Origin of the sequence: Bradyrhizobium lupini (assembly GCF_040939785.1) — a bacterium.
GTDB lineage: Bacteria > Pseudomonadota > Alphaproteobacteria > Rhizobiales > Xanthobacteraceae > Bradyrhizobium > Bradyrhizobium canariense_D.
In genome coordinates this window covers 1,411,151-1,467,584 of sequence record NZ_CP162553.1, presented here as the reverse complement: position 1 = coordinate 1,467,584, position 56,434 = coordinate 1,411,151, and the positions used below count along the sequence as shown (strand labels likewise).

Genomic DNA, 56,434 nt, shown 5'->3' with positions numbered 1-56,434 from the left:
ACATACGGGCGACCAATGCGACGCGGCTCTACGAGATGATGTCCGGCGAGCGTGTCGAGGATTTCGCCGAGCTGCGCGTGGCGATCGCCGGCGATCTTCCGGTGCCGGCGACGTCGATCTATTCGCGCGCCGACGGGATTGTGAACTGGCGGACCTGCCTGCTGCGTCCCTCCGACCGTGCCGAGAACATCGAGGTGCACCTGGCGAGCCATATCGGGCTTGGGGTGAATCCCGCGGCGCTGTGGGCCGTGGCGGACCGCCTTGCGCAACCGGAGGGAGAGTTCTGGCCATTTGACAGGGCAGGGCCGTTTGCCATTGCATATGCCCCGCCGGAACAGGCAGTATCGGCCTGACGAGAAGCGCCGCCTAAGGCGCCCGTCAAATACTCGGGAGGGAACTATGGCTGACGGTAAGAAGCTGTCGTCGCTGGACGCGTCGTTTCTCTATCTGGAAACGCCGGAAATGCCGATGCATGTCGGGAGCATGGCGATCTTTCGTCTGCCGGACGACTACAAGGGCGACTTCTTCGAAGATTTCAAGGCGATGATCGTCTCGCGCCTGCACATCGCGCCGATCCTCAAAGCGCGGCTGGAGAAGGCGCCGCTCGATATCGATCATCCCTCCTGGATCGAGGACGATCAGTTCGACATTGACCGTCACATCTTCCGCGCCAGCCTGCCGCAGCCGCGCGACCGCGCTACGCTCGAACGCATCGTGGGCTGGATGCACGCCAAGCTCTTGAACCGTGCCCGCCCGCTCTGGGAGTTCTACGTGTTCGAGGGCATGAAGGACAACGAGGTCGGGCTCTATTCCAAGATGCATCATGCCGCCATCGACGGCGGCGCCGGTGCGGCGCTGACCAACATGATCTACGACATCTCGCCGATCCCGCGGAAGGTCGATCCGCCGACCGCGGGAGCGAAGCCCGGGCAGGAGCCGCGCGACATCGCAGCGAACCTGGTCGATTCCTACCAGCAGCTTTTCACCCAGCCGCTCGATCCATCGGCGGCCGCGAAGAATCTGCAGCTGCCACGCACCGGCAAGAGCGATATCGGTTCGATCCTGTTCGACAATGCGATGTACCAGATCGAGAGTGCGGTGCGCTTTGCCGGCAACATCCCAACCATGGTCAAGAGCGTCTCGGACGTGCTCGGCAAGATATCCGATCCAAAATCGCGCGAGAGCCTCGCCAGCATGGTCTCGCCGCCGACCATGCTCAACAAATCGATCTCGTCCGAGCGCAGCTTCGCCGGTGTCTCGATTTCGCTGTCGCGATCCAAGGCGCTGGCCAAGCAGGCCGGCGGCAAACTCAACGACGTCGTGCTGGCGCTCGCTTCCGGGGTGGTCCGGCGCTACCTGCAGCAACATGGAACGCTGCCGGCGAAGTCCTTGACCGCTGCCGTACCGATCTCGCTGCGCGAGGAGGGCAACACCGACGCCAACAACCAGGTGTTCGGCATGATCTGCTCTATCGCAACCAACATCGACGATCCCAAGGCACGCCTGGAAGCCATTATCGCGCAATCGACCAAGTCCAAGGAGATGTCGCATCCACTGCGGGCTCTGATGCCGCAGATCTCCAATATCTCGATGCTGGGCGCGCCGATTGTCGTGCAGATCATGGCGCTGCTCTACAGCCGCTCCGACTTGTCGAATGTGTTGCCGCCGGCTGCGAACATTACGGTGTCCAACGTGCCGGGGCCGCGGCAGACGCTCTACGCCGCGGGCGCGGAGCTGTTGCACATCTTCCCGGTATCGATCTCGACGCACGGACAGGCGCTCAACATCACCGTGCAGAGCTATCGCGACCAGCTCGATTTCGGCTTCATCGTCGGCGCCAACATCATTCCGCACGTGCAGGTGATGTGCGACATGCTGCCGGAAGAATTCGCCGCGCTCGAGGCTGCCTATGCTTCGCCCGCGGCGGACATAAAGGGCGCCGCTGAGTAGGAATGTTCCGATGATTGAAATGCCACCGCTCAAGTTCGTACAGACGAACGGAATCCGCATGGGCTATTACGAGGCGGGCCCGGTCACAGACAAGCCGCCGATGGTGCTGTGCCATGGCTGGCCCGAACTCGCATTTTCCTGGCGCCACCAGATCAAGGCGCTGAGCGAGGCCGGCATCCGCGTGATCGCGCCGGACCAGCGCGGCTACGGCGCGACCGACCGGCCAGAGCCGGTCGAGGACTACGACATCGAGCACCTGACCGGCGATCTGATCGGCCTGCTCGACCATCTTCAGATCGACAAGGCGATCTTCGTCGGCCATGACTGGGGCGGTTTTATCGTCTGGCAGATGCCACTCCGGCACATCGACCGGGTCGCCGGCGTGGTCGGCATCAATACGCCTCATACCAACCGCGCCTGGGCCGATCCGATCGAACTCCTGCGCGCGCGCTTCGGCGAAAAGATGTATATCGTGCAGTTCCAGGATCCCGCGCGTGAGCCCGACAAGATCTTTGGCAGTCGCGTCGAGCAGACCTTCGATGCCTTCATGCGCCAGCCCGTAGCGCGCCCGGCAGATGCTCCGGCGGAGGAAGTCGTCGCGGGTGTCGGTGCCTCCCCGCGACTGAACCTGGCATTTCCGCAGATGATCGCGGGCTACGATGCGAAGCACGATCCTCGCACGCCGATCCTGTCGCCCGAAGAGAAAAAGGTGTTCGTGGACAATTTCACCAGGACGGGCTTCACCGGCGGCATCAACTGGTACCGCAATATGTCCCGCAACTGGATGCGCGCCGAAGGGCTCGATCATACGGTGCGCGTGCCGTCGCTGATGATCATGGCCGAGAACGACGCGGTGTTGCCGCCGTCTTCCGCCGATGGCATGGACAAGCTGATCCCCGATCTGGAAAAATATCTGGTCCGCGACAGCGGCCATTGGACGCAGCAGGAGAAGCCGGAGGAAGTCAGCGCCAAGCTGATCGAATGGCGTAGAAGGCGGTTTGGTTAGCTCGCAACGACGGCGTTGAATACCGAGGCAGGGGAAGCACTTTTAATGTCATCGAAGAACCGTCTGGACCCGATCCCGCAGCCGCCGACCAAGCCGGTGGTCGGCAACATGCTGTCGCTGGATTCGGCCGCACCGGTGCAGCATCTGACCCGGCTTGCCAAGGAGCTGGGGCCGATCTTCTGGCTCGACATGATGGGCTCGCCGATCGTGGTCGTCTCCGGCCACGATCTCGTCGACGAGCTCTCCGACGAGAAGCGTTTCGACAAGACGGTGCGCGGTGCCCTGCGGCGGGTGCGCGCGGTCGGCGGCGACGGCTTGTTCACGGCCGATACCAGGGAGCCGAACTGGAGCAAGGCGCACAACATCCTGCTCCAGCCTTTCGGCAACCGCGCCATGCAGTCCTATCACCCGAGCATGGTCGACATCGCGGAGCAGCTCGTGGGCAAATGGGAACGGCTCAACGCCGACGACGAGATCGACGTCGTCCACGACATGACGGCGCTGACGCTGGATACGATCGGCCTGTGCGGCTTCGACTACCGCTTCAATTCGTTCTACCGGCGCGATTACCACCCCTTCGTCGAGTCGCTGGTGCGCTCGCTCGAAACCATCATGATGACGCGCGGCCTGCCGTTCGAGCAGCTCTGGATGCAGAAGCGCCGCAAGACCATGGCTGAAGATGTCGACTTCATGAACAGGATGGTCGACGAGATCATTGCGGAGCGCCGCAAGGGAGGCGAGGCGACCGACGACAAGAAGGATATGCTTGCGGCGATGATGACGGGCGTCGATCGCTCGACCGGCGAGCAGCTCGACGACGTCAACATCCGCTACCAGATCAACACGTTCCTGATCGCAGGCCACGAGACCACCAGCGGCCTGTTGTCCTGCGCGCTCTATGCGTTGCTCAAGCACCCCGACATTCTCAAAAAAGCCTATGACGAGGTCGACCGCGTCCTCGGTCCCAATGTCGACGTGCGTCCGACCTATCAACAGGTCACGCAGCTCACTTACATCACGCAGATCCTCAAGGAGGCGCTGCGGCTATGGCCGCCGGCGCCGGCCTATGGCATCTCCCCACTGAACGACGAGGCTATCGGCGGCGGCAAGTACAAGCTCAGGAAGGGCACGTTCACCACCATCCTGGTGACCGCGCTGCATCGCGATCCCTCTGTCTGGGGTCCCAACCCGGATGCGTTCGATCCGGAGAATTTCAGCCGGGAGGCGGAAGCCAAACGGCCGATCAATGCCTGGAAGCCGTTCGGCAACGGCCAGCGCGCCTGCATCGGCCGCGGCTTCGCCATGCACGAGGCCGCGCTCGCGCTCGGCATGATCCTCCAGCGCTTCAAGCTGGTCGACCACCAGCGCTACCAGATGCATCTGAAGGAAACGCTCACGATGAAGCCGGAAGGCTTCAAGATCAAGGTCCGTCCGCGCGCCGATCGCGAGCGCGGCGCCTATGGTGGACCTGTAGCGGTGTCGTCGGCGCCGAAGGCACCGCGCCAGCCCACCGCGCGCCCCGGCCACAACACGCCGATGCTCGTACTTTACGGCTCCAATCTCGGCACCGCCGAAGAGCTGGCGACGCGGATGGCCGACCTTGCCGAGATCAACGGCTTTGCCGTGCATTTGGGGCCGCTCGACGATTACGTCGGCAAGCTGCCGCGGGAGGGCGGCGTCCTGATCATCTGCGCCTCCTATAACGGCGCGCCGCCGGACAATGCGACACAATTTGTCAAATGGCTCGGCGACGAGCTGCCGAAGGATGCGTTTGCCGATGTGCGCTACGCCGTGTTCGGCTGCGGCAACAGCGACTGGGCCGCGACCTATCAATCGGTACCGCGCTTCATCGATGAACAATTATCGGCGCATGGTGCGCGCGCGGTCTATCCGCGTGGCGAAGGCGATGCGCGCAGCGATCTCGACGGCCAGTTTCAGAAATGGTTCCCGGCGGCCGCCCAGGTCGCGACCAAGGAATTCGGCATCGACTGGAATTTCACCCGTACCGCGGAGGATGATCCGCTCTACGCGATCGAGCCGGTCGCGGTGACCGCCGTCAACACCATCGTCGCCCAGGGCGGCGCGGTGGCCATGAAGGTGCTGGTCAATGACGAGCTTCAGAACAAGGCCGGTTCCAATCCGTCGGAGCGCTCGACGCGCCACATCGAGGTGCAGCTGCCGTCCAACATCACGTACCGCGTCGGCGATCATCTGAGTGTGGTCCCGCGCAACGATCCGACGCTGGTGGATTCGGTTGCCCGTCGCTTCGGCTTCCTGCCGGCCGACCAGATCAGGCTTCAGGTCGCCGAAGGCCGCCGCGCGCAATTGCCGGTCGGCGATGCCGTGTCAGTGGGCCGCCTGCTCAGCGAGTTCGTCGAGCTCCAGCAAGTGGCGACACGGAAGCAGATTCAGATCATTACCGAGCATACGCGTTGTCCGGTCACGAAACCAAAACTGCTGGCCTTCGTTGGCGAGGAGGCTGAAACACTCGAGCGTTATCGCACCGAGATTCTGGCGAGGCGAAAATCGGTGTTCGATCTGCTGCTCGAATATCCGGCCTGTGAATTGCCGTTCCACGTCTATCTGGAAATGCTCTCCCTGCTGGCGCCGCGCTATTACTCGATCTCGTCTTCGCCGTCGGTCGACCCGGTTCGTTGCAGCGTCACGGTCGGCGTGGTTGAAGGACCGGCCGCCTCCGGCCGCGGCACGTACAAGGGTATCTGCTCGAACTATCTCGCCAATCGACGCGCGGGCGACGTTATCCATGCAATCGTGCGTGAGACCAAGGCCGGCTTCCGGCTCCCGGACGATCCATCCGTGCCGATCGTCATGATCGGCCCGGGCACGGGACTGGCGCCGTTCCGCGGCTTCCTCCAGGAGCGCGCCGCGCGCAAGGTCAAGGGCGCCGCGCTCGGTCCGGCCATGCTGTTTTTCGGCTGCCGTCATCCCGATCAGGATTTTCTCTACGCGGACGAGCTGAAGGCGCTGGCGGCGAGCGGCATCACCGAGCTGTTCACGGCGTTCTCGCGCGCGGAGGGGCCAAAGACCTATGTGCAGCACGTCCTCGCTGCGCAGAAGGACAAGATCTGGCCGCTGATCGAGCAGGGCGCGATCGTCTATGTCTGTGGCGACGGCAGCAAGATGGAGCCCGACGTGAAGGCGGCGCTGGTCGCGATCCATCGCGAGAAGAGCGGCAGCGATGCCGCCACGGCTGCCCGCTGGATCGAGGAGATGGGTGCAAAGAACCGGTATGTTCTGGACGTATGGGCGGGTGGATAACCCGGCAGCCGGACGTGCTAAAGCTCTCGCATGATTCCCTGGGAAAAGATCGATACCGCCAAAATCCCCGGCTCCGATGAAGAGCTTCGCCTGATGCGGCGAGGCAAGGAGTTCTCAATCAAGCTCGGCACCAACGAGCTGATGAACAACCGCCTGTCGGGCTCGGAGGCCGCGCTCGCCACGCTCGCGGCGAAGCAGATCGAGACGGTCGCAAAACCTGTCGTCCTCATCGGGGGCCTGGGCATGGGTTTTACGCTGCGTGCGGCGCTGACCGTGCTCGGAAGCAAGGCGAAGATCGTTGTCTCCGAGCTCGTGCCGGCGGTGGTCGCCTGGGCGCGGGGTCCGATGGCGCAGGTGTTCGGTGACAGTCTCGATGACGTCAGGGTGAGCATCCGGGAAACCGACGTTGGCGAAATCATCCGGGCGCAGCGGTCGGCATTCGATGCCATCCTCCTCGACGTCGATAACGGGCCGGAAGGGCTGACCCGGAAGGGCAATGATGCGCTCTACAATGCGAGTGGGTTGAAGGCGGCGAAGACGGCGCTGCGGACGGGCGGCGTGCTCGCGGTCTGGTCCTCGGGGCCCAACCCGGCCTTCACCAAGCGGCTCGGGAGCGCCGGATTCGAAGTCAACGAAGTCAATATCCGCGCCACCGGAAGAGGCGGTGGCGCACGTCACGTGATCTGGCTGGCGAGGAAGAGCTAGGCCGCCTGCCCAGCAACCGGTTCGATCCGTCAGAACATCGTGTTGTTGTTCGCCGGATTTTCCGGGATCGGTTGCACGACGTCCCAGTGTTCGACAACCTTGCCGTTCTCCAGCTTGAAGATGTCGACGATCGCATTGCCCCTGCTGCCGGGCTCGCGAACCGCGTGAACGTGCAGGATGACGTAGTCGCCATCCACGAAGCTGCGCTTGATCTCGCTGTGCGAGTTCGGGAATTTCTCGCGCAGGAAGCCAATGAACTTTCGGAATCCGTCCGGACCATCGGCCGCGTTTGGATTGTGCTGGACGTAGCGGTCGCCGACATAGGCGAGGGCTGCATCGGCGTCCTTTTGGTTGAGCCCCTTCTCGTAGAACGCAAGGACAGTTTTGCGATTGGCTTCTTCTTGCGCGCCACCCGCCATCGCGGCGCCGCTGGCGAGGGACAGCGTGAGGACTGAAGCAGCGACGATTGCGGCCGACCGGACGATGAGATGCATGTGAACTCCGAGAGGCCGCGGCCTCTTTGTTGGCGATTGAGGTTCTCAGCGATTGAAGGAGGCCTGTATAGCTTTCGCACCGGCACGCGTTAAGAGAGTAACCGGCAGCTCACATGGTCACCGTGAGGAGACTGTCTGCGTCGGTCAATCTACGCCGCCTGCACCTCCGCGCCATGGGCGTGCTTGGCGATGGCGTCGATGATGTCCGGCCAGAACCGCATCGGCAGCGCGTGGCCCATGCCGTCGATCATCAGCAGCTTGGCCCCCGGAATTGACTCTGCCGTGTCCCTGCCGCCCTCGGGGCGGACCAGCGGATCGACGGTGCCGTGGATGACGAGTGTCGGCGTCTTGACGCCATGCAGCCGCTCCTTGCGGCTACCCGAGGCGAGCACCGCGCGGAGCTGCCGGCCGACACCGGCCGGATTGAGCCCGCGCGCGAACACGCGCTCGGCACGACCGGGATCGAGCGCCTCTTCCTCCGGGAAGGACCCGGCCCGCAACACGTTCCAGGTCTGGCCGTAGCGGACGATGAACTCCTCCTTGCTGCGCGGCGGCGGCGCCATCAGCATCGCGGCGGCCTCGCGTGTCGGGGGCGGCAGGCGCGGATTGCCGGTCGTCGACATGATCGAGGTGAGCGAGCGCACCCGCTCGGGAAACGACAACGTCACTTCCTGCGCAATCATGCCGCCCATGGACGCCCCGACCAGGTGCGCCGACTTGACGCCGAGCGCATCCATCAGCCCGACAGTGTCTTTTGCCATGTCGATCAGCTTGTAGGTTGCGGCCACAGGAATCCTGAGAAACCGGAGCTTCAACAGCTCGAGCGGCGTCAGACGCTTGCCGCCTGTGAGATGGCTCGACTTGCCGATGTCGCGATTGTCGAACCGGATGACGCGAAAGCCGTGCGCGGCGAGCTGCTCACAGAACGCATCGTCCCAGTGGATCATCTGGGCGCCTAACCCCATGATCAGAAGCAGCGGCTCGGCACTGTCGTTGCCGAAAGTCTCGTAACAGATGTCGATGCCGTTGGCGTGGACGGTTTGCGGCGGATGATAGGCGTTCACGGGTGCGTTCCCTCGGCTTTTGATTAATGCTGTATCGCACGGTTTCCCCTCGCAATGAAGCCGCGTCCGCGACACCGGACCCGCTGCTTGCCGGTTGACCGGCACCGCGCAACGGTGTGGTATGGCGAAAAAGGAAGGGCATCGAAGCTCTCGCTTTCAGGAGGACGCCGATGACCGACAAAAGCAACGACCCCATTGCCATGTGGCAGAAGATGGTTGGCGAGATGGAGAAGGGGTTCAACTCCTTCGCCAATCAGGCCATGTCGTCGCCCGAGTTTTCGCAAGCCGTGAACCGGGCCGGCGGCGTTGCTGCAGGTGCTCAGAAGCAGCTCGGCGACCTCATGGAGAAATATCTGGTCTCCATGAATCTGCCGAGCCGGGACCAGGTCACCGGCCTTGCGGAACGGCTACAGTCCATCGAAGGACAGATCGGTGAGATCAAGTCGATGCTGAGCCAGATGGCGGCAAGTTCCGGAATTTCTCAGGGCTCCGATACTGCATTGCGCCCGCCGCGCACCAAGCGCCCGCCGTCTGAAGGCGGAGAGAAGACATGAATGCACCCGCCGGATTAGACTTCGCAGGGATCCCGGAGCGCATCCAGTCCGAGGTGCAACGCGCCATCCAGAGAAGCATCAAGGGCGTCGAATATTTCTCGACGTCCGGCCCCACGCTCGGGTCGACGCCGAAGGACGTGCTGCATTCACGCGGCACGATGAGCCTCTACCACTATCGACCGATGTCCGACGAGATCTATCGAATTCCGATTTTGATCGTGATGGCGACCACCAATCGCGGTTACATTCTCGACCTCGTGCCCGGCCAGAGTTTCATCGAGTTCCTGTTGAAGCGCGGCTACGACGTCTACATGCTCGACTGGAGCGCGCCACGGCCGGAGGAGAAGAGCCTCCGCATGGAGGATTATGTCCTCGACTTCATCCCGGACTGCATCCGCCGCGTGCAGCAGGATTCCGGCGAACAGGACGTCTCCGTCATCGGCTATTGCTTCGGCGGCGTGCTGTCGCTGCTCTACGGCTCGATCCACAAGGATGGGCCGATGAAGAATTTGATCTGCTTCACCACGCCGATCGACTTTCGCGAGATGAAGCTGTTCTCGAACTTCTCCGACCGTCGCTATTTCGACGTCGATCGCCTCGTCGACAGCGTCGGCAACGTGCCGCCCGAGATGATCCTGTCGTCGTTCGAGATGCTGCGCCCGGCCTCCCGCACCGTCAGCCAGATCCAGCTCTGGGAAAACATCTGGAACGACGAGTTCGTCAAATCCTACCGGATGTTCGACCGCTGGGCGACCGACACGCTGCCGCTGGCCGGCGAATATTTCCGCACCATCACCAAGGACCTGATGTGGGACAACAAGCTGTTCAACGACACCATGTCGGTCGGCGGCCGTGCGGCGAAGCTCGAGGACATCAAGGTGCCGTTCCTGCATGCGGTCGCCGAGCATGACCACATCGTGCCGTATGAGGCGGCAAAGCACCTGATCGCCAAGATCGGATCGGAGGACAAGGAGGAGGTGATGCTGAAGGGCGGTCACGTCTCGCTGGTCGCCGGCGCCAATGCGGTGAAGCGGCTGTGGCCGAAACTGGATTCCTGGCTGGGGAAGAGATCGACATGAGTGAGCAGCGTTCCTATCCGCGCCATGTGAAGACGGACGCGGGCGATATCGAGATCCGCCTGATGTCCCCGGCGGACGAAGCCGCGGTGCTCGCCTTCGGCAAGGGCCTGCCGACCCACGACCTGTTGTTCCTGCCGCGCAACATCAGTGAGCCGAAGGTGCTCTCCGCCTGGGTCAAGGAGATCGCGCGCGGCGCGATCACGAGCCTGCTCGCGGTCAGGGACGGCACGGTCGTCGGCTGCGGCACGCTGGTGCGCGATCCGCACTCCTGGTCGCCTCATGTCGGCGAGATCCGAATGGTGGTTTCGCTCGACGTGCGCGGGAAGGGGTGGGAAGGACGCTGTCGCAGGAGACCTTCGCCCTAGCGCTCGGGGCCGGCCTCGAGAAGCTCTCGGTCCAAATGACGGTCGATCAGCAGGCGGCGATCACGCTGTTCGAGAGCCTTGGCTTCAAGGCCGAGGCACTGCTGCGCGACCATGTTCGCGACGTCGACGGCAAGACCCACGATATCGTGGTGCTCGGGCACAACATCGCGCAGGTCCAGGCCCAGATGGAGGCCTATGGGCTGCTTGGCGCCGTCCAGCATTGAGAACCGCTGGACGGTGTTCGGGAACCCGGATGGTCAGGGAGGCGCCAGATGCCTCTCAACATGGCTATTCACGGTTTCGTGATATCGCACTGCAATATGGATATTGCATCGCACAATTAACTATGGCATATAAGCCGTGCCCCGGGCCAAAACCGGACGGGGTGAGCCCATAGCTCAACCAATGAGGATGGAGAGACCCCCAATGACCACCGAAACCAACACCGCTTTCGAAGGCTTCAAGGACGCGTTCAAGAACATCCAGAACCTGGAAGTTCCCGAGGCCGCCCGCGAGTTCGTCAAGAAGTCCGCCAACACTGCCAAGGACCGTGCTGCCGAGGTGTTCGCTGGCTCTGAGCGCGTGACCGCCGCCGTCGAAAACGCGGTGACCGAGACCGTCACCGAAGCCGGCAAGATCAGCCGCAACATCCAGCAGGCGATCTACGAGGACGCCGAGGCATTCTTCGCAGGCATCGACAAGCTCGCGTCCGCCAAGTCGTTCAGCGAAGCTGTCGAGATCCAGTCCGGCCTGCTCCGCGCCCGCGGCGAAGCGTTCGTCTCGCGCGCCAAGGCGACCACCGACTATTTCGGCAAGCTCGCCGCTAACGGTGCGAAGTCCGCTCAGGACAATTTTGCCAAGGTCTACAACAAGACCGCCTGATACGGCCCCCTGAGTAAAAACTGAATTTGAGGCCCGCTTCGGCGGGCCTTTTGTTATTCCGCCGTAGCCGTCATTGCGAGCGAAGCGAAGCAATCCAGTCTGCCTCCTTGAAAGACTCTGGATTGCTTCGCTTCGTTCGCAATGACGGATAGGGTGATGCTGTGATGACTCCATCAGGCGCCTTCTCTTTCGACACTCCCGGCGACGCCGAACGCGCAGCCGAATTGCGCCGCGTGAAAGCGCTGGCGACGCTGGTGCTGGGCTCGACGCTTGTCCTGTTCGTCGTTGCGAAATGGCTGCTGCCCGTACATCCCGTGTTCGGATTCATCGCGGCCTTCGCCGAAGCCGCGACCATCGGCGGGCTCGCCGACTGGTATGCGGTGGTCGCGCTGTTCAAGCGTCCACTCGGCCTGCCGATCCCACACACCGCGATCATCCAGAGCAACCAGGCCCGTATCGCCGACAAGCTCGGCGAGTTCATCCAGGTGCATTTCCTCGAGGCCGCTCCCGTCGAGGCCAAGCTGAAGGAGATCGATTTCGGCTCCTTCGTCGCCGACTGGCTGCGCGATCGCAAGCGCAGCGATGACCTCGCGCGCTTTGCGCTGCGCCTGCTGCCGGAGGCTGTCTCCGCGACCGAGAGCTCCGGTCTGATGACCTTCATCATCCGCCGCATGTCCTCGCAGCTCCAGGCCGTCGATCTGGCGCCGCTCGCGGCCGGCACGTTGCGCGGCTTCGTCGCGGAAGGGCGGCACCAGATCCTGTTCGACGATCTTCTGCGCGTGATGCACGAGACGCTGAACCAGACCGAGACGATGGCGATCATCCGCGAGAAGGTGCGCGCGGAATTGCCGACCTTGCTCAGGCTCTATCGCGCCGACAAGTTTCTGGTGAACAAGATCGTGGCCTCCGCCACCGCGTTCTTCAATGAAGTGCGCAGCGATCCCAAACATCCTTTTCGCGGCGAGTTCGATCGCATGGTGCTGAGCTTCGTCGACCGGCTCGGCACCGACCAGGCCTATATCGACCGCATCGACGGCTTGAAGCGCGATCTGCTCGCGCGTCCCGAGCTTGCCGATCTCGCCCGCACCGTCTGGGCCAATACGCGGTCCTTCATCGAACGTAGTGCAAGCGGCGAGACGCAGGTGCTGCAGCATCATCTCGCGGGAATGTGTGTCGCGGCGGGCGAAGCGCTTGCGGGCGATGCCGAGCTGCGCGGCGAGATCAACAAGGGGCTGGTCGCGGTGCTGCGCAGTTTCGTCGCGGACCAGAAGAGCGGCGTCTCGACCTTCATCTCCGACCAGGTCAAGTCGTGGGACATGGCGCAGCTGATTTCGCTGATCGAAATCAACATTGGCCGCGACCTGCAATACATCCGCTTCAACGGCTCGCTGATCGGGGGGCTCGCGGGTCTTGCGCTTTACTCCGTAGAATTCCTGCTTCGATTGTTGTGACTTTTGCGTCACGGACGTCAGCATTAACGCGCGGGCCTATTGTGGCCCGGGGTGTCTCCCGCTTGAATGTCGGGAACCCGCTGCCTAGCTGATTCATGTTGCGTTGCGGAACGATCCAGAAGCCGGCGTGTTGGAATCCCATACCCATCTGCCGGCAAACAACCGGTGGCCTTTTCAGCAATTTTCCCAAGGGGACCATTGATGACCGCTACTGCCCAGACGCTGAGCCCGCCGTCTCGCACCCTGATGTTCCTGGAAGGGCGAGCGATCCACGAGTTCGGCGCCTTCCTCGGCGCGCTGCCGCTGCTCAGCCTCGCGCCGCGCGGCGATAGGCATCCGGTGCTGGTTCTGCCGGGCCTCGTGGCCTCCGACGGGTCCACGCGTGCACTGCGCACCTTTCTGTCCGGCAAGGGCTATGCGGTGAGCGGCTGGCGCCAAGGCCGCAACTATGGCCTGCGCGAGGGCGTGCAGCACGCGATGGTGGATCTGGTTCAGGAGCTCAGCGACAGGCACGGCCGCAAGATCAGCCTGGTCGGCTGGAGCCTCGGCGGTCTCTATGCGCGCCAGCTCGCCAAGATGATGCCCGACCGCGTACGCCAGGTGATCACGCTCGGCAGCCCCTTTGCCGGCGATCCGCATTCGACCAATGCCTGGCGAGTCTATGAATGGGCGAGCGGCCGGAAGTCCAACGAGGTCGACCCGCAGTTCGGCGGCGATCTCGCCGTTCCGCCGCCGGTGCCGACCACGGCGATCTTCAGCCGCACCGACGGCGTCTGCGCCTGGCAGGGCTGCATGGAGAAGACGGGCGCGCAGACCGAGAGCATCGAGATCGAGAGCAGCCATTGCGGCATGGGCCATCATCCCGCCGCTGTCTTCGCGGTGGCTGATCGCCTTGCGCAGAAGGAAGGCAGCTGGCGGCCCTTCGACCGCAGCGGCTGGCGCAGCGTGGTCTATCCCGATCCGCATCGGTAATTCTTTGCCTCTCTCCGTAAGAACGGGGCAAGGGAGAAGAGCGTCGCACCCGTCCATTGTCGTGCCCGCACCAAACGCGCTATGCCTCGCGCATGGCGCATCCGTTGTCCCGCATCATCGATCAGCTCAAGCGCGAGCCGTCGCGCACCGGCTCTATCGTCATCACGGTATTCGGTGATGCCATCGTGCCGCGTGGCGGTTCGGTATGGCTCGGCACGCTGCTGGAATTCTTCGAGACCCTGGACATCGACAGCGGCGTGGTGCGTACCGCGATGTCGCGGCTTGCTGCCGATGGCTGGCTGACGCGCGAAAAGGTCGGCCGCAATAGTTTTTACCGCTTGGCCGACAAGGGCCGCCAGATCTTCGAGGCCGCGACACGCCATATCTACGATCCGCCGCCATCCGACTGGACCGGGCGCTTCGAGCTGCTTCTGATCGGCAATGGCGAGGATCGCGATGCCTCGCGCGAGGCGCTCCGCAATGCCGGCTTCGGCAGCCCGCTGCCGGGCGTGTGGGTCGCCCCGTCAGGCGTGCCAGTGCCCGGCGAGGGCCGCGGGCGCCATCCGTCTGGAGGTCTCGGCCGAGGATGACAGTGGTCGCCGGCTGCTCAGTGCGAGCTGGCCACTGGATCGCACCGCGGACGCCTATCTCAAGTTCATGAAGACGTTCGAGCCGCTGCGCGCCGCGATCGCGCGCGGCAGCGACTTGTCCGAGGCCGACGCCTTCACGGCGCGCATCCTCCTGATCCACCATTATCGCCGAGTCGTGCTGCGCGATCCGCTGCTGCCCGAAAGCCTGCTTCCGGCGAACTGGCCAGGCAAGGCCGCCCGTGCGTTGTGCGGCGACATCTATCGCGCGCTGCTTGTCCCATCGGAACAATGGCTTGATGGTCGTGGGACCAATGAAAAGGGGCCATTGCCGCTGGCGCGGAAACTCCTGGAGAGGAGATTCGAGACTTGATTGTTATGTTACAGAAATATCTTGCGTGATCTGATTCTTGTTATATATTGCTCAATAAAATGGGAGGATGCGCATGTATACCCAGGCGCTGAACACGGCCGAGACCGATGATCGCGGCCTCGAGGATGCGGCCAAGGCTGCGCAGTTCCAGACGCGCATCGATGCCGAGGAGCGCATCGAGCCGAACGACTGGATGCCGGCGGCTTATCGCAAGACGCTGACCCGCCAGATCTCCCAGCACGCTCATTCCGAAATCGTCGGCATGCTGCCCGAAGGCAACTGGATCACCCGCGCGCCGTCCTTGCGCCGCAAGGCCGCGCTGCTCGCCAAGGTGCAGGACGAGTGCGGCCACGGGCTCTATCTCTATGCCGCGGCCGAGACGCTCGGCACTTCGCGCGAAGAGCTGGTCGACGCCATGCTCGCGGGCAAGGCCAAATATTCCTCGATCTTCAACTACCCGACCCTCACCTGGGCCGACATCGGCACCATCGGCTGGCTGGTCGACGGCGCCGCGATCATGAACCAGATTCCGCTGTGTCGCTGCTCCTATGGTCCTTACGCGCGCGCGATGATCCGCGTCTGCAAGGAGGAGTCGTTCCATCAGCGCCAGGGCTATGAGATCATGCTGACGCTGTGCCGTGGCTCCGAGGAGCAGAAGGAGATGGCGCAGGATGCCTTGAATAGGTGGTGGTGGCCGGTGCTAATGATGTTCGGCCCGCCCGATGCCACCAGCCAGCACAGCGACACCTCGACGAAATGGAAGATCAAGCGCTTCTCCAATGACGAGCTGCGGCAGAAGTTCGTCGACGCCACCGTGCCGCAGGCGCAATATCTCGGCCTCACCATTCCCGATCCCGGCATGATTCAGGACGCCGACGGGCACTGGCGCTACAGCGAGATCGACTGGACCGAGTTCAAGCAGGTGCTCGCCGGCAACGGTCCTTGCAACCGGGATCGCATCGCGGCACGCCGCAAGGCGCACGATGAGGGCGCCTGGGTGCGCGAGGCGGCAGCTAGCTATGCCGCAAAGCGCACGCAGCGTCGAACTGCACAAGCGGCAGAGTAGGGAGATCGCGATGGCCACGCCGAACACGCCGCTGTGGGAAGTCTTCATTCGCAGCCGCAACGGGCTCGCGCACAAGCATGTCGGCTCGCTGCATGCGAGCGACGCCACGATGGCCTTGCAAGCCGCCCGCGATATCTACACGCGTCGCGGTGAGGGCCTTTCGATCTGGGTGGTGCCGTCGACGGCGATCACCGCAAGCGATCCCGCCGAGAAGGGCATGATGTTCGAGCCGGCGGAATCAAAGATCTACCGCCACCCGACGTTTTACGAGGTGCCTGAGGAAGTAGGACACATGTGATGGCGAACATCGAGGTCTCCGAAACACCGCTGGTGCTCTACGCATTACGCCGCGCCGACGACGCGCTGATCCTCGGCCACCGCCTGTCGGAATGGTGCGGGCATGCGCCGATGATGGAAGAGGACATGGCGCTCTCCAACATCGCGCTCGACCTCATCGGCCAGGCCCGCGAGCTCTACACCTACGCAGCCAAAGCCGAAGGCAAGGACAACGACGAAGACAAGCTCGCCTACCTTCGCGATGTCAGGCAGTATCGCAATCTGCTGCTCCTCGAGCAGCCGAACGGCGACTTTGCCCAGACGCTGGTGCGGCAGTTCTTCTATTCCGCCTTCGCCGATCTCTACTGGCGCGCCATGATGACCTCGCGCGATACGACGCTCGCTGCGATTGCCGCGAAGTCGGAGAAGGAGAGTGCCTATCACTTGCGGCATTCCTCGGAGTGGATGATCCGGCTCGGCGACGGCACCGACGAGAGCCATGCCCGCGCGCAGGCTGCGATCGATCATCTCTGGGCGTTCACCGGCGAGATGTTTGCCGTCGACGACGGCGAGCACGCCTTGATCCATGCCGGTATCGCCGTAGACCCAGGCACCTTGCGGGGTCGTTGGCTGACGACACTTTCGGATGTGATCGGCGAAGCAACGCTCAAGCTGCCGCAGAACGACTGGATGCAGCAGGGCGGCCGCGTGGGCCGGCACAGCGAGCATCTCGGCCATCTCCTCTCAGAGCTGCAATCGATACAGCGTACCTTCCCGGGGCAGACATGGTGACGGTGCTGGAGCCCCATAGCGACCTGCGCCGACGGGCCTGGGATGCCGCGGCGAGCGTGGTCGATCCCGAAATCCCGGTTTTGACCATCGCCGATCTCGGCGTGCTCCGTGATGTCGTCCTCGACGGCGATCAGGTCGAGGTCGCGATCACCCCGACCTATTCGGGCTGTCCGGCCATGAACATGATCGCGCTGGAAATCGAGGTCGCGCTGGAGCGCGCCGGTTTCCGCAGTCCAAAGGTCCGCACCGTGCTGTCGCCGGCCTGGACCACCGACTGGATGAGCGAAGAGGGCCGCCGGAAGCTTCATGCCTACGGCATCGCACCGCCGCAGGCCTCGAATTCACGCCGCGCGCTGTTCGGCGAGCAAGCCGTTGTGTGCCCGCAATGCGGCTCGGCGAATACCGAGCTGCTGTCCGAATTCGGCTCCACCTCCTGCAAGGCACTCTGGCGCTGCAGGGCGTGCCGCGAACCCTTCGATTATTTCAAGTGTCATTGACCATGTCAGCAGTCGCACCACGCTTTCATCGCCTGGCCGTCAACGACCTCCGCCGCGAGGCGTCGGACGCCATATCGCTGACATTCGCCATCCCGACGGAGCTTGCGACCGACTACGCTTTCACGCCCGGCCAATACCTCACACTCCGCACCATGCTGGATGGCGAGGAAGTGCGCCGCTCCTATTCGATCTGCTCCGGCCCCGACGACGGCGAGATACGGATCGCCGTCAAGAAGGTTGATGGAGGCGCGTTTTCGAGCTGGGCAGCGGACGATTTGAAGTGTGGCGACGCGCTGGACGTGATGACGCCCACGGGACGCTTCGGCGTGATCCCGCCAGCCGGCGGCGGCCGCATCCATGTCGGCTTTGCCGCTGGGTCCGGCATCACGCCGATCCTGTCGATCGTCAAGGGCGTCCTCGCGCGCGAAGCCGACAGCCGCTTCTTCCTGTTCTATGGCAATCGCACGACCGATAACATCATGTTCCTCGAGGCGCTCGAAGAGCTCAAGGATCGCTTCATCGACCGCCTCTCGATCTTCCACGTCATCTCGGGCGAGGAACAGGACATTCCGATCCTGCACGGCCGGCTCGACGGCGACAAGGTGAGGGTGCTGCTGCGCTCGCTGGTACCGGCGGAAAGCGTCGATCACGTCTTCATCTGCGGTCCGTCCGGCATGAGCGAGGACATCGAGGCGACCTGTCGCGATCTCGGCATCGCGGAGGAGCGTATCCATGTCGAGCGGTTTGTCTCGGAGTTCGGTGGCAAGCCGCGGCCGAAGAAGATCGTTGCGCCGGACGCGCCGCCGAAAGCGATCGCGTCGCTGATCATCGACGGCAAGCGCCGCGACGTGCCGGTGGCAGAGGACGAGGCGATCCTCGATGCCGCGCTACGCGCCGGTGTCGATCTGCCCTTCGCCTGTAAGGGCGGCATGTGCTCGACCTGCCGTGCCAAACTGGTGGAGGGCGAGGCGCCGATGGACATCAACTACTCGCTGGAACCCTGGGAGCTGAAGGCCGGCTTTGTCCTGACCTGTCAGGCCAAGCCATCGTCGGAGCGGGTCGTGGTCGACTACGACCACGTTTGACAGTTTTAGCCAGGCAGCAGAACATCGTGTCCAAACAATCGGACGGGAGAAGCGCGTGAACGTCAAAGCCGCCTTGTCGCCCGAGGATATTGCCCGCGCCTGCGCCGATGCGATGTGGGCGGAGGACGATGCCTCCAAAGGACTCGGCATGGAGATCGTCGAGATCGGCCCGGGGTTCGCGACGCTGGCGATGAATGTGCGGCCGGATATGGTCAACGGCCAGCGCATCACCCATGGCGGCTTCATCTTCACGCTGGCCGATTCCGCCTTCGCTTTCGCGTGCAACTCGCACAACGACCGCGTCGTGGCGGCGCAGGGCCAGATCACCTTCATCAAGCCAGGCAAGCTCGGCGATCGCCTCGTCGCAAAGGCCCGCGAGGTCACGCGTGGCGGCCGCTCCGGCATCTATGACGTGCGCGTCACCGCCGGCGATACAGTCATCGCCGAATTTCGCGGGCATTCGCGGGCGATTCCCGGAAATTGGCTGCCGGCGCAGGATCAATAAAGAAAAGCAATGATACGGGGAAACGAGGATGGCTCTGACGAGGCTCAAGGAAGGTGGCAACACGTATAAGGCCGAGCTGGATGCGCACGAGCGTGCATCGCGCGACGAGATCATGGCGCTGCAGGTGCAGCGGCTGGCCTGGTCGCTGAAGCACGCCTACGACAACGTGGCGCACTATCGCAAGGCTTTCGACGCGGCCGGCGTGCGCCCGTCCGACTTTCGCGAACTCTCGGATCTTGCGAAATTTCCGTTCACCGTAAAAACGGACCTGCGCGACAACTATCCCTTCAACATGTTTGCCGTGCCCCGTGAGAAACTGGTGCGCGTGCATGCGTCCTCCGGCACGACGGGCAAGCCGATCGTGGTGGGCTATACGCAACGCGACATCGACACCTGGTCGGACGTGATGGCACGCTCGATCCGCGCCGCGGGCGGCCGCACCGGCATGATCATCCACAATGCTTATGGCTACGGTCTTTTCACGGGCGGGCTTGGCGTGCACTACGGCGCCGAAAAACTCGGCTGCACTGTGGTGCCGATCTCCGGGGGCATGACCGAGCGGCAGGTGCAGCTCATCAACGATTTCCGGCCCGATATCATCACGGTGACGCCGAGCTACATGCTGGCGATCCTCGACGAGTTCAAGCGTCAGAAGCTCGATCCGCGCCAGTGCTCGCTCAAGGTCGGCATCTTCGGCGCGGAGCCCTGGACCAATGCCATGCGCGGCGAGATCGAAGATGCCTTCGACATGGATGCCACCGACATCTACGGCCTCTCCGAGGTGATCGGGCCCGGCGTTGCGCAGGAATGCATCGAGACCAAGGACGGCCTGCATATCTGGGAGGATCATTTCTATCCCGAAGTGATCGATCCCGACACCGGTGCGGTGCTGCCCGACGGGGAGAAGGGCGAACTGGTGTTTACATCGCTCACCAAGGAAGCCTTTCCGGTGATCCGCTATCGCACCCGCGACCTGACGCGGCTTCTGCCGGGCACGGCGCGGCCCGGCATGCGGCGGATGGAGAAGGTCACGGGGCGCTCGGACGACATGATCATCCTGCGCGGCGTCAACCTGTTCCCGACCCAGATCGAGGAGGTTCTGCTCGCCACCGACTGGTGCGGCGGGCATTTCATTCTGGAATTGACTCGGGAAGGACGCATGGACGAGTTGACCATCATTGCCGAGGCGCGGCCGGAGAGTTGGGATGGCCGGGGTCTCCTCGACCATGCCGATCGGATCTCAACCCATATCAAGAACACGATCGGGATCAGCTCCAACGTGCGGGTGGTTGCGCCTGCGACGCTGGAACGCTCGCTCGGCAAGGCGAAGCGGCTCTACGACAAGCGGCCGAAGGATTGAGTTGATGGGATTGACTTGACGGATTGACTTGACCGCCCCCAAAGGCGACAAGGCCCGCGAGAAATCGCGGATCTTTTCCATGTCGTCAGCCGATCCCAAAGCCGTCGAGGCGCGCTGCGTCCGCCTCAATGCCAAGGCCGAGAACGCCGCTGGGATTGCACCTCGCGTCGAGCCTCATACGCTCGCGCGCGGTCCGAACGATCTCCTGATCGAGGTCAAGGCCGCCGCCGTCAATCCGTCCGACGTCAAGGCCGCGACTGGGCTAATGGCCTATGCCATCTTCCCGCGCACGCCGGGGCGCGATTACGCCGGCGTGGTGATCGACGGGCCCGCCGGTACGATGGGCCGCGAGGTGTTCGGCTCCTCCGGCGATCTCGGCATCCGCCGCGACGGCACTCACGCCAGCCATCTCGTCGTTGAATCCGACGCGGTGGTGGAGAAGCCGAAGACCGTGTCTTGGGAGGAGGCCGCCGGCATCGGCGTGCCCTTTGTCACCGCCATGGAGGGTTTTCGCCGCGCCGGCATTCCAAAGCCCGGGGAAACGGTGCTGGTGTTCGGCGCCAACGGCAAGGTTGGTCAAGCGGCGGTGCAGATCGCGACCTGGCAGGGCGCGCGTGTCATCGGCGTGGTGCGCAAGGCGGAACCTTATGAGGGCCACACCAATGCATCCATCGAGGTGATCGACGCTTCCGCGACCGACGTCGCCACACGCCTGCGCGAGGTGACCGATGGCAAAGGCGCCGACATCGTCTTCAACACGGTCGGCGATCCCTATTTCCAGGCGGCGCACAAGTCGCTCGCGCTTCGCGGCCGCCAGATCCTGATCGCCGCCATCGACCGCATCGTGCAGTTCAACATTCTCGAATTCTACCGCGGGCAACACACCTATGTCGGCATCGACACGCTCGGCCTGTCGTCGATCGCGACAGGCGCTGTGCTGCGTGACCTCGGCCCGGGCTTCGCGAGCGGGCACCTGAAACCGTTTCCGATCAAGGCGAACGCCGTCTATCCGCTCGAACGCGCGAAGGAGGCCTATGTCGCCGTTGCAGGCTCCTCGCGGGATCGCGTGATCCTGAAACCTTGATCATGGATTCGTCTCCCCAACTCATCATCCTCGCCGGCCTCGTCGTCGGCCTGGTCTACGGCGCTGTCGGCCTGCTCAGCGGCTTCTGCCTGATGAGCAGCATGCGCGGCTGGTTGTCGGAGGGGGATGGGCGGTTGGTCCGAACCTATGCGCTGGCGATCGCGGTTGCGACCACAGCGAGCCAGTTCCTCGCCGGCACCGGCATGGTCAATCTCGGCAAGTCGATTTACCTGCAACAGTCCTTCTCGATGCCGGTGCTGTTTCTCGGCGGACTTCTGTTCGGATACGGCATGGTACTGTCCAACGGCTGCGGTTCGCGCGCGCTGGTGCTGCTCGGTCGTGGCAATCTCCGCTCCTTCGTCGTGGTGGTCGTGCTCGCCATCGCCGCGCAGATGACGCTCAAGGGCCTGATCGCGCCGGCGCGCATCGCCGTGGTCCAGGCCTCGCAAACCACGGTCAACGTGAATTCGCTGCCGTCATTGTTCGCCATGTTCGGTCCGGCTGAAGCGCTTTCGCGCGCAATGGCTGCTGCTGTCGTTGTCGTCACGCTGATCCTTTTTGCTTTCGCGCACCCAGCGTTCCGGCGTTCGCCCGGCCAGATTGCAGCCGGTGTCGTCGTGGGTCTCCTCGTCGCCGGCGGCTGGTTCGTCACCGGCTATCTCGGCGCGGATGATTTCAACCCCGTCCCCGTGACCTCGCTTACCTTCGTCGCGCCGATCGCGGACAGCCTGCAATATGCCATGCTCTCGACGGGCCTGACGCTGAATTTCGGCATCGCGACGGTTGCCGGTGTCTTCGCCGGCAGTCTGGTCACCGCGCTTGCGACGGGCCGTTTCCATCTCGAAGGCTATTCCTCGCCACGCCATATGCTGCGATCGGCGGCTGGCGCCGCGCTGATGGGCATCGGCGGCGTGATGGCGTTCGGCTGTTCGATCGGCCAAGGGCTCACCGGCGTGTCGACGCTCGCGCTCGGCTCATTCGTCGCTGTCACCGGCATCCTGCTCGGCACGACGGCGGGCTTGCGCGGGATACTGCGCGTTCAGCCCTTCGCGGTAGCCTGACCACGCAGCAGGCGATCGCCGAGCGATGCGAGACCGATGCCGGTGATGATCAGCGCGGCCGCTATCACCAGACTCATGTCGATCGGCTCGCCCAGCAGGATCGCGGCGCTGGCGATGCCGACGAGCGGCGTTGCGGTGGTGCCGAGCGAGGTCGTCAGGGCCGAGATGCTCTTATTCACCATCGACATCGCCCAATAGGCGAGCACCGTCCCGATCAGCCCGGAATACAGGAACAGCAAAACGAGTCTCCACGACCACTCCACATGCGGCAGGCCATCCGCGATGGTCGCGCTCACCGATAGCACGATGGTTGCCACGAGCACTTGCCAGATCAGAAGCTGGAGCGGCGAGGCAATCCAGCGATGGGCGCGGATATAGATAATGTTCGCGGCCCATGAGATCGCGGCCAGGATCACCATGCCGGCGCCGAGCACGACATTGGTGTTGGTCCAGTCGATCGAGGCCGGGTTCAGGATGACGATCAGGCCGATCAGGCCCAGCAGCGCGCCGGCGAGCTTCGGCGCCGTCAAAGTGTCCTTCCCGAGCAGCGGCGCGGCGATCGCGACCCAGAGTGGCGTGGTGTAGCCGAGCACAACGGCCTTGCTCGCGGGTAGGAAGCGCACACCGGCCGCAACCAGGACCGAGAACACGGTCATGTGCAGCAGTGCAACGCTCAGGACCACCGGGATGTCGCGACGCTCCGGAATCATCAGATTGTTGCTGAGCCCGAGAATCACGAACAATCCAGCCAGCGCGATCCAACTCCGGATCGCTGAAGCCCACAGTGGTGGAAGGAATTGGACAAGTTGCTTCGTCACCGACCAGTTTATGCCCCAAGCCAGCACGACGATGAGAAACAGGCCAACGGCTGCGCGGGGGGATAGGGAGTTCATTTCGGAGGTCCTTGAAGCAGTCCAGTCCAGCGGATAGCATCTCGTCTGGCACCTGAAACAGTGCCAGATCGGAAAGGAATAGGGTGCCAGTTCCGGACAGCATGATCTCCGCCCTGATCGAGCTGAACCGGGCCGACGACGAGGGGCTGGTGGCTCAACTGACGAGCCAGCTCCGAAGCTTGATCGCGACCGGGCGTCTCGTCAAAGGCCGCACGCTGCCGTCGAGCCGTGGGCTTGCGAGCGATCTCGGCGTCTCGCGCAACACCGTCAGCTATGCGTTCGAGCAACTCGCCGCCGAGGGATATCTCGAAGCCTCGCACGGCCGCCGTCCGATGGTTGCGGTCGACGGCGGCGAGCGCGTCACAGAGGCTGGCGCCGTCGCATCTCGCATACGCCCTGGCAAGCCGCGGCTTTCGCCCTGGGCGTCGAGCCTCACGCAGACCGACTGGCCGATGTCTTATCAGGCGCGACTGAGACCCTTGCGTCCCGGACATGGCGATTTCAGGGAGTTTCCCAACGAGGTCTGGGCGCGCTGCCTGCGCCGCAGCGCTGTGCGCGCGGCGAGGCGCGAGCTCGGACCGGTCAATCGGCCGCGCCTGCGCGAGGCACTGGCGCATTATCTTGCGACCAGCAGGGGCGTGCGCGCGACGGCGGATCAGATCCTGATTCTGCCGAGCGCGCAGGCTGCGCTGACTTTGATCGCGGCCGCCGTCATCACCCCCGGCGACGATGTCTGGGTCGAGGATCCCGGCTATCCCGGCGCCGCGGCCGCCTTCCGCGCATCCGGTGCGCGCGTGATCGGGATGAGTTTGGACGAGCAGGGCATGCAGCGGATTGGTGGCTTGGCGGCCCCGACCTTGATCTTCATGACGCCGTCGCATCAGCACCCGACCGGCCGCCTGATGTCGCTCTCGCGCCGCACGGAGTTTCTTGGCCTGAGCAGGCCCGGCAAGACCTGGATCGTGGAGGACGATTACGACGGCGAATTCCACTATGATAGCCGGCCGGTGCCGGCCCTGCAGGGACTCGATGCCCACGGCCGCGTGTTCTATGTCGGCACGTTCTCCAAGGTCATGACCTCGGATATCCGGCTCGGCTACCTCGTCATACCGCGGGCCATGGTCGGTACTCTCGAGATCGTACAGCGGCACATCGGACTGATCGCCGCGAGCCACATCCAGGAGGCGCTGGCCGAGTTCATTGCCGACGGGCATTTCCTGGCGCATCTGCGCCGGGTGCGCCGGATCTATCACGCCCGCCGCGATCACCTCGTGGAGGGATTGGAGCGCCATTTGGGCGATGTGCTCTCTGCCGAAGTGCCCCCCGGTGGCATTCAGCTCGTCGCGCGTCTCAAGCGCGGTCGCGCTGATCAGGTGGCGGTCAAGCGGCTGGTCGAAGCGGGCGTTGAAACGCGTGCCCTGTCCGGCTTGGCACTGGGCAGGCCGCGCGACCACGGCCTGCTGCTCGGCTTCGCGGCCTGGCGCGAGAGCGAGATCACCGCGGCGGTGCGAACAATGGCGTCGTGCTTCTAGCGCAGTCGCGCTAATCCACGGCCTTGGTCACGATGCGGATTTCCGACGTCAGCGTCCGGTGCACCGGGCACTTGTCGGCGATCTCCATCAATTTCTTGCGCTGCTCGGGATCGAGCGCGCCGTCCATCGCGATGTCGCGCTCGATCTGGTCGAGCATGCCATCGCGCGTCTCGCATTCCGCGCAGTCTTTTGCATAGATCTTGGAATGCTTCAGTGAGACGGTGACACGATCGAGCGGCAACGACTTGCGGTTGGCATAGAGGCGCATGGTCATCGAGGTACAGGCCCCGAGGCCAGCGAGCAGGAGATCGTAAGGACCAGGGCCGGCATCCTCGCCGCCGGCGGCGACCGGCTCGTCCGCGACGAGCTGATGCGGACCGACGGAGATGGTCTGGTTGAACTTGCTCTTGCGGGTCTCCTGCACCACGACCCGGCGCGGCGCCTCGGGGAGATCCATCGCCTTCGCAGGTTTGGCCGCGTCGATGTACCGGCTCGCCCAGGCCGCGATCACGTCGGCTGCATAGAGCGCGTCGGCCGGCTTGGTCAGGAGATGATCGGCATGGTCGAGCGAGACGAAGCTCTTGGGATGCCTGGCGGAGACGAAGAGCTTCGTCGCATTGTCGATACCGACGGTATCGTCGACCGGAGAATGCATCACCAACAGCGCCTTGTGCAGGCCGGCGACGTCTTTCATCAGCTCGTGCTCGGCGACGTCGTCGAGGAATTCGCGCTTGATCCGGAACGGGCGTCCCGCAAGCGAGACTTCGACCTCACCTTGCGTGCGAATGTCGCCGAGATGCTCTTTGAAAAGGCCGGTGACGTGGGCGGGATCGGATGGTGCCGCAATGGTCACAACCGCCTTGGCTTCCGGGATTCGTCCTGCTGCCGCAAGGATCGCGGCGCCGCCGAGGCTGTGACCGATCAGAATCGACGGCGCCTTGCGGACGCTACGCAGATGATCGGCGGCGCGCACGAGATCGGCAACGTTGGAGGAAAACGTCGAATTGGCAAAATCCCCCTCGCTGGAGCCGAGCCCGGTGAAGTCGAAGCGCAGCACCGCGATGCCCTTGGCGGCCAGCGCGACCGAGATGCGTTTGGCGGCCAGCGTGTCCTTGCCGCAGGTGAAGCAATGCGCGAACAGCGCGAAGGCCCCGGGCTCGCCGTCGGGTAGCTCCAGCGCGGCCGAAAGCTGATGGCCGCCTTCGCCGGTGAATTGAAAGCGCTCTGTCGGCATGGGTTTCCCCGTTCCTTGCTGAACCTAGTCGCCCGAATAGCGTTGCTCTGCCCAGGGATCGCCGCGGTTATGGTAGCCACGGACTTCCCAGAAGCCCGGCGCGTCCTCGGTCAGGAATTCGATCGACTGAACCCATTTGGCGCTCTTCCAGAAATACAGATGCGGCACGACCAGCCGTACCGGGCCGCCATGTTCGGCCGACAATGGCTCACCGGACCAGCTATGGGCGAGCAATGCGTCCTCGGCGGCAAAGTCGTCCAGCGCGAGGTTGGTGGTGTAGCCATCATGGGAATGCAACACGACGAAGCGCGCGTCCGGGCGCGGCTGGCAGGCCGCGAGCAGCTCGCGCGTGGCGAGCCCCTCCCACTCATTGTCGTAGCGCGACCAGGTGGTGACGCAGTGGATGTCGGAGATGAACTGCGCCTGCTTCTGGGCGGCGAACTCGGCAAAGGTCCAGAACACGGGGTTCTCGATCGCGCCGTAGACGTCGAGCCGCCAGTGCTCGCGCGAAATCGGCGGTACGACTCCGAGATCGAGCACCGGCCAGTCCTTTGTCAGATGCTGACCGGGCGGCAGGCGCTGATCTTCCGGGCGCGTGATCTTGCCTGTCAAAAAGCGGCCCTCGCGCGCCCATTTTTCCTTGGTGCGCGTCAGCTTGCTGTCGGGCGGCTCGTTGTCTTCGGCCATCGGCTACTCGTGGCGGTGCAAGTCCGGCCTCTCCGTATCACTGTTTGGAGAGGTCTACATCGCCTTTCCAAGCAAAAATGGCAACTGGCGGGGGCCTCTGACGGTTCCTTGGGACCAGGTCACCGTGCCTGCCGGATCGAGGGCGAAGCCCGGAATGCGCTTCAGCCATTCCTCCAGCGCAACCTGCATCTCCATGCGCGCAAGGTTCGAGCCGACGCAGCGGTGGATGCCGAGGCCGAAGGCGGCGTGGCGGTTCTCGCGGCGGTCAATTACGACCTTGTCAGCATCCGGAAACATTTTCGGATCCCGGTTGGCGGCCGGGAAGGACAGCAGCACCATGTTGCCTGCCTTGACCGGGCAGCCCGAAATCGTGGTCTCCTTGACCACTTCGCGCGCCATCGTCACCGGCGAATAGGCGCGCAGCAGCTCCTCCACCGCGGTCGGGATCAGCTCGGGCTCGGCAACCAGGCGCTCGCGGTCGGCGGGCGTCCGGGCAAGGTGCCAGAGCGAGGAGCCGATCGCGCTCCAGGTAGTGTCGATGCCGGCGATCAGGAGCAGGCGCAGCGAGCCCAGCACATGCAGATCCTCGAGCGGATTGCCGTCCTTGTCCCTGGCATTCATCAGGTAGGAGATGAGGTCGTCGGTTGGCTTGTTCTTGCGCGCTTCGATATGGGCGCTGAAATAGGCGCTCATCTCGTGCACCGCCTGGAGCAACGTGTTTTCGTCCTTGATGCCAAGTTCCAGGATCATGTGGATCCATCGGATGAAGAGATCGCTGTCCGTCTCGGGGATGCCGAGCATGTGTGCGATCGCGCGAACCGGAATGTGCTTGGTGTAGCGCTCTGCCGCGTCCAGTCGGCCTTCGGTGATGAAACCGTCGATCAACTCGTTGCAGATCGCGCGCACCCGCGGCTCCAGCTTCTTCATCGCGTCCGGCGTGAACGGCGGCAGCAGCAATTGCTTGGCTGGCTTGTGCACCGGCGGATCGGACGTGATCGGCGGGGCGGAGTTTCTGCTGGTGATCTCCGGGCGAACGTCGCGGACGATGATGCGACGTGAGGAGAAATGCTCGCTGTCGTTGGCGATCTCGCGCACTGCCTCATAGGTCGTCGGCATGTAGCAGCCGAGGAAGCGTTCGGTATGCACGACCGGGCTTGCGGCGCGCAGCTCGTCCCAAATCGGGAAGGGATCTTCCGTCCATTGCGGATCGGTGTGGTCGAAATCATGGACCCAGTCGGTCACGGGCGGATGGGCGGTGGGCTGGCTGATGTCGGACATCTCGAAATCCCTCGAAATCCCTTGGGGGCTCGTGGTCGCGGAAGGCACGCGGGCAGAAGCGGGCGCGCTACTCCTCGATCACGTCGATCGCGATTTCCGGGCAATTGGACTTGGCGAGCCAGGCCTTGTCTTCGAGGCCGGGCGGGACCGTGCCGTCGCCGGCTTCGTGGGCGTTGCCGTATTCGTCCAGCTCGAACAGCTCCGGCGCCAGCGCCTTGCAGCGCGCGTGCCCCTGGCATTTGTCGGGATCAACGTGAACCCTCAGTCGCTCTGTCATGGCGGCTTCCTCGATGGTGTGCACTCCGGCCCGAAGGCGGCGCGCGCTCCCATTTGGGTTTTTGTTCAAGTTATAGGCTATTACATTCGCGGCAGGCTTCCCCTGTCAAGCGCAAACTTATAGGCTCTGCGCAACATGCGTTCACAACTTGCCCGCAAGCCCGAGAATACCTACCACCACGGCGATCTCCGCGACGCCTTGATCAAGGCCGCGCTGCGCAAAGCCGAGCAGGGCGGGACGGAGGCGATCAGCATCAAGGCGCTGGCAAAGCAGCTGGGTGTTTCGCAGCCGGCGCCCTACCGGCATTTCGCCGATCGCGAGGCGCTGCTTGCGGCGGTGACGGCGGAGGCGTTCCGGCAGCTCAACGGGATATTGCGGGCGGCGATGGCAAAGCTGTCGAAGCGGTCGAAGCTGTCGCTGCTGGCGCAGGCGACGCTGGATTTCGGCTTACGCCGCAATGGCATCTACCGCTTGATGTTCGCCTCGCGCACGGTGTCGTGTGCGGCGAAAGGCAGCGAGCTGCACGAAGCGACCCGCGAAACCTTTGCGCTCGTGGTCGACGCATTGGAAGCCCCGGCCGTTGATTATCTGCGCGAGCGGCAGGCGCTCAAGATCTGGGCGGCGGTGCACGGCGTGGTGATGCTGGCTGAGCAGGGACTGTTCACCGGCGAGGCGGCCCATGCCACGCGCGAAGACCTGGTCGAGGATTTTGTCAGTGAAACCAAGGCCGCGCTTGCGGCGGCGATCAAAGGCGCGCGGCGCCGGAAACAGGCTGGCGCTTAAGCCCTCGCCGCCAACAGCTTCATCAGCTTCTCGACGGCGCTGTCGGGCGTGGTCACGACAGGGCGGCCGGTGGCTTCTGCCACGAGAGGCGCGGTTGCCGCGATGCTGAACTGCGCGAGCGCGACGACGTCGCAATCGCGCAAATCGCGTGCGGCTTCCACGATCAGCCGGTCATGCGTAGCGCGGTCGCCACGGTCGAGCGCGGCCAGCGCGCCTTCGGCGAGTTTCGGCACGATCTGGACGGAGGCCGGAAATTCCGGCGGCATCGAAGCCAGCGTCGGCGGGAAGGTCGAGAGCAGGCCGATCCGCCGGCCCATCGTCATCGCGCGCTCGATCATGGCTTCGTTCGGCTTGAGCACCGGCATCGGCGCATGTGCGCGCGCAACCGCCTCGATGCAGGAACCGAAGGCCGAGCAGGTGAACAGGATCGCGTCCGCGCCTGTCGCCGCGGCGTAGTGGCCGAGCGCAAGAAAGCGTTCGGTCATGGCATCGTTGAGCTTGCCGTCACGCGCCAGATCCGACGACAGGCTGTCGTCGAGCAGGTTCATCAGCCGCGCTTCCGGCCACACCTTCGCGAACGCAGCTTCGATCGGGGCGATGGAATGCTTGAGGGCGTGGATCAGCGCGATGCGAGGAGACTTCGTCATTGAACGTTACCTGATGGAAGGTCGCGAGCCCCGGACGCAACGCGTCCGGGACACGCAAAACGTTTACTTAAACGGCACCGCGTACATCAAGCCGCCCTTGCTCCAGAGACCGTTGAGGCCGCGCTCGAGCTTGAGCGGGCTCGCCTTGCCGACATTGCGCTCGTAGATCTCGCCGTAATTGCCGGTGGCCTTGATGGCCGTGACCAGCCATTTGTTGTCGAGCCCGAGCCGCGAGCCGAGATCGCCGGAGGCACCGAGCAGGCGTTGGATCGCGGGCGTCTGCGACTTCGCCATCTCATCGACATTGCCTTGTGTGACGCCGAGCTCTTCGGCCTCGATCAAGCCGTAGTGCAGCCAGGTGATGATGTCGCTCCAGACCTCGTCGCCATTGCGGGTGAAGGGGCCGAGCGGCTCCTTGCTGATGGTCTGCGGCAGCACGACGTAGTCGGCCGCGTTCGGCGCCGCGGTCGTCACGGCGCCAGCAAGCGCGGAAGCGTCCTGGGTCATGGCATCGCAGCGGCCGCCGAAGAAGGTCTGGTACATGGTGTCGACGCGGTCGAACACCAACGGCTTCCAATCGATGCCGTTGGCGCGGCCGTAATCGCCGAGCGTGACCTCATGCGTGGTACCCTGCGCGACGCAGACGGTGGCGCCCTTGAGGTCCTTGATCTCCTTCACGCCGAGGTCTTTCTTCACGACAAAGCCCTGACCGTCGTAGAAGTTGATTGGACCTTGCCGCAGGCCCAGCGTGACACCGCGCAGATAGGTCTGCGTCGAGTTGCGGTAGAGCACGTCGATCTCGCCGGACTGGAGCGCGGTGAAGCGGTTCTGCGCGGTCAGCGAGACGTAACGCACCTTGCTGGCATCGCCGAGCACGCCGGCGGCGAGCGCGCGGCAATAATCGACGTCGAGACCCTTGTAGTTGCCTTGCGAATCCGGTGCGGAGAAGCCGGCGAAACCGGCGCTGACGCCGCATATCAGCGTGCCGCGGCTCTTCACCGTGTCGAGCGTTGCCGCCGACGCCACCACCGTCGACGCCGCGAGCACGCCGGCTATGATAACCACTTTCCTCATCATGCTTTTCTCCCCTCAGTGATTGACACGACGCAATACGCTGTCGACGGCCGTGCCGAGCTTGTCGACGATCAGATCGATCTCCTCCGCGGAGGTGATATAGGGCGGCGCCAGCAGCACGTGGTCGCCACGGATGCCGTCTGCGGTGCCGCCGCCGGGATAGCAGCCGAGGCCGTTGGCGAAGGCCTCCGCCTTGATCTTCTGATTCAGCTTCAGCGCGGGATCAAACGAGGTTCGGCTGGCGCGATCGGCGACGAGCTCGATCGCCCAGAACAGGCCGCGGCCCCTGATGTCGCCGATATGGCGGTGATTGCCGAAGCGCTCGGTGAGCCGCTGCTCGAGCTGCTTGCCGCGCTCCTTGACCCGGTCGAGCAGGCCGTCCTCGCGGATCACGTCCTGCACCGCGAGCGCGGCGGCGCAAGCGAGAGGGTGCGCCAGATACGTGTGGCCGTGCAGGAAGGCGCCCGAACCTGAGCGGATTGTGTCGATGATCCTGCCGCTCGCGAGCATTGCACCGATCGGCTGGTAGCCGCCGCCGAGACCCTTGGCGATCGCCTGGATGTCGGGTGCCACGCCTTCCTGCTCCCAGGCGTGCGTGGTGCCGGTGCGGCCCATGCCGCTCATGACCTCGTCGAGAATGAGCAGCGCGCCGTGTCGGTCGCAGATCTCGCGCACCGCCCTGAAGTAGCCGTCCGGCGCCGTGACGGCACCTGCGGTGGCCCCGACGACGGGCTCTGCGAGGAACGCGGCGACGGTGTCGGGGCCAAGCCGCTGAAACTCGGCTTCGAGTTCGGCGGCGAGCCGCGCCACGAACTGCGCATCCGATTCACCTTCGTGCTTCTCGTGATAAGCGAAGGCCGGGGTCACATGGCTGAAGGCGTTGGAGAGCAGCGGCGCGTAGGGCGCGCGGCGCCAGGCATTGCCGCCCGCCGCGAGCGCGCCGAGCGTATTGCCGTGGTAGCTCTGCCGCCGCGCAATGAAGTGCTGCCGCTGCGGCTCGCCGCGCTCGATGAAATATTGCCGCGCGAGCTTGATGCTGGCTTCAACCGCTTCCGATCCGCCGCTGACGAAATAGGCGTAGGCGAGGCCACCGGGCTCGTGGCCGACCAGCGTCTCGGCAAGCGCCTCCGCCGGCTCCGACGAGAAGAAGGCTGTGTGGGCATAAGCGAGGGTCGAGGCCTGCTTCGTCAGCGCCGCGATGACGCGTGGATGCTGGTGGCCGAGGCAAGAGACCGCCGCGCCGCCGGAGGCGTCGATCACGCGGCGTCCGTCCTCGGCAAAGAGATAGACGCCTTCGCCGCCGATTGCCTTGGGCGGCGTTTCGCGCAGCGAGCGATGCAGCACGCGGCTGGTGCGGGCGGCCATGGGTCAACCTTTCTCTGATACGTAAGTTGAAGCCGCGGCCAGCCGGGCCTCGGTATTCTCCAGGCGCTTTTTCGCGGCCGTGCCGCCGAGCGAAAACGTCACGGCGGCGAGCGATTGCGCGATCGCGATGGCGCCGGTGAGGCTCGGGAAAAAGCCGGGAGAGGAGGCCGCCTCGAACAGCAGCACGTGGTCGGCACCTTCAGCCATCGGCGCCGATGGGCTATCGGCGATCGCGATCAGGGCCGCGCCGGCACGATAGGCGGCCTGCGCGACCCGGACGCTCGCGTGGGTGTAGGGCATGAAGCCGATGACGATGACGGCCTCGCCGGGCCGGAACGCGCCCATATCGAGATCGTCGGGGCCGGACGCGCCGACGAGCTGCACCTGTTCGGGACGAAACAGCCGGAGCTCGTAGTTCAGCAATTCCGCGACGCTGCGGCAGCTTCGGTAGCCGGTGATCCAGATCCGCTTGGCGTGGTGGAGTGCGCGCGCCGCCTCCGCGATCGGCCGGGCCGGGATGCGCGGAAGGCCGGCGGCCTCGGCCTCCAGCTTGTCGGTGATGAGCGCGACATCGGCGTTCGGGCCGTGGCGGCGGCCCTTGGCGCGGCCGGAGAAAGGCGCTAGCTGCGAGGGCCGCCGCGCCTCCGTCAACGCCGCGCGCAATTCATCCCAACCCGAATAGCCGATCGCCTTGGCAAGCCGCGTGAACGCGGCGGGATCGGCGCCGGCAACCGCTGCGAGATCGCGCATCGAACGCGTGGTGGCGTCGTAATCGTTGGCTGCAACGAAACGCCCGACCTCCTGCAACCGCATCGGAAGCGATGGCAATGCAATGCGCAGTTCGCTCAGTGGCGAGGATTTCGCGGGCTCGGCCATGAAACATTTGTTGCACGAAGCTGAGTTTGGTGCAACAGTTGACGTGCGCTGCCGGAAATCGCCGTCTTGAGAAGGATTTTTGTGCTGTGACGTCAGACGGTCCGAGACCGCCGCCGCGCCGTCGCTTCTTCGGCGCCTTCGGGCAGCGCGAGCTGAAAGGCCTGTTCTGGCAGGTTCTGGTGGTGGGGATCGTAGTCGCGGTCATCGTGTTCCTCTGGTCCAACACCGTCACCAATCTCTCCGTGCGCCGCATCACGACCGGTTTTGCCTTCCTTGGCCGTGAGGCCGGCATGCCCATCGCCGACAGCCTGCTCGCCTACAATCCGAGGGACTCATATCTCTGGGCCTTTGTCGTTGGCATCGCCAATACCCTGCGCGTCGCCGTGATCGGAATCGTGCTTGCAACGATCCTGGGCACGGTGATCGGCATCTCGCGGCTGTCGGCCAATTGGCTGCTGTCGCGGCTCGCCGCGGTGTATGTCGAGACGCTCCGCGACATCCCGCTGCTGCTCCAGCTCCTGTTCTGGTACGTGCTGATGCAGGCGCTCCCGGCCGCGCGCGCGGCATGGCGGCCGATTGAGGGCGTGTTCCTGTCCAATCGCGGGTTGATCCTGCCGGCGATTCCCATCGGGACGCCGCAGCTTTGGGTGCTCGGCACCGCAGTGCTCGGACTTGTCGTGTTCTATGTGATCCGGCGGCGGCTCATCGCGCAGCAAATGCGCGACGGCAAGCCGCGGCCGGCCTGGCCTTTTGCACTCGGCTTGCTCGTTGTGCTGCCTGCGGCGGTGTCCGTGCTGCTGGGCGTGGCCTGGACGATCGAATGGCCTGAGTTGCGCGGCTTCAACTTCGTCGGCGGACTGACGCTCGCGCCGGAATATTTCGCGCTGGTGATCGCGCTCGTCACCTACACCTCGGCCTTCATCGCCGAGATTGTGCGCAGCGGCATCCAGTCGGTGCCGCGCGGCCAGTGGGATGCCGCCAACGCGCTGGGACTGCGCCGCAGCTTCATGCTGCGGCAGATCATCCTGCCACAGGCGCTACGCGTCATCGTGCCGCCAATGACGAGCCAGTACCTCAACCTGACCAAGAACTCTTCGCTCGCGGTGGCGATCGGCTATCAGGACGTGGTCTCGATCGCCAATACGACATTGAACCAGACCGGGCAGGCGATCGAGGCCATTGCCTTGATCATGGCGGTGTTTCTCACCATCAGCCTCGGCATCAGCTTTTTCATGAACTGGTACAATTCGCGCATCGCGCTGGTGGAGCGCTGACCATGACGGCGATCGCCGACATTCCGGAAGCACCGCGCGCCGTCCGCCGCCCGCAGATTGGTAACCCGGTGCTGCGCTGGCTGCGCACCAATCTGTTCTCGTCGATCCCGAACGGCATCCTCTCGGTCGTGTTGCTGGCGGTGCTTGCAAAGGGCCTCTTCAGCTTCGTGCAATGGGGTATCGCCAATGCGGTCTGGGTCACCCCGGCGAACGATTCCAGCGCCTGCCGCGCGGTACGCGGCCTCGGTGCATGCTGGGCAATCATCCCCGAAAAATACCGCTTCATCCTGTTTGGCACCTATCCGTTCGACGAGCAGTGGCGGCCGGCACTGGCGGTGCTGCTGTTCATCGCCCTGTTCTATCTCTCCAGCCGCCGCGCCTTATGGCGGCGCGAACTGGCCTATCTCTGGATCGGAGCGCTCGCGCTGATCAGTATGCTGATGTGGGGTGGCATACTCGGTCTGTCGTTCGTCTCGCAGGACCGTTGGGGTGGTTTACCGGTGACGCTGATCCTGGCGACCTTTGGTCTGGCCTTCGGCTTCCCGCTCGGCATCCTCGTCGCACTAGGCCGGCGCTCAAAACTGCCGGCGATCCGCTCGCTCAGCGTGCTCTATGTCGAGCTGATCCGCGGCGTGCCGCTGGTCAGTCTGCTGTTCATGGCGAGCGTGATGTTTCCGCTGTTCATGCCGAACGGATTCAACATCGACAAGCTCTTGCGCGCGCAGGTCGCGATCATCCTGTTCGCGGGTGCCTATCTTGCCGAAGTCATCCGCGGCGGCCTCCAGGCCGTGCCCCGCGGGCAATACGAGGCCGCCGAGGCGCTCGGCCTGTCCTACTGGCGCAAGAACCGGCTGATCGTCCTGCCGCAGGCGATCCGTCACGTCATCCCGCCGCTGGTCAACACCTTCATCGCCTTCTTCAAGGACACCAGCCTCGTTCTGATCATCGGTATCTTCGACCTGCTCACCACGGCCAAGACCGCGATCATCGATCCGGCGTGGCAGCAATTCTCCGTCGAAGTCTACATCTTCGTCGCCGTGATCTATTTTGTCTTCTGCTTCGCGATGTCGCGGTATAGCCGGAGCCTGGAGGCGACGAGCGGAAGGTGAAGGCCGCGCGTGTTCCGGACAAGGTGCGGCGCAAAGCGCTGCACCGCAGAGCCGGGACCCAGAGATACACGGGAAGTCCTGGAGACTTGGGCCCCGGCTCTGCAGCGCACCGCCGAAGAGGCGCTGCGCCGCGTGCGGGGCACGAGAGCGGGAACCTAGTTCTTCACCCGCGGATCAATCGGCGTCGTGCCACGCACGCCCAAAATATCCTCCAGCGTCTTCGCGCCGGCGATCACCTGCGCATCCGCGCGCGGAGCCCCGACGACCTGCAGGCCGACCGGAAGTCCCGATGCGGTGAAGCCGCACGGCAACGACAGCGCGGGACAGCAGGCGAGCGTGATGGCATAGACGATGCCGAGCCACTCGACGTAATTGTCGAACTTCTTGCCGGCGCATTCGGCGACATAACGGTGCTCGATCGGGAAGGGCGGCACGATCGTGGTCGGTACCAGCAGCAGATCGTAGCGCTTGAAGAACTCGATCGCACGCGCTGTCATGCCGACGCGCTGCGCCTCGGCGCGTTCGAGCTGCTCGGTCGTGAGCTTGAGGCCTTCCTCGATGTTCCAGATCACCTCGGGCTTGAGCAGGTCGCGCTTGGTGCGCAGCAGCTGCGCCTTGCTGATCGCGAAGTCGAACGCGCGCAGCACGTGGAAGCACTCATGCGCATCGCGCCAATCCGGATGCGCCTCCTCGACGATGGCGCCGGCTTCGGCAAAGCGTTCCGCCGCTTTCCGCGTGATCGCTTTGACTTCGGGATCGACCGGTGTGATGCCGAGATCCGCCGAATAGGCGATGCGCTTCGGTTTGCTGCCTGACTGCGCCGCCGAGAGAAACGACGTCAAGGGCGTCGGCAGCGACAGCGGGTCGGCGGCATAGTCGCCGCTCATGGCGTCGAGCAGCAGCGCGAGATCCTCGACGTTGCGTGCCATCGGACCGACGACGCCGAGGTTACGATCGATGGCCGCTTTCGGCGTGTGCGCGACGCGGCCGATGCTCGGCCGCATGCCCACGACGCCGCAGAAAGCTGCCGGACTGCGCAGACTGCCGCCCATGTCGGAGCCTTGCGCGAGCCAGGCCATGCCGGTGGCGAGCGCAACGGCCGCGCCGCCTGACGAGCCGGCTGCCGATTTGGACGTATCCCAGGGATTGAGGGTTGCACCGAACACCTCGTTGAAGGTGTTGGCGCCCGCACCGAATTCCGGCGTGTTCGACTTGGCATAGACGACCGCGCCGTTGGCCTCGAGATTTTCGACCAGGATGTCGGACGTCGCCGGGATGTTGTCCTTGAAGATCGGCGAGCCCTGTGTGTTCAGCACACCTGCAACATCGGTCAGATCCTTGATCGGCACCGGCAGGCCTGCGAGCAATCCGCGCGCACCGGCCGGCTTCCGCATCAGCGCCTTTGCGCTATCCCGCGCGCGATCGAAGCACAGCGTCGGCAGCGCGTTGACCTTGCCATCGACTTCGGTGATGCGCTTCTCCAGCACATCCAAGAGCTCCAGCGGCGAGACGTCGCCGGAGCGCAGCTTGTCGACGACGGCGCAAGCGGATTCGCGGATCAGGTCCTGAGACAACTATTCTACTCCTGTGCTTATTTTAGGCGTTATTGCGAGGAGCGAAGCGACGAAACAATCCAGACTTTTGCCGCAGATACATTCCTGGATTGCTTCCGCCTTCGCTAAAGCTTCGGCGGACAAGTCGCTGCGCTCGCAATGACGAGGATAAAGTTAACCCCATCCTGCGCTGATTCCGCCATCCACCGTATAGATGACCCCCGACGTATAGCCTGCGCGATCCGACGCCAGGAACGCCATGAGATCGCCGATCTCGCGCGCATGCGCAGGCCTGCCGAGCGGCAGGCTCTTCTGGAATTCCTTGTAGCGGCTCTCGTCGCCGAACTGGTGGTTTGCCCGCGTCTTCAGCAGGGTGACGTGACGGTCAGTGCCAACCGGGCCGGGATTGATGCCGACCAGACGGATGTTGTCGGCGAGGCTCTTGCCCCCGAGCGCGCGGGTGAAGGCCATCAGCGCGGCATTGCCGGCGCTGCCGCAGATGTAGTTGGCGTCGAATTTCTCGCCGGCGGCGCCGATGTCGTTGACGATCACGCCGCCGCCCTTCGCCTTCATCTGCGCATAGATCATGCGCGTGAGGTTGATGTAGCCGAACACTTTCAATTCCCAGGCGTGCCGCCAGGTGGCCTCGTCGATCTTGTCAATGGAGCCGCCGGGAATGTCGCCGGCATTGTTGACGAGCACGTCGATGTCGGCGGCTTCCTTGGCGAGCCGCGTCAAATCCTCGCTCCTGCGCAAATCCACAATGCTCGTGGCGGCATCGATCTGGTGCGCCGAGCGCAAGCGCTCGGCCAAAGCCTTGAGCTGATCGCCATTGCGGGCGGCGAGGAGGAGATGGCAGCCTTCCTCGGCAAAGGCCTCGGCGGCGGCTGCGCCGATACCCTTGGACGCGCCCGTGATCAGGACGCGCTTGCCACGCAGGTGCAGATCCATGGGAGTTACTCGCAGGAGAGGAACGGGAATAAAATCAGTAGGCGGTCGGCCGCGCCATGGTCAACATTGCAGTGCAGCGTTGCACTGCCGTCGCGTTTGGTCCATTGCAGTGCGGTCAAAAAGACGGCGGCTGCCGGACCAATCAAGGACGTTCTCGATGAGCAAGAAACAATACCGGATCGCGGTCATTCCCGGCGACGGAATCGGCAAGGAAGTGATGCCCGAGGGCCTGCGCGTTCTGGAGACCGCGGCGAAGAAGCACGGCGTGTCCCTTCATTTCGATCATTTCGACTTCTCGTCGTGGGACTATTACGAGAAGCACGGCCAGATGATGCCGGACGATTGGAAGGATCAGATCGGCAAGCACGATGCGATCTATTTCGGCGCGGTCGGCTGGCCGGCCAAGATTCCGGATCACGTCTCGCTCTGGGGATCGCTGATCAAATTCCGCCGCGAGTTCGATCAGTACGTGAATTTGCGCCCGGTGCGGCTGATGCCGGGCGTGCCGTCGCCGCTGGCCAACCGCAAGCCCGGCGACATTGATTTCTGGGTGGTGCGCGAGAACACCGAAGGCGAATATTCCTCCGTCGGCGGCCGCATGTTCCCGGACACCGACCGTGAATTCGTGACGCAGCAGACGGTGATGACCCGCATCGGCGTCGATCGCATCCTGAAGTTCGCATTCGAGCTCGCGCAGTCGCGGCCGAAGAAGCACCTGACCTCGGCCACCAAGTCGAACGGCATCTCCATCACCATGCCCTATTGGGACGAGCGCGTGGAGGCGATGGCGAAGAAGTATCCAAGCGTGAAGTGGGACAAGTATCACATCGACATCCTGACCGCGAACTTCGTGCTGCATCCGGATTGGTTCGACGTCGTCGTCGGCTCCAATTTGTTCGGTGACATCCTGTCGGATCTCGGCCCGGCCTGCACCGGCACCATCGGCATCGCGCCGTCAGGCAACATCAACCCCGAGGGCAATTTCCCGTCGGTGTTCGAGCCGGTGCACGGCTCGGCGCCCGACATCGCGGGGCAAGGCATCGCCAATCCGATCGGAGCAATCTGGTCCGGCGCGATGATGCTCGAGCATCTCGGCGAGAAGGAAGCCGGCAAGTCGATCGTCGATGCGATCGAGCGCACGCTGGCAGAGCGCACGCTCCGCACCAAGGATCTCGGCGGCAATGCCGACACTACGGCTTGCGGCAAGGCGGTCGCGGATATGGTGGATTAGAGCGCTGCTTTCCCTCCCCCTTGTGGGGGAGGGTGGCTTCGATGCGAAGCATCGAAGACGGGTGAGGGGTTGTCTCCGCGGAGACAGACCTCTCAATTGTGCATTTCCCTTCGCGGACAGAACCCCTCATCCGGCGCTTCGCGCCACCTTCTCCCACAAGGGGAGAAGGGAAGAGCACCGTGCTCCGCCTCACTACCCCGCGATCTTCTCGATCGCCGCCTGATCCAGCCCGAACTTCTTTCCGGCCTCCAGAATCTCCTGCCAGGTGGTCGGATCGACAGGGATGCCTTCCGCGAGCCGCTTCTTCTTCGTCGCGCGCTCGGGCTCACCCGCGATCTTCACCTTGTCGACGCCTGGGGCCGGAGGTGAGCCGGTGTGCCAGGCGACGAAGCTCTCGACTTCGCGCGCGAGATTCTCCGCGGTGCCGAGCTTGCCGGGGTCGATGATGATCGAGAGCATGCCGTTGAGGACGTTGTGCTTGCCATCGGACGGACCCTTGACCACCTGCCCGCCGGAGAGCGCGCCGCCGAGGATTTCGCAAACCAGCGCGAGCCCTGAACCCTTGTGCTCGCCGAACGGCAGGATGGCGCCGTATGGCGGGATCACGGTGTAGCGCGGGTTGGTGGTCGGCTTGCCCTCATTGTCGATGATCGTGCCGGGCTCCAGCTCGACGCCCTTGTTGTGGGCGACGCGGGTCTTGCCCTGCGCGATCCTGCTGGTGGCGAAGTCGAGCACGATGGGGTCCTTGCCCGCGCGCGGGATGCCGACGCAGAACGGGTTGGTGCCGTGGCGCGCATCGCTGCCGCCCCAGGGCGCCACGATGGGACGCGAGATCACGTTGACGAAGTGGATCGAGACCAGCCCATGGTCGATGCACTGCTCGGCCCAGTGGCCGATGCGGCCGATATGGTGCGAGTTTGAGAGGCCGACGAGACACACGCCGTTGCGCTTGGCGCGCTCGGCTGCCAGCTCCATCGCTTCATGGCCGATCACTTGGCCGTAGCCGGTGAGCCCGTCGAGGGTGAGAAGCGGACCGGTGTCGAGCACGACCTTGACGTGCTGGTTCACGGCGAGGCCGCCCGTGGTGACGCTCTGGACATAGCGCGGGATCATGCCGACGCCGTGCGAATCGTGTCCCTTGAGGTTGGCCTCGACCAGATTGGTGGACACGAGCTCGGCCTCGCGGTCCGTAGACCCGGCGGCCTTGACGATGGCGCTGATAGCTTCGATGAGCGGCTGTGCCTTGATGGTGCGGTAATCGGCCATTGTTGTTGCTCTTATTCCTTCACGATCCGGCGGCAGTGCTCCCATGCCGCGCCAATCAGGTTCTCGCTCGCCTCCGGGGTCCGGAACGCCGAATGCGCCGACAACGTCACGTTCGGCAGTTTTGTCAGCGGATGATCGCCGGGCAATGGCTCGATATTGAACACGTCGAGGCCGGCATGGCGGATGTGGCCCGACTTCAGGGCATCGATCATGGCGGCCTCGTCGACGACGGCGGCGCGGGCGGTGTTGATGAGGATGACGCCCGGCTTCATCTTCGCGATCATCTCGCGGGTGATCATGCCGCGCGTCTCGTCGTTGAGCAGCAGATGCAGCGATACGACGTCTGCTCTCGCCAACACCGTGTCGAGATCGGCGAATTCCACGCCCGGATAGCTCTTCGGCGAGCGGTTCCAGGCGATCACCTTCATGCCGCTGCCCAAGGCAATGCGCGCGACCTCCGCGGCAATACCGCCGAAGCCGATCAGGCCGAGCGTCTTGCCAGTGAGCTGCATGCCGTCTTCGCGGAGCCAGTTTCCGCCGCGCATCTCGCGGTCCATCATCGCGATGACGCGGGCCGAAGCCCACATCAGCGTGATCGCGCATTCCGCGACCGCCGTGTCGCCATAGCCCTTGATCAGGTGCACGGAGATGCCGAGCTCAGCGAGCTCCTCCGGGTTCATGTAGCTGCGCGCGCCGGTGCCGAGGAACACGACATGCTTCAACCCTGTGCACTTCTTTGCGACGTCGGTAGGCAGCGCGGTGTGGTCGACGATCGCGATCTCGGCGCCGTCGAGGATTTCAGGATATTGTTCGGGTTTGATGTCGGGATCCCTGTGGATCCGCACCTTGGGATCGCCGGGCTGCTCCAGCCGCTCCATGATTACGGCGAGAGCTTCATTGGCGTCGACGAAAACTCCGCGCATGGTTCTCTCCGGTCAGGATGCGACGCCGGCGATCGCCAGCACCGTGTGCATGAGGACGTTGGTGCCCGCGGCGCAATCGGGCTGCGTGGCGTCTTCCAGCTCGTTGTGGCTGATGCCGTCCTTGCAGGGCACGAACACCATTGCGGCCGGCATGATTGTGTTGAGATTGCAGGCGTCGTGGCCGGCGCCGGAGGTGATGCGGCGAGAGGAGTAGCCGAGCGTCTTCGCCGCGTTCTCGACTGCGGCAATCAATTTGGGATCGAAATGCGTCGGCGGCTTGCGCCAGACCAGGTCGATCTTCACCTCGACCTTGCGGCGTGCGGCGATCTCGGCAATCGCGCTGCGCAGATCGCGATCGAGCGCATCCATGATCGCGCCATCCGCACTGCGGCAATCCATCGTGAAGGCGATCTCGCCGGGAATGACGTTGCGCGAGGGGTTTGCGATCACGGCCTCGCCGATGGTACCGACGGCCTTCGGCCCGTACTTCCTCGCAATGGCCTCCATCGCCAGCACGATCTCGGACAGCGTCGCCAACGCGTCGCGCCGCAGCGGCATCGGCGTCGATCCGGCATGGCTCTCGAAGCCGGAAATCTTGCCGTCGTACCAAAGCACGCCCTGGCCGGAATCGACCACGCCGATGGTCTTGCCTTCGGCCTCCAGGATCGGGCCCTGCTCGATGTGCAATTCGACGAAGGAACCGAGCTTCTGGAACCCGACCGGCTTGTCGCCGCGATAACCGATGCCATCGAGCGCCTGGCCGACGGTGGTGCCATCAGCGTCCTTGCGCGACAAGATGTCATCGGTGGTGAAGTCGCCGACATAGGCAGCGGAGGCCATCATCGCGGGAGCGAAGCGCGAACCCTCTTCGTTGGTCCAGTTGACGACGCAGATCGGCGCCTCGGTTTCGATCCCGGCGTCGTTCAGCGTGCGGATCACTTCGAGCGCACCGAGCGTTCCCAGAATGCCGTCATACTTGCCGCCGGTCGGTTGCGTGTCGAGATGCGAGCCGATGCCGACGGGCGGCTTCGACATGTCGCGTCCCTTGCGCAGCCCGAACTGCGAGCCGAGCGCATCGGTGTGCACCTCCAAGCCGGCGTCCTCGCAGGCCTTGCGGAACCAGTCGCGTACCAGCTTGTCCTCCGCGCTCAGCGTCAGCCGCCGCACGCCGCCCTTGGCCGTCGCGCCGAACTGCGCGGTCTCGTGGATGGAGCCCCAGAGGCGGGCGGAATCGATTTGCAAATTGGTGGCGGCTCGGCTCATGCGGTCAGTCTCTCAATTGTCCGGCGCCTGTTTCAATGACGCGCCGGCGCGGGCGCGTCAACTGCGAGGCTGCTCTGCGCAATCTGACATGCAAGCTCTGCGACCCGCTCCACCGCCACGACATCGGGCGAGGCGAGCCAGCTCGCGGTGAATGTCAGCGGCGCGATTTTGAGATCGGTGTCGAGCAGTTGCAACCGCCCGTCTGCGAGCTCGTTCTCGACGATGGCGTCGGGGATCACGGCGATGCCGAGGCCCTCGACCGCCATGTGGATGACGGTCGCAAGCGAGGCGGAGGCGTGCAGCCGGATCGGAGGCAGCTCCGGCCGGTCGAACACTTCGCGCACGACCTCGTAGGGACGCGTCTTCCGCGGGAAGGTAATGATCGGAAACCGCGCGAGCTCAGCCCGCGTCACCGGTCCATCGCCGAGGCCGAGCGAGGGGCTGGCGAGAAAACCGATCGGATAGTCGGCGAGGACGCGATTGTGCACCCCGGAGGCCGAGAGCGGACCGACGACGAAGGCAAGCTCGATCTCCTGCGCAAGCAGGCGCGCGGTCAGGTTCGGCGTGATGTCGACCTCGATCTCCAGCGACAGGTTTGGGTAGACCTCGTTCATGCTCTTCACCAGCCGCGGCAGCCAAGTGTGCACGATGGTTTCGGCGACGCCGAGTCGCATCACGCCGCGCATCGCCGAGCGGTCGCCGATCTCGGCGATCATCGCGGCGCGCAGGCCGATCAGCTTCTCCGCATAGACCATCATCTGTCGGCCGCTCGGTGTCGGCGAGGCCACGCGGTGGTCGCGATTTAGGAGCTTCACCCCCATCTCGCGCTCGAGCTGGGCGATGCGCTGGGAGATCGCCGGCTGAGTCGTGTTGAGGCGTGCTGCGGCGCCGCGAAAGCTGCCGAGCTTCACAACCCAAAGGAACGTCTCGATCGATCTGAAGTCCAGCATTGGAAGGATTCCCGTCCGATAAATGAAATTTATCGATATTGATTAGAAAGGAAGATTAGACTTTATAGCACGCGTGGTGTTGGCTTGTCTTTGTCGAGTTTATAGGCAGGTCGATCCCATGACTGTTTTGGTGGCAGTGCAGCAAACTGAAACGCCCGACACGCTCCCGAGCCGCAAGGCGCGGCTTGCCTACCGCGAGGGGCTGGTCGCCTCCACCGCCGGCGTTGCCCCCGGCTTCGTCCAGGGCAATCTGGCAATCTTGCCGGCGGAATATGCCGGGGCGTTCCATCGCTTCTGCCAGCTCAATCCCAAGCCGTGCCCGATCATCGGCATGTCCGATGTGGGCAGTCCGCACATCCCGGCGCTGGGCGCCGATCTCGACATTCGCACCGACGTGCCGCGCTATCGCGTCTGGCGCGACGGCGAAGTCGTGGACGAGCCGACCGATGTCACCAAATACTGGCGCGACGATCTCGTGACCTTCGTGCTCGGCTGCTCGTTCTCGTTCGAAGAGGCGCTGCTCGACGAGGGCATGCCGATCCGCCACATCGAGCACAATGTGCGCGTGCCGATGTATCGCACCAACATCGCTTGCGGCGAGTCCGGTCCCTTCGCCGGTCCCATGGTGGTGTCGATGCGTCCGTTCAAGCCGGCGGATGCGATCCGTGCGGTGCAGATCACCTCGCGCTATCCGGCCGTGCACGGCGCGCCCGTGCATCTCGGCCATCCGCACCTGATCGGCATCAAGGACATCGCTAAGCCCGATTACGGCGATCCGGTGCCGGTCGCCGACGACGAGATCCCGGTGTTCTGGGCCTGCGGCGTGACACCGCAATCGGTCATCAACGCTGCCAAGCTGCCGTTTGCGATCACGCATTCGCCCGGCCTGATGCTGGTGACGGATCTCAAGAACAGGACCATGGCCGTGATTTAGTGGGCAGCGTTTGCTGCTTCTTCGAGCTTTACCGCATCCATCAATCGCTTCATTCGATCGGCTGAAATTCAGTAACAGGGGACTTTGCCATGACGATCACTCGCCGCGACGTATTGTTGGGAGCCACCGCTACGGCCGCGCTAGTGCCGCTGGCAGCGCGCGCACAGACTTCGGAAGTCGTGATCGGCGTGATCTATCCGTTCTCCGGCGGCAGCGCACAGCAGGGCGTCGACGCGCAGAAGGCCTATGAAACCGCGCTCGAGGTCATCAACAAGGACACCGATTTCGACCTGCCACTGGCGAAGGGCGAGGGCCTGCCGGGTCTCGGCGGCGCAAAGGTCCGCCTCGTTTTCGCCGACCACCAGGCCGATCCGCAGAAGGGCCGCGCCGAGGCCGAGCGCCTGATCACGCAGGAGAAGGTCTCCGCCATCATCGGCACCTATCAGAGCGCGGTCGCCGTCACCGTCAGCCAGATCTGCGAGCGCTACCAGATCCCGTTCGTCTCGGCCGACAACTCCTCGCCCAGCCTGCATCGCCGTGGCCTGAAATATTACTTCCGCGCCGCGCCGCATGACGAGATGTACTCGGCCGCCATGTTCGACTTCTTCGATGCCTTGAAGAAGAAGGGCACCAAGATCGAGACGCTATCGCTGTTCCACGAGGACACCATCTTCGGCACCGATTCCGGCAACGCCCAGGCCAAGATCGCCGGCGAGCGCGGCTACAAGATCGTCTCCGACATCAAGTATCGCGCCAACTCGCCCTCGCTCTCGGCCGAGGTGCAGCAGCTCAAGAGCGCCAACGCCGACGTGCTGATGCCCTCGAGCTACACCACTGATGGCATCTTGCTGGTGAAGACCATGGGCGAGCTTGGTTACAAGCCGAACGCGATCGTGGCGCAGGACGCCGGTTTCTCCGAGAAGGCGCTCTACGACGCTGTCGGCGACAAGCTGGAAGGCGTGATCTCGCGCGGCACCTTCTCGCTCGACCTCGCGCAGAAGCGTCCGATGGTTGGCAAGATCAACGAGATGTTCAAGACGCGGTCGGGCAAGGATTTCAACGACCTCACCTCGCGTCAGTTCATGGGCCTGATCATCCTCGCCGACGCCATCAGCCGCGCCAAGTCGACTGACGGCGAGAAGATCCGCGACGCGCTGGCCGCCACCGACATCCCGGGCGAGCAGACCATCATGCCCTGGAAGCGCGTCAAGTTCGACGAGATGGGCCAGAACAACGACGCCGACCCGGTGCTGCTGCAATATGTCGGCGGCAAGTTCGTCACCATCTTCCCGCCGCAGGCCGCGATTGCCGAGGCGATCTGGCCGATGAAGTGAGCGCTGCGGGAGCACAGATCGTAGCTCCCGCCCTCATCCTGAGGAGCGGGCGCAACCCGCGTCTCGAAGGACGAGGGCTGGGCCATCCTTCGAGACGCGCGCGGTGCGCGCTCCTCAGGATGAGGACGTAGTTCGGGGGACAGACTTTTGACAGCCCAAACCATTATCCAAAGTCTCGCGAGCGGCCTCCTCATGGGCCTGCTCTACGGACTGATCGCCGTCGGCCTCGCGCTGATCTTCGGCCTGATGGACGTCGTGAACTTCGCTCACGGGGAGTTCCTGATGATCGCGATGTATGTGAGCTTCTTCCTGTTCACGTTCTTCGCCATCGACCCCTTGCTGTCGGCGCCGCTCGTGGCCGCCGCGCTGTTCGTATTCGGAGCGGTCGTCTATCTGTTGATCGTGCGCTTCGCCATGCGGGCCAAGGCCAACGCGGGCATGGTGCAGATCTTCTCCACCTTTGGCCTCGCCATCGTGATGCGCGGCCTCGCGCAGTTCTTCTTCACGCCTGACTATCGCAGCGTTCCGCAGTCCTGGCTCGGCGGCAAGACGATCTCGATCGCCGGCGTCTTCCTGCCGGAGCCGCAGCTCATGGGTGCGCTGGTTTCGATCCTGGCCTTTGCTGGCCTCTACTTCTTCATCCATCGCACCGATTTCGGTCGCGCGCTGGAGGCCACCCGTGAAGATCCCGGCGCGGTGGCCCTCGTCGGCATCGACAAGAACCGCGTGTTCGCGCTCGGCTGGGGGCTTGGTGCCGCGCTGGTCGGCCTCGCCGGAGCGATCATGGCAAGCTTCTTCTATATCTATCCCGACGTCGGCGCGTCCTTTGCGCTGATCGCCTACGTCACGGTCGCGCTCGGCGGCTTCGGCAGCGTGTTCGGCGCGTTCGCCGGCGGGATCATCGTGGGCCTCGTCGAGGCCACCACCGCGCTGGTGCTGCCGCCGTCGCTGAAATCGGTCGGCATCTACGCCGTCTACCTGCTGGTCGTCTTCATCCGGCCGCGTGGCCTGTTCGGATCGATGTGATGGACAAGGATTTTGCCGCGCGGCGCCGCCGCGACCTCATCATCGCCGCGGTGCTGACCGCCCTGGCGGCGCTCGCTCCGCTGTTCATCAAGGACGTCTACGTCCAGAACATCCTGATCCTGACCTTGATGTATGCGGCGCTGTCGCAGAGCTGGAACATTCTCTCTGGCTATTGCGGGCAGATCTCGCTGGGACATGCGCTCTATTTCGGCATCGGCGCCTACACCACCGAACTCCTGTTCACCAAGTTCGGCGTGCTGCCATGGTTCGGTATGCTCGCCGGCGGCGCGGTCGCGGCCGCGATTGCGATGGGGCTCGGCTATCCCTTCTTTCGGTTGCGCGGCCATTACTTCGTGATCGCGACCATCGTTATCGCCGAGATCGGGCTGCTGTTGTTCCAGAATTGGGAATGGGCGGGGGCTGCGATGGGAATCACCATTCCGGTGCGCGGCGACAGCTGGCTGAAGTTCCAGTTCATGCGCAGCAAGCTGCCTTACTTTTATTTCGCGCTGGTGCTGTGCAGCCTCGCCTGGTTCGTCACCTGGTGGCTGGAGGACTCCAAATGGGGCTTCTGGTGGCGCGCGGTAAAGGACAATGCGGAAGCGGCCGAGAGCCTCGGTGTCGTCGTGTTCAACTCCAAGATGGGCGCGGCCGCCGTCTCCGCTTTCCTCGTCGCCATCGGCGGCGCCTTCTATGCCCAGTTTCTCGCCTATATCGATCCTGAAAGCGTGATGGGCTTCCAGTTCTCGCTGCTGATGGCGTTGCCCGCCGTGCTTGGCGGCATCGGCACCCTGTGGGGACCCGTGTTAGGGGCGGCCATCCTGATCCCGATGACGGAGCTGACGCGCTCCTATATCGGCGGCTCCGGCCGCGGCGTCGACCTCATTGTCTACGGCACGCTGATCGTGCTGATTTCGCTCGCCCTGCCGCAGGGTCTGGTGAGCCTGTTCTCTCGTGCGAAGCGGAAGGGAGCCACGCGATGACCCCGCTGCTTGAAACCCGCGGCGTCTGGCAGCGTTTCGGCGGCCTCGTCGCCAACAGCGACGTCTCGATCTCTGTGGGTCGCGGCGAGATCGTCGGCCTGATCGGCCCGAATGGTGCCGGCAAGTCGACGCTGTTCAATCTCATCGCCGGCGTGCTGCCGCCGACGCAAGGCTCGATCTGGTTCGACGGCGAGGATGTCACCAGCATGCCGGCCGCCGAGCGCTGCCAGCGCGGCATCGGGCGCACCTTCCAGGTCGTCAAGAGCTTCGAGACCATGACGGTGATCGACAACGTCATCGTCGGTGCGCTGGTGCGCAACACCGTGATGCGCGAGGCACGCCGCAAGGCGCATGAGGTGCTCGAATTCACCGGCCTTGCTGCGCGCGCCAACGTGCTCGCGAGCGACCTCGTGCCGGCCGAAAAGCGCCGCCTCGAAGTCGCGCGCGCGCTTGCGACTGAACCAAAGCTGCTGCTGCTCGACGAAGTCCTCACTGGTCTTACGCCGACCGAGGCGCAGACCGGTGTCGCGCTGGTGCGCAAGGTGCGTGACGCCGGCATCACCGTGCTGATGGTCGAGCACGTCATGGAGATCGTGATGCCGCTGGTCGATCGTGCCATCGTGCTCGACCTCGGCAAGGTGCTGGTCGAGGGCAAGCCCACTGAAATCGTCCGCGATCCCAAGGTGATCAGCGCATATCTGGGAGATCGTCATGCTGTCGGTGCGTGAAGTCACGACCGCCTATCAGGGCCTGGTCGCGATCTTCGCGGTCAGCATCGAAGTCGCCAAGGGCGAGATCGTCTGCGTCGCCGGCGCCAACGGCGCGGGCAAGTCGACGCTGCTGAAATCCATCGCCGGCGCCGAGCGCCCGCGCTCGGGCACGGTGACGTTCGACGGCAAGCGCCTCGACGGCATGGCGCAGCACCACATCACGGCGACCGGCATCGCCTATGTGCCGGAGAACCGCCGCTTGTTTCCGCGCCTCTCCGTGCGCGACAATCTGCGCCTCGGCAGCTATCTCTACCGCGGCGAGGCCGACCGCGAGAGCCCACTCGATCTCGTGTTCCAGCTGTTTCCGCGCCTCTCGGAACGGCTCGAACAGCGCGCCGAGACGCTAAGCGGCGGCGAGCAGCAGATGCTCGCGATCGGCCGCGCGCTGATGACGCGCCCGCGGCTGTTGATGCTGGACGAGCCCTCGCAGGGCATCATGCCGAAGCTGGTCGACGAGATTTTCCAGGCCGTGAAGCGCATCCGCGATGCCGGTATGACCGTCTTGATCGTCGAGCAGCGCATGGCGGAGTGCCTGGAAATTGCTGACCGCGCCTACATCCTGCAAACCGGCCGCGTGCTGATGCAGGGTGCGGCAAGCGAGATCAAGGGCAATCCCGACGTGCGCAAGGCGTATTTGGGGCTGTAGTTGCGAAGCGTTGGGCACACTCGCGCAACACACTCGGCGTCATCGCCCGCAAAGGCGGGCGATCCAGTATTCCAGAGGCCGTTGTGATTGAGCCGAGAAGCCGCGGCGTCTGGATTCCCCGCCTTCGCGGGGAATGACAGCGGTGAGTAGGGCGGTGTTAGTTCGCCCACGGCTGCACGAGGCTCAATGCCCATGCTCCGGCAGCGATACCCCAAACACCTTCACCAGATCATTCACCTGCGCCGGCGACAGGTAGCGCGGGTTCATCCCGCGCAGCAGCAGGTACAGCCTCGCCGTCTCCTCCAACTCCTCGGTCGCGAACACCGCTGCTTCCAGCGTGTCGCCAGCGACGACCGGGCCGTGATTGGCGAGCAGCACGGATGAGTATTTTCCCGCCAGCCCTTTGATCGCATCGGCGACCGCGGGATCGCCGGGGCGATAATAGGGGACGAGCGCGGTGGCGCCGCATTTCATCAGATAATAGGCCGTCATCGGCGGCAGCGCGGCGCGCGGGTCGATCTCCGGGAGCATCGACAGCGCGACCGAATGGGTGGAATGCAGGTGCACGATCGCCCTTGCGCTCCCGCGCGTGGCGTAGAGTGCATTGTGCAGCGGAACTTCCTTGGTCGGCGCATCGCCCGAAACCAGTCGGCCCTGATCGTCCAGCCGCGACAGTTTTGCGGGATCGAGGAAGCCGAGCGAGGCATTGGTGGGCGTCACCAGCCAGCCGCCGCCGTCCAGCCTGACGCTGATATTGCCGGAGGAGCCGGGCGTCAGCCCACGCTCGAACAGGGACCGTCCGAAGCGGCAAATGTCTTCGCGCAGCAATGTCTCGTTGCTCATGCCCGTCATGTCCGTTTGTCTCACGCTTTGGCAGCGCGGCCAAGCCGTGTTATTCGGTTGCCAAGCTGCCGCAAAGGGTGGCCCTCCGGGAAACGTCGCAAGGATCAGTTGCATGTCTGCCTCCACGTCACAGAATCAGCGCATCGCCGTCATCGGGCTCGGCTCGATGGGGTTTGGCATGGCGACCTCGCTGAAGCGCGCCGGTCATGTCGTCACCGGCTGCGACGTCTCGGCTGATGCGGTGGCGCGTTTCGTGACGGAGGGCGGCGCGGGCGCCAAGACGCCGGCCGAAGCTGCCAAGGGCGCCGACATCGTCGTCAGCGTCGTCGTCAATGCGGCGCAGACCGAGACCATCCTGTTCGGCAAGGATGGCGTCGCGGAAACCATGGCCAAGGACAGCGTCTTTCTGTCGTCGGCGACCATGGATCCCGACGTGGCGCGGCGTCTCGCCAAGCAGTTGGAGGCGACCGGCCGGCACTATCTGGATGCGCCGATCTCCGGCGGGGCGCAGCGCGCAGCGCAGGGCGAGCTGACGATTCTCGCTTCCGGCAGCCCAGCTGCGTTCGAGAAAGCAAGGCCCGCGCTCGATGCCATGGCCGCAAAGCTCTACGAACTTGGCGATGCCGCAGGCCAGGGCGCCGCCTTCAAGATGATCAACCAGTTGCTCGCCGGCGTGCATATCGCCGCCGCCAGCGAGGCGATCGCATTCGCGGCCAAGCAGGGTCTCGACATCCGCAAGGTTTATGAGGTGATCACGGCGTCCGCCGGAAACTCCTGGATGTTCGAGAACCGCATGCCGCACGTGCTCGACGGCGATTACACCCCGCGCAGCGCGGTCGAGATCTTCGTCAAGGACCTCGGCATCATCCAGGACATGGCACGCAATGCCAGATTTCCGGTTCCGGTCTCCGCCGCAGCACTTCAGATGTTCTTGATGACGGCAGCCTCCGGCATGGGCCGCGACGATGATGCGTCGGTGGCGCGGATGTATGCGCGGGTCACCGGCGTGAAACTGCCCGGCGACAAGTAAAGGATAAGAGGATTCCGATGCCCCGTTTTGCCGCCAATCTCTCGATGATGTTCACCGAGGTGCCGTTCCTCGACCGCTTCGACGCCGCTGCCGCAGCCGGCTTCACCGCAGTCGAGTTTCTCTTTCCCTATGAGCATTCGGCCGAGGCGGTCGGCGAGCGGCTCAAGCGCAACGGCTTGACTCAGGCGCTGTTCAACCTGCCGCCGGGCGACTGGAATGCCGGCGAGAAGGGCTTTGCGGCACTCCCGTCGCGATTCCCCGAGCTCAAGGCGAGCCTGGAGACCGCGCTGCCCTACGCCAAGGCGACCGGCGTCAAGCGGCTGCATTTGATGGCGGGCATCGCCAACCGCGGCGAGCGGGTTGCTATCGAGGCGTTCTACAAATCGGTGGAGTGGGCCGCCGAGTTCTTTGCGCCGCACGGCATCGACATCGTGCTCGAGCCGATCAATGCACGCAACGTGCCCGGCTATTTCCTCAACGATTTCGGCTTCGCGCGCGACCTGATCCAGGAGCTGCGGCTTCCGAACCTGAAACTCCAGTTCGACATCTATCACTGCCAGATCATCCATGGCGACGTTACGATGCGGCTGCGTGAGATGATGCCGGTCATCGGCCACATCCAGATCGCCAGCATCCCCTCGCGCAACGAGCCTGATGGCGAGGAGCTGAACTATCCGTTCCTGTTCGACGAACTCGACCGGCTCGGTTATGCCGGTTTCGTCGGCTGCGAATATAATCCGCGCGGCAAGACCACCGACGGCCTTGCCTGGTTCAAGCCTTATGCGGGAGTGAAGCCGTGACAGTTGCAGCGAAAATATCCCTTGGCTGCATTGCCGACGACTACACCGGCGCCTCCGACCTCGCCAACACGCTGACGCGCGCCGGCCTGCGCACGGTGCAGACTATCGGCGTGCCCGCGGACGATCTCGCGCTGCCCGAGGTCGACGCCGTCGTGGTGTCCTTGAAGAGCCGTTCGATCGAAGCCGGTCTTGCCGTATCGCGCTCGCGCGCGGCGGACAAATGGCTGCGCAGCCGTGGCGCCGGCCACGTGCTGTTCAAGATCTGCTCGACCTTCGATTCCACCGATGCCGGCAATATCGGCCCGGTGATGGACGCGCTGCGCGCCGATTGCGGCGAGACGGCCGTGCTGGTGACGCCGGCCTTTCCGGAGACCGGCCGCACCGTCTACCAGGGCAATCTGTTCGTCGGCGCCGTGCCGCTGAACGAGAGCCCGCTGAAGGACCATCCGCTCAACCCGATGCACGATTCCAACCTGGTCCGCGTGCTGGCGCGCCAGAGCAAGGCGCAAATCGGCCTGGTCGACCTCGCCATCGTCACGCGCGGCGCGGATGCCGTGCGGGCGCGGCTGGCCGAACTCGCGGGCAAGGGCATTGGCGCGGCGATCATCGACGCCGTGTTCGATCGCGACCTCGAGACCATCGGCCTCGTCGCTGCCCAGCATCGGCTGTCGGTTGGCGCGTCCGGCATGGGTCTTGGGCTGGCACGAGCGCTGGTGTCGACAGGGAAGGTCAAATCGACAGCGGCGAGCAGCGAGGCGGGGGCGGCGGTCGGCGGACCGGCGGCGTGCCTGGCCGGAAGCTGCTCGCAGGCGACGCTTCAGCAGATCGCCAATGCCGAGCGCGTCATGCCGGTGCTGCATCTCGATCCGGACCGTATTACTACGGGCGAGGACGAGGCGCAGCGCGCGCTGGCCTGGGCGAAACCGCGACTGGCCGACGGTCCGGTCCTGATCGCATCGAGCTCGACGCCCGATCAGGTCGCCGCGGTCCAGGCGCGCCACGGCCGCGACGCGGCCGGCCACGCCATCGAGCAGGCGATGGCCGACATCGCCGAGGGTCTGGTGCAGGCCGGCGTCAAGCGCCTGGTCGTTGCCGGCGGGGAAACATCCGGTGCCGTGGTCGACCGGCTGAAGATTCCCGGATTTCTCGTGGGAGTAGAGATCGCAGTCGGCGTCCCGGTGCTGCGCGCGGTCGGTGTCGAAAAAGGCGACATGCTGCTCGCCTTGAAGTCCGGAAACTTTGGCGGCCCGGAGTTTTTCTCCGACGCGCTTGGGCTCATGCGCTGAGCGCAGGGCATTTTTAGCGCCCTGTTCATTTGTTTCGGGCTTCGTACTCGTACGGAGTCGTCGTTAACATCTGCTCAGGTGCTCTCGTGTTGGATGTCGGTTCTGCTCCCTTAGGTTGATTCGTAAAAGTTCCGGACGCCGCCGCGCCAACGCAAAGAGACCGATTATGCTCGCCACCATTTCCATTCGTGCCAAGATCATCAGTGTCGTGGCGTTCCTGCTGGTCGCGATGGCCGGCATGGGCCTGCTCGCCGTCATGAAGATGCGGTCGATGAATGCCAACACCGTCGACATCACCACGAGCTGGATGCCCAGCGTGCGCGTGCTCGGCGACCTGCGTGCCGGCGTGATCACTTACCGCAACGTCATTCGAGAGCACATGCTGTCGGAAACGCTGGACGAGAAGCTCGCGATGGAAAAGACGCTCGCGACCGTGATCGAGGCCAATGCCAAATTCCGCAAGGCCTACGAGCCGATGATCACCTCTCCGGAGGAGCGGAAGCTCTACAACGATTGGGCCACGCTCTGGGAGGACTACAAGAAGGGCACCGAAGTTGTCATGGCGCTCTCGCGCAAGGAGGCCGGCAAGGTTCCGCATGAGGCCCAGGAGCTGAACACCAAGACGGTCAACAAGATCGGCCTTGAGGCCGACGCGATCCTGACCAAGGACATCGAGCTCAACACCAAGGGCGGAGACCAGGCCGCGCAGGATGCCGCCGACAGCTACTATTATGCCTTCATGCTGGTCGCGATCATTCTCGGCGCCGCCGTCCTTGTCGGCTCCGGCGTTGGCTTCTACCTGGTCCAGGACGTCTCGAACGGCATCAATTCGATCATCGAGCCGATGCAGGCGCTGGGCAAGGGCGAGCTTTCCGCCGAAGTCCCTCATCGCGGTGAGAAGACGGAGATCGGCGCCATGGCCGACGTGCTCCAGATCTTCAAGGAAGCGCTGATCGCCAAGAAGGCTGCGGACGAGGCTGCCGCTGCCGATGCAGAAGCCAAGATCGAGCGCGGCCGCCGCGTCGACAACATCACTCGCGAATTCGAGACGATGATTGGCGAGATCGTCCAGACCGTGTCGTCGGCCTCGACCCAGTTGGAGGCCTCGGCCTCGACGCTGACCTCGACCGCCGACCGCTCGCAGCGGCTGGCGACCACCGTTGCCGGAGCGTCGGAGGAAGCCTCGACCAACGTGCAGTCGGTGGCCTCGGCGACCGAGGAGATGGCCTCGTCCGTCGGCGAGATCAGCCGTCAGGTGCAGGAATCTGCGCGGATGGCGGGCGATGCCGTCGGCCAGGCCCGCGCCACCACCGAACGCGTCAGCGAACTCTCGAAGGCAGCCTCACGCATCGGCGACGTCGTCGAGCTCATCAACACCATCGCCGGCCAGACCAACCTTCTGGCGCTGAACGCGACCATCGAAGCCGCACGTGCCGGCGAAGCCGGCCGCGGCTTTGCGGTCGTCGCCTCCGAGGTGAAGGCGCTCGCCGAGCAGACCGCGAAGGCGACCGGTGAGATCGGCCAGCAGATCTCCGGCATCCAGGCGGCGACCAACGACTCGGTCGGCGCCATCAAGGAGATCTCGTCGACCATCGAGCGTCTGTCGGAGATCTCGTCGGCCATCGCGGCGGCCGTGGAAGAGCAGGGCGCTGCGACCCAGGAGATCGCCCGCAACGTCCAGCAGGCGGCGCAGGGCACCCAGCAGGTCTCCTCCAACATCACCGACGTGCAGCGCGGCGCAATCGAGACCGGCACGGCCTCCTCGCAGGTGCTGTCGGCGGCACAGATGCTCTCCAACGACTCCGGCCGGCTCAAGACCGAGGTCAGCAAGTTCCTGACCAACGTTCGCGCGGCTTAGGCCGGGCAGGCACGGAGTTGCTGAAAGCGGCGTCCTCGGGCGCCGCTTTTTTTATGGATGGACCGCGGCATCTGTCATCTTTCGGGGCGCGAGGTGCATATCTGGAATGCTATTTCGCAGTGCGATAGCAGGGAATTGACCGCTCGTGACGCAGTGCCGTTGGCCATTTGGGCGGTCTTCAGGTAAATCAACCGAGAAACCCGCGGGGGCGGTGTTTCCTGTCCCTGATCTGGAATTGCCCAACGAATGATTGCTCTGGTCCGTATTGCCCTGAGCCGGCCCTACACATTTGTCGTGCTCGCGCTCCTGCTCCTGATCATCGGACCGCTGGCGGCGCTGCGGACGCCGACCGACATCTTCCCGGACATCCGCATCCCTGTGATCGGCGTGGTCTGGCAATACACCGGCCTGCCGCCCGATCAGATGTCGGGCCGCATCACCACGCCGTTCCAGCGCGCGCTGACGACAACGGTCAACGACATCGAGCACATCACCGCCAATTCCTATAATGGCTTTGGCATCATCAAGATCTTCTTCCAGCCGAACGTCGACATCCGCACCGCCAACGCGCAGGTCACCGCGATCTCGCAGACGCTGATCAAGCAGATGCCGCCGGGCGCGACGCCGCCTCTGATCCTGAACTACTCCGCCTCCACCGTGCCGATCGTCCAGGTGGCGCTGTCGGGTGACGGGCTGACCGAGCAGAACCTCGCCGATATCGGCATCAACCAGCTCCGTACGCCGCTGGTCACCGTGCCTGGCGCCGCGATCCCGTACCCATTCGGCGGCAAGCAGCGCCAGGTCCAGATCGATCTCGACCCGACCGCGCTCCAGGCCCGCGGCCTGTCCGGCCAGGACGTCGCCAACGCGCTCGCGGCCCAGAACCTGATCACGCCGGTCGGCACCCAGAAGATCGGGCAGTTCGAATACATCATCCAGCTCAACAACTCGCCGCTGAAGATCGAGGAGCTCGGCAATCTGCCGATCAAGACCGTCAACGGCGCGATGGTCTATGTGCGCGACGTCGCGACCGTCAGGGACGGCAACCCGCCGCAGACCAACATCGTCCATGTCGACGGCAACCGCTCGGTGCTGATGATGGTGCTGAAGGCGGGCGCGACCTCGACGCTCGACATCATCGCGGGCATCAAGCAGAAGGTGATCGACGTCAAGGACCAGCTGCCGGACGCGCTCAAGATCGGCTTCATCGGCGATCAGTCGGTGTTCGTCCGCGGCGCCATCGAAGGCGTCGCGTTCGAGGGCGTGATCGC

General features: G+C 64.2%; 53 protein-coding genes and 2 pseudogenes (2 of these 55 cut by a window edge). 37 read left to right on the top strand and 18 right to left on the bottom strand.

Annotated elements, in window-relative coordinates:
• The 5 genes in view from AB3L03_RS07255 to AB3L03_RS07235 are tightly spaced (at most 46 nt apart) and all read left to right on the top strand, a layout consistent with a single transcriptional unit that may run on beyond the window.
• Positions 1–353, top strand: partial view of a triacylglycerol lipase gene (locus AB3L03_RS07255; protein WP_018457034.1) — the 3' portion only. It extends 448 nt beyond the left edge of the window; the window shows 353 of its 801 coding nt (coding positions 449–801); its start codon lies beyond the left edge, outside the window; it ends in the stop codon at positions 351–353.
• Between the two features lie 46 nt (positions 354–399).
• A complete protein-coding gene (locus AB3L03_RS07250; RefSeq protein ID WP_018457033.1) occupies positions 400–1,950 on the top strand; it encodes a wax ester/triacylglycerol synthase family O-acyltransferase in 1,551 nt (516 codons plus the stop codon).
• A gap of 10 nt (positions 1,951–1,960) precedes the next feature.
• Positions 1,961–2,956 carry an alpha/beta fold hydrolase gene (locus AB3L03_RS07245; protein WP_018457032.1) on the top strand — a complete coding sequence of 332 codons (996 nt, stop codon included), beginning with the start codon at positions 1,961–1,963 and terminating at the stop codon, positions 2,954–2,956.
• Positions 2,957–3,001: 45 nt separating this feature from the next.
• Positions 3,002–6,235 (top strand): bifunctional cytochrome P450/NADPH--P450 reductase, encoded by a 3,234-nt coding sequence (locus AB3L03_RS07240; RefSeq protein ID WP_368508384.1) that lies wholly within the window; start codon positions 3,002–3,004, stop codon positions 6,233–6,235.
• 30 nt (positions 6,236–6,265) lie between these two features.
• Positions 6,266–6,940 carry a spermidine synthase gene (locus tag AB3L03_RS07235; RefSeq protein ID WP_204510610.1) on the top strand — a complete coding sequence of 225 codons (675 nt, stop codon included), beginning with the start codon at positions 6,266–6,268 and terminating at the stop codon, positions 6,938–6,940.
• 29 nt (positions 6,941–6,969) lie between these two features.
• Here the strand turns inward: AB3L03_RS07235 and AB3L03_RS07230 are convergent, their stop codons facing one another.
• Both AB3L03_RS07230 and AB3L03_RS07225 read right to left on the bottom strand, forming a co-directional pair.
• Complete coding sequence (locus AB3L03_RS07230; RefSeq protein WP_204510611.1) at positions 6,970–7,434, bottom strand: nuclear transport factor 2 family protein; 465 nt, start codon at positions 7,432–7,434, stop codon at positions 6,970–6,972.
• A gap of 149 nt (positions 7,435–7,583) precedes the next feature.
• Complete coding sequence (locus AB3L03_RS07225; protein WP_204510612.1) at positions 7,584–8,498, bottom strand: alpha/beta fold hydrolase; 915 nt, start codon at positions 8,496–8,498, stop codon at positions 7,584–7,586.
• Positions 8,499–8,668: 170 nt separating this feature from the next.
• Here AB3L03_RS07225 and AB3L03_RS07220 point away from each other — a divergent pair, with 170 nt between their 5' ends.
• The 16 genes and pseudogenes from AB3L03_RS07220 (at position 8,669) to AB3L03_RS07145 (ending at position 22,487) form a co-directional block, all read left to right on the top strand.
• Entirely contained in the window at positions 8,669–9,052 is a 384-nt protein-coding gene (locus tag AB3L03_RS07220) for a hypothetical protein (protein WP_018457027.1), read from the top strand.
• Positions 9,049–10,131, top strand: coding sequence for an alpha/beta hydrolase (locus AB3L03_RS07215; RefSeq protein WP_026233284.1), 1,083 nt, complete (start codon positions 9,049–9,051; stop codon positions 10,129–10,131). Before AB3L03_RS07220 ends, AB3L03_RS07215 begins: the two co-directional genes overlap by 4 nt.
• Positions 10,128–10,720 (top strand): annotated as a pseudogene (locus tag AB3L03_RS07210) (N-acetyltransferase family protein). The gene AB3L03_RS07215 and the pseudogene AB3L03_RS07210 overlap by 4 nt, the downstream one beginning before the upstream one ends.
• 202 nt (positions 10,721–10,922) lie before the next feature.
• Entirely contained in the window at positions 10,923–11,378 is a 456-nt protein-coding gene (locus tag AB3L03_RS07205) for a phasin (protein ID WP_204510614.1), read from the top strand.
• A gap of 164 nt (positions 11,379–11,542) precedes the next feature.
• A complete protein-coding gene (locus AB3L03_RS07200) occupies positions 11,543–12,829 on the top strand; it encodes a DUF445 domain-containing protein (RefSeq protein WP_018457023.1) in 1,287 nt (428 codons plus the stop codon).
• A gap of 201 nt (positions 12,830–13,030) precedes the next feature.
• Positions 13,031–13,801, top strand: coding sequence for an esterase/lipase family protein (locus tag AB3L03_RS07195; protein ID WP_368508383.1), 771 nt, complete (start codon positions 13,031–13,033; stop codon positions 13,799–13,801).
• 92 nt (positions 13,802–13,893) lie between these two features.
• A pseudogene (gene paaX, locus AB3L03_RS07190) lies at positions 13,894–14,761 on the top strand (phenylacetic acid degradation operon negative regulatory protein PaaX).
• Between the two features lie 73 nt (positions 14,762–14,834).
• Positions 14,835–15,827: a 1,2-phenylacetyl-CoA epoxidase subunit PaaA gene (paaA, locus tag AB3L03_RS07185; RefSeq protein ID WP_368508382.1), complete on the top strand. Its 993-nt coding sequence runs from the start codon at positions 14,835–14,837 to the stop codon at positions 15,825–15,827.
• 10 nt (positions 15,828–15,837) lie between these two features.
• Complete coding sequence (gene paaB / locus AB3L03_RS07180; RefSeq protein ID WP_008136594.1) at positions 15,838–16,125, top strand: 1,2-phenylacetyl-CoA epoxidase subunit PaaB; 288 nt, start codon at positions 15,838–15,840, stop codon at positions 16,123–16,125.
• Positions 16,125–16,895, top strand: a complete 771-nt coding sequence (gene paaC / locus AB3L03_RS07175) for a 1,2-phenylacetyl-CoA epoxidase subunit PaaC (protein WP_085352161.1) — start codon at positions 16,125–16,127, stop codon at positions 16,893–16,895. Before paaB ends, paaC begins: the two co-directional genes overlap by 1 nt.
• On the top strand, positions 16,889–17,392 hold the full coding sequence (paaD, locus tag AB3L03_RS07170; protein WP_018457018.1) for a 1,2-phenylacetyl-CoA epoxidase subunit PaaD: 504 nt from the start codon (positions 16,889–16,891) through the stop codon (positions 17,390–17,392). The genes paaC and paaD overlap by 7 nt, the downstream gene beginning before the upstream one ends.
• Before the next feature lie 2 nt (positions 17,393–17,394).
• On the top strand, positions 17,395–18,477 hold the full coding sequence (gene paaE, locus AB3L03_RS07165) for a 1,2-phenylacetyl-CoA epoxidase subunit PaaE (RefSeq protein WP_085352162.1): 1,083 nt from the start codon (positions 17,395–17,397) through the stop codon (positions 18,475–18,477).
• Between the two features lie 55 nt (positions 18,478–18,532).
• A complete protein-coding gene (gene paaI, locus AB3L03_RS07160; protein ID WP_204510616.1) occupies positions 18,533–18,982 on the top strand; it encodes a hydroxyphenylacetyl-CoA thioesterase PaaI in 450 nt (149 codons plus the stop codon).
• Positions 18,983–19,010: 28 nt separating this feature from the next.
• Entirely contained in the window at positions 19,011–20,342 is a 1,332-nt protein-coding gene (gene paaK / locus AB3L03_RS07155) for a phenylacetate--CoA ligase PaaK (RefSeq protein WP_085352164.1), read from the top strand.
• A gap of 79 nt (positions 20,343–20,421) precedes the next feature.
• Positions 20,422–21,426 (top strand): zinc-binding alcohol dehydrogenase family protein, encoded by a 1,005-nt coding sequence (locus AB3L03_RS07150; protein ID WP_204510617.1) that lies wholly within the window; start codon positions 20,422–20,424, stop codon positions 21,424–21,426.
• 2 nt (positions 21,427–21,428) lie between these two features.
• Entirely contained in the window at positions 21,429–22,487 is a 1,059-nt protein-coding gene (locus tag AB3L03_RS07145; RefSeq protein WP_204510618.1) for a YeeE/YedE family protein, read from the top strand.
• On the opposite strand, the gene AB3L03_RS07140 is transcribed toward AB3L03_RS07145, so the two are convergent.
• Entirely contained in the window at positions 22,466–23,380 is a 915-nt protein-coding gene (locus tag AB3L03_RS07140; protein WP_204510619.1) for a DMT family transporter, read from the bottom strand. The genes AB3L03_RS07145 and AB3L03_RS07140 overlap by 22 nt on opposite strands.
• A 101-nt stretch (positions 23,381–23,481) precedes the next feature.
• Between AB3L03_RS07140 and AB3L03_RS07135 the strand changes: the two genes are divergently transcribed.
• Positions 23,482–24,912 (top strand): PLP-dependent aminotransferase family protein, encoded by a 1,431-nt coding sequence (locus tag AB3L03_RS07135; protein ID WP_368509017.1) that lies wholly within the window; start codon positions 23,482–23,484, stop codon positions 24,910–24,912.
• 10 nt (positions 24,913–24,922) lie between these two features.
• On the opposite strand, the gene AB3L03_RS07130 is transcribed toward AB3L03_RS07135, so the two are convergent.
• The 4 genes from AB3L03_RS07130 to AB3L03_RS07115 form a co-directional block, all read right to left on the bottom strand.
• A complete protein-coding gene (locus AB3L03_RS07130) occupies positions 24,923–26,146 on the bottom strand; it encodes a bifunctional alpha/beta hydrolase/OsmC family protein (protein WP_204510620.1) in 1,224 nt (407 codons plus the stop codon).
• Positions 26,147–26,170: 24 nt separating this feature from the next.
• A complete protein-coding gene (locus AB3L03_RS07125) occupies positions 26,171–26,833 on the bottom strand; it encodes a sulfite oxidase-like oxidoreductase (protein ID WP_018457009.1) in 663 nt (220 codons plus the stop codon).
• Between the two features lie 54 nt (positions 26,834–26,887).
• The gene (locus AB3L03_RS07120) at positions 26,888–28,111 is read right to left on the bottom strand and encodes a cytochrome P450 (protein WP_368508381.1); all 1,224 of its coding nucleotides are present in this window, start codon (positions 28,109–28,111) and stop codon (positions 26,888–26,890) included.
• A 67-nt stretch (positions 28,112–28,178) separates the two neighbouring features.
• Entirely contained in the window at positions 28,179–28,388 is a 210-nt protein-coding gene (locus AB3L03_RS07115) for a ferredoxin (protein WP_007607931.1), read from the bottom strand.
• Between the two features lie 135 nt (positions 28,389–28,523).
• Between AB3L03_RS07115 and AB3L03_RS07110 the strand changes: the two genes are divergently transcribed.
• Positions 28,524–29,171, top strand: a complete 648-nt coding sequence (locus AB3L03_RS07110; RefSeq protein ID WP_368508380.1) for a TetR/AcrR family transcriptional regulator — start codon at positions 28,524–28,526, stop codon at positions 29,169–29,171.
• Here AB3L03_RS07110 and AB3L03_RS07105 read toward each other — a convergent pair.
• The 4 genes from AB3L03_RS07105 to AB3L03_RS07090 all read right to left on the bottom strand — a co-directional run bounded on the left by AB3L03_RS07105 (position 29,168) and on the right by AB3L03_RS07090 (position 33,133).
• The gene (locus AB3L03_RS07105) at positions 29,168–29,818 is read right to left on the bottom strand and encodes an aspartate/glutamate racemase family protein (RefSeq protein ID WP_018457005.1); all 651 of its coding nucleotides are present in this window, start codon (positions 29,816–29,818) and stop codon (positions 29,168–29,170) included. The genes AB3L03_RS07110 and AB3L03_RS07105 overlap by 4 nt on opposite strands.
• Positions 29,819–29,881: 63 nt before the next feature.
• Complete coding sequence (locus tag AB3L03_RS07100) at positions 29,882–30,895, bottom strand: amino acid ABC transporter substrate-binding protein (protein WP_085352170.1); 1,014 nt, start codon at positions 30,893–30,895, stop codon at positions 29,882–29,884.
• Between the two features lie 12 nt (positions 30,896–30,907).
• Positions 30,908–32,257, bottom strand: a complete 1,350-nt coding sequence (locus AB3L03_RS07095) for an aspartate aminotransferase family protein (protein WP_368508379.1) — start codon at positions 32,255–32,257, stop codon at positions 30,908–30,910.
• Between the two features lie 3 nt (positions 32,258–32,260).
• The gene (locus tag AB3L03_RS07090; protein WP_204510624.1) at positions 32,261–33,133 is read right to left on the bottom strand and encodes a MurR/RpiR family transcriptional regulator; all 873 of its coding nucleotides are present in this window, start codon (positions 33,131–33,133) and stop codon (positions 32,261–32,263) included.
• Between the two features lie 86 nt (positions 33,134–33,219).
• Here AB3L03_RS07090 and AB3L03_RS07085 point away from each other — a divergent pair, with 86 nt between their 5' ends.
• Entirely contained in the window at positions 33,220–34,407 is a 1,188-nt protein-coding gene (locus AB3L03_RS07085) for an amino acid ABC transporter permease (RefSeq protein ID WP_204510625.1), read from the top strand.
• 2 nt (positions 34,408–34,409) lie between these two features.
• On the top strand, positions 34,410–35,516 hold the full coding sequence (locus AB3L03_RS07080; RefSeq protein ID WP_204510626.1) for an amino acid ABC transporter permease: 1,107 nt from the start codon (positions 34,410–34,412) through the stop codon (positions 35,514–35,516).
• Positions 35,517–35,671: 155 nt separating this feature from the next.
• Here AB3L03_RS07080 and AB3L03_RS07075 read toward each other — a convergent pair whose 3' ends face one another.
• Entirely contained in the window at positions 35,672–37,090 is a 1,419-nt protein-coding gene (locus AB3L03_RS07075) for an amidase (RefSeq protein WP_018456999.1), read from the bottom strand.
• Positions 37,091–37,243: 153 nt separating this feature from the next.
• On the bottom strand, positions 37,244–38,020 hold the full coding sequence (locus AB3L03_RS07070; protein WP_204510627.1) for an SDR family oxidoreductase: 777 nt from the start codon (positions 38,018–38,020) through the stop codon (positions 37,244–37,246).
• 157 nt (positions 38,021–38,177) lie between these two features.
• Between AB3L03_RS07070 and AB3L03_RS07065 the strand changes: the two genes are divergently transcribed.
• Entirely contained in the window at positions 38,178–39,251 is a 1,074-nt protein-coding gene (locus AB3L03_RS07065; RefSeq protein ID WP_204510628.1) for a tartrate dehydrogenase, read from the top strand.
• Between the two features lie 192 nt (positions 39,252–39,443).
• On the opposite strand, the gene AB3L03_RS07060 is transcribed toward AB3L03_RS07065, so the two are convergent.
• Genes AB3L03_RS07060 through AB3L03_RS07045 form a run of 4 tightly spaced genes read right to left on the bottom strand, consistent with a single transcriptional unit; the run spans position 39,444 to position 43,653 of the window.
• Positions 39,444–40,517, bottom strand: coding sequence for a malate/lactate/ureidoglycolate dehydrogenase (locus tag AB3L03_RS07060; protein WP_368508378.1), 1,074 nt, complete (start codon positions 40,515–40,517; stop codon positions 39,444–39,446).
• Positions 40,518–40,528: 11 nt separating this feature from the next.
• On the bottom strand, positions 40,529–41,440 hold the full coding sequence (locus AB3L03_RS07055; RefSeq protein ID WP_204510629.1) for an NAD(P)-dependent oxidoreductase: 912 nt from the start codon (positions 41,438–41,440) through the stop codon (positions 40,529–40,531).
• A gap of 12 nt (positions 41,441–41,452) precedes the next feature.
• Entirely contained in the window at positions 41,453–42,703 is a 1,251-nt protein-coding gene (locus AB3L03_RS07050) for a Zn-dependent hydrolase (RefSeq protein ID WP_018456994.1), read from the bottom strand.
• Between the two features lie 32 nt (positions 42,704–42,735).
• Positions 42,736–43,653 (bottom strand): LysR family transcriptional regulator, encoded by a 918-nt coding sequence (locus AB3L03_RS07045; protein WP_018456993.1) that lies wholly within the window; start codon positions 43,651–43,653, stop codon positions 42,736–42,738.
• 118 nt (positions 43,654–43,771) lie between these two features.
• On the opposite strand from AB3L03_RS07045, the gene AB3L03_RS07040 reads away from it, so the two are divergent.
• The 6 genes from AB3L03_RS07040 to AB3L03_RS07015 all read left to right on the top strand — a co-directional run bounded on the left by AB3L03_RS07040 (position 43,772) and on the right by AB3L03_RS07015 (position 49,346).
• Complete coding sequence (locus tag AB3L03_RS07040) at positions 43,772–44,587, top strand: putative hydro-lyase (protein WP_085352173.1); 816 nt, start codon at positions 43,772–43,774, stop codon at positions 44,585–44,587.
• 89 nt (positions 44,588–44,676) lie between these two features.
• Entirely contained in the window at positions 44,677–45,921 is a 1,245-nt protein-coding gene (locus AB3L03_RS07035; protein ID WP_018456991.1) for an ABC transporter substrate-binding protein, read from the top strand.
• A 192-nt stretch (positions 45,922–46,113) separates the two neighbouring features.
• Positions 46,114–46,947, top strand: coding sequence for a branched-chain amino acid ABC transporter permease (locus tag AB3L03_RS07030; RefSeq protein WP_018456990.1), 834 nt, complete (start codon positions 46,114–46,116; stop codon positions 46,945–46,947).
• Positions 46,947–47,930, top strand: coding sequence for a branched-chain amino acid ABC transporter permease (locus tag AB3L03_RS07025; RefSeq protein WP_018456989.1), 984 nt, complete (start codon positions 46,947–46,949; stop codon positions 47,928–47,930). The genes AB3L03_RS07030 and AB3L03_RS07025 overlap by 1 nt, the downstream gene beginning before the upstream one ends.
• On the top strand, positions 47,927–48,658 hold the full coding sequence (locus tag AB3L03_RS07020) for an ABC transporter ATP-binding protein (protein ID WP_018456988.1): 732 nt from the start codon (positions 47,927–47,929) through the stop codon (positions 48,656–48,658). Before AB3L03_RS07025 ends, AB3L03_RS07020 begins: the two co-directional genes overlap by 4 nt.
• Complete coding sequence (locus AB3L03_RS07015; RefSeq protein WP_018456987.1) at positions 48,642–49,346, top strand: ABC transporter ATP-binding protein; 705 nt, start codon at positions 48,642–48,644, stop codon at positions 49,344–49,346. Before AB3L03_RS07020 ends, AB3L03_RS07015 begins: the two co-directional genes overlap by 17 nt.
• Positions 49,347–49,529: 183 nt before the next feature.
• Here the strand turns inward: AB3L03_RS07015 and AB3L03_RS07010 are convergent, their stop codons facing one another.
• On the bottom strand, positions 49,530–50,198 hold the full coding sequence (locus AB3L03_RS07010) for an aldolase (RefSeq protein WP_085385872.1): 669 nt from the start codon (positions 50,196–50,198) through the stop codon (positions 49,530–49,532).
• A 103-nt stretch (positions 50,199–50,301) separates the two neighbouring features.
• Here AB3L03_RS07010 and ltnD point away from each other — a divergent pair, with 103 nt between their 5' ends.
• The 5 genes from ltnD to AB3L03_RS06985 all read left to right on the top strand — a co-directional run.
• Positions 50,302–51,219, top strand: a complete 918-nt coding sequence (gene ltnD / locus AB3L03_RS07005; RefSeq protein ID WP_085362313.1) for an L-threonate dehydrogenase — start codon at positions 50,302–50,304, stop codon at positions 51,217–51,219.
• 17 nt (positions 51,220–51,236) lie between these two features.
• Positions 51,237–52,019, top strand: a complete 783-nt coding sequence (gene otnI, locus AB3L03_RS07000) for a 2-oxo-tetronate isomerase (RefSeq protein ID WP_368508377.1) — start codon at positions 51,237–51,239, stop codon at positions 52,017–52,019.
• Entirely contained in the window at positions 52,016–53,305 is a 1,290-nt protein-coding gene (gene otnK / locus AB3L03_RS06995) for a 3-oxo-tetronate kinase (protein WP_368508376.1), read from the top strand. The genes otnI and otnK overlap by 4 nt, the downstream gene beginning before the upstream one ends.
• Before the next feature lie 166 nt (positions 53,306–53,471).
• A complete protein-coding gene (locus AB3L03_RS06990; protein ID WP_368508375.1) occupies positions 53,472–55,163 on the top strand; it encodes a methyl-accepting chemotaxis protein in 1,692 nt (563 codons plus the stop codon).
• A gap of 246 nt (positions 55,164–55,409) precedes the next feature.
• Positions 55,410–56,434, top strand: partial view of an efflux RND transporter permease subunit gene (locus tag AB3L03_RS06985; RefSeq protein WP_368508374.1) — the beginning only. The gene runs 2,155 nt beyond the window's last position; the window shows 1,025 of its 3,180 coding nt (coding positions 1–1,025); it begins with the start codon at positions 55,410–55,412; its stop codon lies off the right edge, out of view.

Bases quoted from the DNA above. Each gene is read 5' to 3' on its own strand.
- AB3L03_RS07065 (WP_204510628.1), top strand. From the start codon at position 38,178: ATGAGCAAGAAACAATACCGGATCGCGGTCATTCCCGGCGACGGAATC.
- AB3L03_RS07040 (WP_085352173.1), top strand. From the start codon at position 43,772: ATGACTGTTTTGGTGGCAGTGCAGCAAACTGAAACGCCCGACACGCTC.
- AB3L03_RS07125 (WP_018457009.1), bottom strand. From the start codon at position 26,833: ATGGCCGAAGACAACGAGCCGCCCGACAGCAAGCTGACGCGCACCAAG.
- paaC (WP_085352161.1), top strand. From the start codon at position 16,125: ATGGCGAACATCGAGGTCTCCGAAACACCGCTGGTGCTCTACGCATTA.
- AB3L03_RS07050 (WP_018456994.1), bottom strand. From the start codon at position 42,703: ATGAGCCGAGCCGCCACCAATTTGCAAATCGATTCCGCCCGCCTCTGG.
- AB3L03_RS07105 (WP_018457005.1), bottom strand. From the start codon at position 29,818: ATGACGAAGTCTCCTCGCATCGCGCTGATCCACGCCCTCAAGCATTCC.
- paaE (WP_085352162.1), top strand. From the start codon at position 17,395: ATGTCAGCAGTCGCACCACGCTTTCATCGCCTGGCCGTCAACGACCTC.
- AB3L03_RS07080 (WP_204510626.1), top strand. From the start codon at position 34,410: ATGACGGCGATCGCCGACATTCCGGAAGCACCGCGCGCCGTCCGCCGC.
- AB3L03_RS07030 (WP_018456990.1), top strand. From the start codon at position 46,114: ATGGGCCTGCTCTACGGACTGATCGCCGTCGGCCTCGCGCTGATCTTC.
- AB3L03_RS07025 (WP_018456989.1), top strand. From the start codon at position 46,947: ATGGACAAGGATTTTGCCGCGCGGCGCCGCCGCGACCTCATCATCGCC.
- AB3L03_RS07150 (WP_204510617.1), top strand. From the start codon at position 20,422: ATGTCGTCAGCCGATCCCAAAGCCGTCGAGGCGCGCTGCGTCCGCCTC.
- AB3L03_RS07090 (WP_204510624.1), bottom strand. From the start codon at position 33,133: ATGGCCGAGCCCGCGAAATCCTCGCCACTGAGCGAACTGCGCATTGCA.
- AB3L03_RS07215 (WP_026233284.1), top strand. From the start codon at position 9,049: ATGAATGCACCCGCCGGATTAGACTTCGCAGGGATCCCGGAGCGCATC.
- AB3L03_RS07110 (WP_368508380.1), top strand. From the start codon at position 28,524: ATGCGTTCACAACTTGCCCGCAAGCCCGAGAATACCTACCACCACGGC.
- AB3L03_RS07115 (WP_007607931.1), bottom strand. From the start codon at position 28,388: ATGACAGAGCGACTGAGGGTTCACGTTGATCCCGACAAATGCCAGGGG.
- AB3L03_RS07055 (WP_204510629.1), bottom strand. From the start codon at position 41,440: ATGCGCGGAGTTTTCGTCGACGCCAATGAAGCTCTCGCCGTAATCATG.
- AB3L03_RS07220 (WP_018457027.1), top strand. From the start codon at position 8,669: ATGACCGACAAAAGCAACGACCCCATTGCCATGTGGCAGAAGATGGTT.
- AB3L03_RS07095 (WP_368508379.1), bottom strand. From the start codon at position 32,257: ATGGCCGCCCGCACCAGCCGCGTGCTGCATCGCTCGCTGCGCGAAACG.
- AB3L03_RS06990 (WP_368508375.1), top strand. From the start codon at position 53,472: ATGCTCGCCACCATTTCCATTCGTGCCAAGATCATCAGTGTCGTGGCG.
- AB3L03_RS07120 (WP_368508381.1), bottom strand. From the start codon at position 28,111: ATGTCCGACATCAGCCAGCCCACCGCCCATCCGCCCGTGACCGACTGG.
- AB3L03_RS07200 (WP_018457023.1), top strand. From the start codon at position 11,543: ATGACTCCATCAGGCGCCTTCTCTTTCGACACTCCCGGCGACGCCGAA.
- AB3L03_RS07135 (WP_368509017.1), top strand. From the start codon at position 23,482: ATGATCTCCGCCCTGATCGAGCTGAACCGGGCCGACGACGAGGGGCTG.
- paaK (WP_085352164.1), top strand. From the start codon at position 19,011: ATGGCTCTGACGAGGCTCAAGGAAGGTGGCAACACGTATAAGGCCGAG.
- AB3L03_RS07240 (WP_368508384.1), top strand. From the start codon at position 3,002: ATGTCATCGAAGAACCGTCTGGACCCGATCCCGCAGCCGCCGACCAAG.
- AB3L03_RS07245 (WP_018457032.1), top strand. From the start codon at position 1,961: ATGATTGAAATGCCACCGCTCAAGTTCGTACAGACGAACGGAATCCGC.
- AB3L03_RS07130 (WP_204510620.1), bottom strand. From the start codon at position 26,146: ATGCCGACAGAGCGCTTTCAATTCACCGGCGAAGGCGGCCATCAGCTT.
- AB3L03_RS07205 (WP_204510614.1), top strand. From the start codon at position 10,923: ATGACCACCGAAACCAACACCGCTTTCGAAGGCTTCAAGGACGCGTTC.
- AB3L03_RS07060 (WP_368508378.1), bottom strand. From the start codon at position 40,517: ATGGCCGATTACCGCACCATCAAGGCACAGCCGCTCATCGAAGCTATC.
- otnI (WP_368508377.1), top strand. From the start codon at position 51,237: ATGCCCCGTTTTGCCGCCAATCTCTCGATGATGTTCACCGAGGTGCCG.
- AB3L03_RS07015 (WP_018456987.1), top strand. From the start codon at position 48,642: ATGCTGTCGGTGCGTGAAGTCACGACCGCCTATCAGGGCCTGGTCGCG.
- AB3L03_RS07145 (WP_204510618.1), top strand. From the start codon at position 21,429: ATGGATTCGTCTCCCCAACTCATCATCCTCGCCGGCCTCGTCGTCGGC.
- ltnD (WP_085362313.1), top strand. From the start codon at position 50,302: ATGTCTGCCTCCACGTCACAGAATCAGCGCATCGCCGTCATCGGGCTC.
- AB3L03_RS07070 (WP_204510627.1), bottom strand. From the start codon at position 38,020: ATGGATCTGCACCTGCGTGGCAAGCGCGTCCTGATCACGGGCGCGTCC.
- AB3L03_RS07235 (WP_204510610.1), top strand. From the start codon at position 6,266: ATGATTCCCTGGGAAAAGATCGATACCGCCAAAATCCCCGGCTCCGAT.
- paaA (WP_368508382.1), top strand. From the start codon at position 14,835: ATGTATACCCAGGCGCTGAACACGGCCGAGACCGATGATCGCGGCCTC.
- paaD (WP_018457018.1), top strand. From the start codon at position 16,889: ATGGTGACGGTGCTGGAGCCCCATAGCGACCTGCGCCGACGGGCCTGG.
- AB3L03_RS07010 (WP_085385872.1), bottom strand. From the start codon at position 50,198: ATGACGGGCATGAGCAACGAGACATTGCTGCGCGAAGACATTTGCCGC.
- AB3L03_RS07250 (WP_018457033.1), top strand. From the start codon at position 400: ATGGCTGACGGTAAGAAGCTGTCGTCGCTGGACGCGTCGTTTCTCTAT.
- AB3L03_RS07100 (WP_085352170.1), bottom strand. From the start codon at position 30,895: ATGATGAGGAAAGTGGTTATCATAGCCGGCGTGCTCGCGGCGTCGACG.
- AB3L03_RS07020 (WP_018456988.1), top strand. From the start codon at position 47,927: ATGACCCCGCTGCTTGAAACCCGCGGCGTCTGGCAGCGTTTCGGCGGC.
- AB3L03_RS07035 (WP_018456991.1), top strand. From the start codon at position 44,677: ATGACGATCACTCGCCGCGACGTATTGTTGGGAGCCACCGCTACGGCC.
- AB3L03_RS07230 (WP_204510611.1), bottom strand. From the start codon at position 7,434: ATGCATCTCATCGTCCGGTCGGCCGCAATCGTCGCTGCTTCAGTCCTC.
- AB3L03_RS07140 (WP_204510619.1), bottom strand. From the start codon at position 23,380: ATGAACTCCCTATCCCCCCGCGCAGCCGTTGGCCTGTTTCTCATCGTC.
- paaB (WP_008136594.1), top strand. From the start codon at position 15,838: ATGGCCACGCCGAACACGCCGCTGTGGGAAGTCTTCATTCGCAGCCGC.
- AB3L03_RS07195 (WP_368508383.1), top strand. From the start codon at position 13,031: ATGACCGCTACTGCCCAGACGCTGAGCCCGCCGTCTCGCACCCTGATG.
- AB3L03_RS07045 (WP_018456993.1), bottom strand. From the start codon at position 43,653: ATGCTGGACTTCAGATCGATCGAGACGTTCCTTTGGGTTGTGAAGCTC.